Consider the following 57,671-nt stretch of genomic DNA (forward strand, 5'->3'; position numbering starts at 1 on the left):
GCTGGGTTTACCCGCGCGCGCAGCAACAGCATCATGCGCGGGGGCCCGATGTCCGTAATCTGCGTCCTGTATTCCAGCAACACGACCTATGATTCGCTGCGCGGCATCCTCGCGATGGCCGCCGCCGAGCTCGACCGGCTCGGGCATGAGGTCAAGATGCTCGACCTGCTGGCGCCGGATTTCTCGGCCCGGCTCAATGCGCTGTTGCCGCGAAAGACCGAGACGATGGCGCTCGGCTTCTCCGGCATCGGGCTCGATATCCACACCAAGGACGGCAAGCTGTTCTGGGACGTCGCCCAGATCCCCGTCTTCACCTGGTTCTGCGACCACCCCTGCTATTTCGCCAAGCGGCACGGGCTCGAGAGCCGCTATGCCGCGCATGGCTACGTGTTTCCGGACCACGCCGCGTTCAACCGCGATCACCTGGGCGCCAACGGCGCCGTGTTCGCGACCCATATGGGCATCCCCGATCCCGGCTTCTTCGGCGGCCTGCCGCCCGAGCAGCGCAACGGCCGGCTGATCTTCGCCAAATCCGGCTGGAATCCGCTGGCGCTCGAGCGCGGCTGGCGCAAGACGATGCCGCCAAAACTGTTCGCGCTGCTGTTCGATGCGATCGCCGAGGCGCGCGGCAAGACCTGCGGCGCGTTTCCAAAGATCATCGTCGACGTCGCCGAACAGCATCTCGTTTATCTCAAGCCGGGCGGCGACCTGTTCAACGTGATCCTGACCCGGCTCGACAACTACACCAGAGGGGTGCGCACCCGCGAGGTGGGCGCGGTGCTCGCCGACTATCCGGTCGATTTCATCGGCGGCGGCTGGAGCGATCTCGACGTCAGCGGACGCCCGGCCCGCGTGCTCGGTGCGATGACCTTCGATGCGATGCGCGAAGGCCTCGGCAGCTATCTCGCCGCGGTCTCGCTCAATCCCAACATCGACCTGTCGGTACACGATCGGGTGTTCTTCGCGCTCGGCGCCGGCACCGTGCCGGTGTTCGACGCCAACCGCTTCTCGGCCGCGGAGATGCCGCATCTCGCCCGCTACAGCTTCGGCCAGGACGCGACAAGCGTCGCCGCCGCCGTCGAGGCGCTGCTGGCCGATCCCGCCGCCGCGCAGGCGGCCACCGCCACCACGATGCGCGAGCTCTATCCGCGCTTCTCGATGCAGCGGTCGGTGCAGGACATCCACGAGATCACGATGTCGATCGCGGGCGCCGCCGGCGCCAATCTGTTGCCCGCCGAGCCGGTGCCGGCAGGCGTCTGGACGCCGAAACAGGCAGCCTGATCGCGTGCCGTTGGCATGACTACGCCAGGTGCCGTACCGCGCGCGGCGCGGACCGCCGCAGGCTTCGCCACCCGCTCATAAATCCAGTTGCCCCGTCGCCGGATAGACCACCGTGCCATCGCCCTGCACGACGGCGCCTTCGGTGAGGCGGGCGGGCTCGAGGCGGCCCTCCCCCATGATGTGGACGACGGTCTCGCCGGACGCCATGAGATAGTCGGCGACGATGCGGCGGTGGCAGCGCCACCATACGGCTTCCGAGCACATGATGGCGCAGCGCAGCCCGTGGCCCTCGTCGCGCAAATACTGCAGGCTCGCGTGAAACTGCGGCGACAGCGCATAGTCGGCGTAGTTGTGAAAACTCTCGTTACTCCAGAATCCGTTGACTGAAGGCGGCACGCCTCGCGCCTTGCCGCGCAGCCCGCCGAGATCGGCCAGATGCTCATAGGAGATGCCGGCGGCCGCCAGCGGATCGGGGAGCGTGTCCTTGTTGAACTGCGGATTGGTGCGCGACCGCGGCACCGTTCTGATGTCGACGACGCGGTCGATCCTCGCCGCAGTGAGGAGGGCGATGAAATCCTCGAGACTGCGGTTGGAATGGCCGATCGTGAAGAACGGCAGCGCCGTGCCTTTGCTAGGCATGATGGAGCGCGCTGCCCTTGTGCGCGGCGACGTGATCGGTCTTGTCGCTCTTGATCTCGTATTGCGGATCGGCCTCCGAAGCCCGGTGCATGTGCCCCTTGTAGTCGAAATCGCGGGTGTGAACCGCGATGATGGTGCCCGAGACCCGGCCGGCCTCGGAATTCCATCTGACGTGATCGCCGACCTTGAATCGTCTGGCCATCTCGCAACCTCCGGCTTGGTCGGGCGCGTCCGATGATTTGGCCTGGCAAATATCGGACTCAACCTGACCATGCTCGCCGAAGACGACAAGATCACCGACCTGCAAATCGTCAGCCAGTTGCCGCGCGGGCTCTGATCCCCTTTGGCCAAAGCGGCTCGGGGTCTGTTGCGCCGCGGGCGAAGGACGGCGCGCCATTCAGAACTTATGTTATTGAAATCGCAGCATAATATTTTGCCGAGAATGATGAGGCTGGAACCGGCCGGAGCTCCCGCCTGCGAACACCGGGTCAAGGACGGCTTCGTCATGGCGAGAGGCGTTTCAGGAGGAAGTTCAAGGGTTTGGACTTCACACGCGTGCGCGTTCTTAGTCGCACAACAGCTTCGAGTTCAAATCGTCGTGCGAACCTTGCGGACCTCAACCTAAGGGCCACCTGATGCGACGAATGTGAAGGACCCTATTTCGGGACCGGCCTCCCGCCCAGGCTCGATCGAGCCAGCCGGTCATGAAGGGACAAAACGCCGATTGAAAAACAATGAGCTTCCTTCCGGGCTGAAACTTACAGCAAGCGCAGAACGATGCGTAAAGAATGTCACGATTTCGTTTGGTTGACGGTCGAAATTGAGCCTCCCTATGGTTGTGCGGCTAAGGAGTCGCATCTAGCGTCGGCGCCAGCCGGATTTTGATGCAAGCCCCCTAAGGACGATTTCCCGCGACGCAGCCTGACGCCTGCGCCGCCCATGCGGCTCCTTTTCGGAGTCGCCAGACCTGGAGACGACTGCAATGTCTACCTCTGCATCCCCGAAACTCGCGGAATCGACCGCCGTCAACGAAGCCATCAAGGCGCGGATGGCGCCGAAGCAGGCGACGCAGGCCGCGCCGGTCGACATCACCGCCAATCCCGTGGCCAAGATCGTCTTCAATCCCGAAGCCGCGCCGGAAGAGCGCAGCCGCCAGATCGGTACCCTGCTCTCGCCGGACCTTGCCGAGGAGTGCAAGGCGTCGATCAAGCAGCTCGAGGCCTACAAGGAATATCTGGCGCAGCAGCGCACGCTGATGCAGCGCAAGCTGATCGAGCTGTCGTCGACGACCGTCTTCGCCAAGATGAAGCAGACCTTCGCGGACATGAACAAGGGCGTTCTCGACTTCCGCGAGATGATCCGGCCGCTGGTCGACAATCTCGATGCGCTCTACACGCTGCGCACCGCCGGCGACAATGTCGTGCTGGATACCTTCGCGGAGATCGAGGAGGATCGCAAGCGCGAGGCCGATTGGGACCGCCGCACGTCGGGTGTCGAATCCGAAGCGCGGCAGATCACCTCCGACAAGGAGATGCTCGAGCGCGACATCGCCAAGCTGAAGACGCAGACCGGCCTGTTCGGCGGCATCAAGAAATCCGCCCAGGCCGAAATCGCCGCCAAGGAGCTGCTGATCGCCAAGCGGATCGATGACCTCAAGACCTGCCGCGACAAGGCGCAGGCGATCATCGTGGAGAAGGCCGAGCGCGACGCCAAGCAGGGCAAGTTCAAGGCCGAGAAGGACCAGGTCCGCAAGATGCTCGACATCTCCGGTCCCGAGCACGTCAAGCGCGTCGAAGGCATCATCAAGGCGGCGCTCGACTACATCGACAAGTCGCAGGTCACGGTCTCGGAACTGCGCGACGAACTCGGAGGGATCGAGGGCCAAGCCGACAAGCTGGTCAAGATCAACTCGCAGATGATCACGGTGGTTGCGATTCTCGACAAGGGCATCGACCTCGCCTGCGCGGCGAACAAGGACAAGGTGCAGGCGCTGTCGACCGCGAAAGAGGGCGAGGATACGCTCGCCCGTCTCGAGCGCGAGCGCAAGAAAAACGATTTCGAGCGTCACGTCACCGCCCTGCTCGACAGCGGGCGCGGCACCAAGAAGACCGTGGCCGATCTCGAGAAGGATGCGGTCGACGCCAACACCTTCCACGACGCCCTCGGCAAGCAGAACGTCAACCTGCGTGAACTGTCCAGCGACGGTATCGCGAGTGTCGCCACCAGCCTGAACACCACCATTCAGGCGCTCAACAACTCGGCGCTCAACGAGGCCTCGGAGAGCGTGCGCGATTCGATGCGGGCGATGAATGCGGTGACCGACGACGTCGCCAACAAGGAGGTGATCCGCCAGGCGCTGCAGGTCGACGAGCAATCCAAGCGCATCATGGAGAAGGTCGAGTCGATGTCGAACATCGCCGAATCTCTGCAGGCCGCCAACAAGCTGCGCGAAGACGGGCTGTCCAACATCCAGAGCCGGCTCGGCGAGCTCAACGATGTCACCGCCACCGTACGGGCGCGGCTGCAGGAGAGCATCGGCATGGACGCCAAGGATCCCGGCGCGGCGGCCGCTGCCGCGGCGCCGAAACCGGTCGACGACAAGGAAATCACCTTCGGGCAGATCTGAGGCCCCGACCCGGACCGGCGCTGCCGGTCCGGCCTTCCGCACCTGCAAGCCTGATTGACCGCAAGCCTGACTGATGGACATCGCAAATGGCCGACAACTTCCTGATCACCGGCAGCGACAAGCTCGCCAGCCGGAAGAACTTCAAGCTGGTTGGCCGCGCGGAGAAGTTCGAGGAGCTGTGCACTATCCTGACGCGGATGGAAGCCAACAGCGTGATCGTCTCCGGTCCGAGCGGCGTCGGCATCACCACGCTGGCGCTGGCCCTGCAGGCGCGCAAGGCCGACCCCGACGCGCCGTTCGACATCGTCAACAAGCGGCTGTTCTGGCTCGACACCGATGGCCTGTTCGGCCTCGGCGACAACGACGCGATCGTCAAGCAGTTCAAGGCGATATTCGCCATCCTGAACCGCACCCCCGATAGCGTTCTGATTGTCGAGGACACGCTCGATCTGATCGATGCGCTGCGCAACAGCGGGCTGATGCACATCGTCAATGCGTTGACGGCGATGGTGAAGGCGAAGAAGACGCAGGTCTTCCTCGAGGTGCGCGAGGCCGACCTGACGCAGGTCCTCAAGTGCCATTCCGACTTCCGCGATCACTTCACGCTGATGGATCTGACCGAGCCGGTCGGCGCCGAGCTCGAGGAGATCGCGCTGCATGGCGCGAGGGATCTCGAGGAGAACTACGAGGTCCGGATCGATCCGGCGGCGGTCAAGGCCGCCATCGACATGTCGAGCAAGTATCGTTCGCTCGACACCGGGCTGACTGCGGCGCAGCCGGCGCGCACCCGCACCCTGCTCGATCGCGGCATGGCGCGCTATTTGCTGCGGGCGCATTCGACGCCGCCGCTGCTCGCGGAGCTGGAGGCGGAGCTCGCGCGTCTTACGGCCGGCGGGCCGGCTTCCGGAAACGAGGAAAAAGCCGCCGCCGTGCGCGCCGCGATCGCGCGCCACAAGGCCGAGTTCGCCGAATACCAGGCCAGGATCAAGGGCTACTATGCGGCGCAACGCGAGGGCGAGAAGTCGATCGCGCATATGGAGGCCCAGCTACGCGGGCTCGAGGAAGAAGAAAAGAAGCGGCACCTCGACGAGCCCGCCGGCAAGGCCTCGGCGAGCGATGCCGACTTCGATCTGATCGCCAGGGCATCCGGCTATGCGACGCCCGAGATCCTCCAGCTGCGCGGCGACATCGCGCGGACCCAGGCCGCCGTCGACGAAAATCGGGTGAAATACAAGGCGGTCACCAGGGAGATCAACGATCGGCTGCTGTTCACCGCAGCGATGGTGATCGATGAATTCTCGCTGATCTCCGGCATTGATGCCTCCAAGCTCAAGCAGAACGACGCCGTCAAGCTGCTCAATCTCCACGGCTCGCTGAAGCGGCGCGTGTTCGGTCAGGACGCGGTGCTCGATCACGTCGATCGTGCCGTCAAGGTCTGGCGGCGGGGACGGCGCACCGACAGGCCGCTGCCGTTCCTGTTCTGCGGCGCCAGCGGCGTCGGCAAGACCGAGGTCGCCAAGGGGTTGGCGGAGGCCTTGTTCGACACCGACAAGGCGTTGAACCGCTACGACATGGGCGAATTCATGGAGAAGAACGACGTCACCAAGCTGATCGGCGCGCCTCCGGGCTATGACGGCTTCGCGGCCGGCGGCGAGATGACCAACTCGGTGCGGGCCAATCCGTATCAGGTCATGCTGTGGGACGAGATCGAGAAGGCCCATCCCGACATCTTCAACATCTGCCTCAACATCCTCGACGACGGCCGCTGCCGCGACAATCTGGGCCGCAAGGTCGAGTTCGGCGACGTGGTGATGCCGATGACCACCAACATCGGCGCGGACCATGCGCTACGGGTCGGTACCGGTCCCGGCGACCTGACCCAGGAAGAGGCCTACGAACTCACCATCCGCGACCTGAAGAAGGCCTTCCGGACGGAATTCCTGAACCGCTTCGAGGGACGCGAGAACATCATCCTGTTCCACAAGCTCAACATGGACACGATCGAGAAGATCGTGTTCCGCGAGATCTCACGCATCAACGCCTTCTACGCCGCGCAATCCATCGAGGTGCGCTTCCCCGAGGCCCAGCTGCGGGAGTTCTGCGACAAGACCTATTCGCCCGAGATCGGCGCGCGCGGCCTGCCGGGCCGCATCAAGCGCATCGAGGCCATGATCGTCGAGAAGACGATGGCGGACGGCGCCTTCGGCGGCACGCTCGACATCGGCTTCGATGCCACGAGCCGCAACTTCACGTCGAGCTGGATGCCCCATGACCGAAAAGCCGCATGACGACGCCGACGCGTTGCTGGACGGCATCGACAAGACGCTGTCCGACTTCAAGACCAAGGCCTATGAGGCCAAGAAGTCCTATGACCAGTCCGACCTCGGACGCGCCCACCGCGAGCTGAGCATGCTCGGCCGGTTCTGGTCGCAATTCGTGCGTTCGTGCGGGTGGATCTACCTGACATTGATCGCGCCGGTCACCTGGCGGCTCTACCGCTTCGTGCGATGGGCGTTCGCCCGCTATCGCGCGCTCTGGGCGCGCTGCGTCTACGCCAAGGACGCCTATGGCGATCCGGAATTCAGCAAGGCCCGCGGCGGAATGATGATCCTGGCGACGATCGCGGCCTGCTACATCGTCTACGGCACGGTGACGGTCGCGGCGACCTTGCCCTGGTACCTTGCCACCGTGCGACACGACGAGCAGTTGTATCTCTCCAACTCGCAGAATCTCTCGAGCTCGCAAACCGACGGCCTCGAGACCCACGAGGTCTACGGTTGCGAGACCCTGCCCTGCACCGATCAGAACACGGTGACCTTCCGGGTGCGTTCGACCTGGTTCAATGAGATCTGGAGCATCCTCCATCATGGTGCGCTGTTCTATCCCGGCTACGTCGCCGCCGCGGTCAGCCCGGTGCTGAACCGCTGCATCATCACCTCCTACGGCATCCGCAAGAAATTCCTGGTGCGAACCTGGGAGCTCTATCCCGACCTTGTGCAGGTCGAATGCATGCCGACCGACGCCGGTGGAGGCAAGGACGGCAAGGTGATCGACAACAAGGACTATCGGTAGGTCCACATCAATGGACGGGCAGGTTTTGGCCCGCGGCTACCTTGAAGAACTCTGCTTCGAAGGTGAGCCCTGCCAAAATATCGCAAAACAACCCCATGCAAAGTAGGGGGCAGCCGCGCGCTGCTCGAACAGCGGCTTGACACGTCGGGCAACTCAGTGGCATTATTCTATTATTCAGAAATCGTGTAACCACGCGTCTTGGCGGGACCTCCGGTTTGCGATTGCGGCCGAAAAATACCCACAATTGAAACTGCACCGGTTCGCCGCGGCGAACGATCGCCCACGCGTGGCCGCATGCCAGGGAATGTCGGCATGAGCACCGCTCCGGACCCCTATTCCGCCATTGCGGTGACAGTGCACCAATAACCACGTTCACAGCGCGTTCGCCGGCACGGCCACTGTAATTATTTTGTGCACTGTCACCGTAATACCGTTGCTGCCTCGCCGGGCGTTACCATTGATACCTCGCCACACCCTTGCCGGCGTAGCTGCGCGTGACGCTCGAGAACTCGCCTTCGAACGTCGCGGCAGCGGACCAGCCGTTGCGCCACGTCATCTCCGCCGAAGCGGTGGTGAGCGCGGCATCGTGCGCCTGCGCAGCGCCGTTGACCACGAAGCTTGCACCGGGCAGCGCCTGGAAGGTCGCCGCGACATTGCGATCGGCGTTGAAGTCGTGCGCCCATGCGGCGCGGCCACGCAGGGTGAGGATCGCCTCGTTCAACGCGAACGACCTGTCGCCACGCACGCCGAGTTCGCTGCGTGTGGCGGTGACGCTTTTCGAGGCGTAGCTCAGCGCGAAGAGGTTGCTGCCGGTGATCGCCTGCTCCGCATAGGCCGGCAGATCGAACCTGGTGAACTGGCCGGCGACGTAAGGCGTGAGACCGACATTGCCGGCCCACGGCGCCACGAAGCGGTAACCACCTTCGAGCCGGCCGGAGTAGGCATTGGCGTTGAAACGCGCCTGCAGATGATCGGCCCCCGCAACCGTGACGGTGCGGTCGGTGGTGACGTCCTGCCAGCCATAGGCCAGCGCGCCGGTGACATAGGCCGGGCCCGAATTGTGCCGGACGAATGCGCCGGCCTGGAACAGATCGGAGCGGCCAGTGCCGCCGTTCGCGACGCTGAAGCTGGTGCCGCCGCCGGCCAGCGCAAAGCCCGCAACGGTGGAGGGTGAGAACCAGTAATCGGCGCCGGCCGTTCCGCCGGCGATGCGGCTGGTGGCGGCGTTGGAGCCGAGCGCTCCATTGCCGTCGGTGGTCCGCGAGCCGCCGAAGCCCGCGGCCCACACGCTCCAGCGCGGCGCATCGACTTGCGCGGGCGGCGCCTTGCGATAGACGGCGGCATAGGCATCGCGCTCGGCACCCGAGCGCCGGCGGGCACCGGCGTAAGCGAGCGTATCGCTGTCATCAGCCGCATAGCCCGTCGCACCACCGCCTGGCGAAGTGACGGGATCGCCCCGCCCGGCCACGAACGGATCGGTCAGCACGCCCATGAACAGGTTCATCGCGTCGAACGTGGTCTGCTGCGTGCCGGTCGCGGTCTCGCCCGAGGCCTGCGTCAGCGCACTGAGCAGCGGGGCACCCGACAGCGCGAACAGAGCGTTAAAGCCGGCCGGCAAGGTGCCGCCGCCGGTCAGCGCGTTGTCGATTCCTGCCGCGACGTTCCGCTGATTGATATTGGCGTTGCCCGGCAGCGACGGCGACAGCAGACCGGGGTCGAGCGTCAGCAGCACGTCGTTGCCGACATAACTGAGCCGTGCGTTGCGCGCGAAACTGCTGGCGGTGAGGAAATCGACGCTGGAGAACCTTCCGCTCACGGCGCCCGCCGTCACGATCGTGTAGGTCGTCGTCGCCGCAAGGCGCACCAGCGGATCCACCACCACCTTGCCGGCGAGTGCCGCCGCGCCGGTAACGACGGTCTTGTCGGCGCTGCTGCCCGACACCTGCACCAGATAGGTCGAAGCCGCGGTCAAAGTCAGGCTCCCGCTCACGGTGAGCGTGCCGATCGAATTGCCCGGCGAAAGGGTCCCGCCATTGATCAGCGTCGAGCCGACCGTGCCGGTGCCGCCGAGCGTGCCGCCGCTGTTCACAGTCAGGCTCGCCGCCGAGGCGAGATTGCCGTTCACCGACAGCGTGCCGCCATCGACCGTCACCGGTCCCGCGTAAGTCGACGTGCCCGTGAGTGTCCAGTTCGACGATCCGGTCTTGTCGAGCAGTGTCCAGCCCGCGCCGATCTGGCTGGCGTCGAAGCTGTTGCTGCCGGAGCCGGCGAACTGGAACGTATCCGTGCCGCTGCCGACCGCCTGGCCGGTCAGCGCCGCCGCCGGTCCGCTCATGATGAAGAGATTGTTGGCGCCGCCGAGGGTCACGGCGGTGCCACCCGTGCCGGTGATGCTGCCCGCATTCGTCACCGTGAAGCGGCCGGTTCTCGTCTCGAGACCGGTCGCGCCGCTGATCGCGCCGTTGTTCGTGACCGTGTTGGCGCCGCCGCTACCGCCGGCTAGCAATAGGCCGGCTTCGGTCGTGCCCTGCACGGTGGCACCGGCGCCGACCGAGATATGCGCGTTGCCGGTTCCGAGCGTACCGGCAGAAACGCCATCTATATTGGAAACGATGTTGCCGTTCACCACGACCGTGAGGTCGCTGGCATTTGTCCGGTTGAGGATCGACGCATCGATGCCGACCGTCGCCGCGAAGATCGTGCCACCGGTCTGCGACACGCTCACGCTTCCGATTCCGGCACCTCCTCCGTTTGCGAAAATGCCATAATTGAACGCAGCGCCGGCGGTGCCGATATTGGCGTTCGACGTGACGTTGATGCCACTGCCAAAAGCGACGATGGCGAACGCGTTACCGGCGGCGCCGGGGGAGCCGCTGGCATTCGCGATTGTCGTGTTACCGGTCAGCGTGGCGGAGACGTTGCCGCTGGAATTCAGCAGCAAGCCGGTCCCGTTGCCGTCTGTCGTCGTGAGGCTGCCGCCATTCAGGAAGACATCGATCGCGCTGGTACCCGCTTGTGTCCGCAGGGCGGTCACGCCGGAAAAGCTTGCCGTGACGGGCGCGCCGCTGGTGCCGACCGCGATGGCGCCGCTACCACCAGCGATTGTTGTGTCAATGGAGAGGCCGAAGCCCGAGGTTGAGCTGGCACTGCCATTGCCCGAGTAAGCGATGTCTCCACCGCTGGAATTGAGAGTGAGCCCGTTTCCGGCCCCCGTCACCGCGCCGTTGTTGCTGAAGGTGATGGGAGCTCCGGACTGGGTCGTGGTGATCCAGAGCCCGTTGCCGCTGATCGTCTGGCCGGCATTGACCGTGCCCACTGCGCCGCGCAAATTGAACAGCTGCGTGTAGGCGTTCGACGTCGTCGATGCCCCGTCGACGTTTGTCGTGAGGATTGTCGCCGTGGTATCGCAGGTGACGGAATTTGGTAACGCTGTGACAGTGCAAGCGGCAAGTGCACTACCTGGATCGCCGGCAATCACGGCGGCGAAGGTCCCCGAGAAGGCCGTCCCGGCGAGCAGCGCGCGCCTGAGCGTCGCTCGCGATTGTTGAAACTGTTGCTGCATTGCCCCATCTGCAATTTGGTGCCCACGTTCCCGGGCCGTGATCTTGGATTCGTCAAGCGCGCACCACTGATGGGCGTCGATCGCACCTGATGGATGGAAAGTATCCGTCAGGCATCCTCATTCAGCGGCGTCAGCGCGGCTGCGGCACGATGCGAATGTAGGGCTTCGGCGCCTTCCAGCCTTCGGGGTAAGTCTTCCTGGCGTCCTCGTCGGACACCGACCCCGCGATGATCACGTCATCGCCCTGCTTCCAGTTCACGGGCGTCGCGACCTTGTGCTTCGCGGTCATTTGCAGGCTGTCGATGACGCGCAGCACCTCGTCGAAGTTGCGGCCGGTGGTCATCGGATAGACCAGGATCAGCTTGACCTTCTTGTCGGGCCCGATCACGAACACGTTGCGCACCGTCTGATTGTCGGCCGGGGTGCGCTTCAAGGGATCACCGGAGACGGCCGCCGGCAGCATGCCGTAGAGCTTCGAAACGCTGTAGTCGGTGTCACCGATCATCGGATAGTTCGGCGCGTGACCTTGCGTCTCCTTGATGTCCGCGGCCCAGCCGGCATGGCGGTCCACCGCATCGACCGAGAGGCCGATGATCTTGACGCCACGCTTGTCGAACTCCGGCTTGATCTTGGCCATGTAGCCGAGCTCGGTGGTGCAAACCGGCGTGAAGTCCTTCGGATGCGAGAACAGCACCGCCCAGGAATCGCCAATCCAGGCGTGGAAGCCGATCTTGCCCTCGGTCGTTTGGGCCTCGAAATCCGGGGCGATATCATTGAGCGCGAGTGCCATGGTGCATCTCCTTGTGTGGTTCTTCGGTGCCGGGGTATTGCGGGCCGAAGACCTCGAGGCGAGCTCGCGCCGATGGCGTCGCGAGCTTCACCCAATTGATTTTGCTATCCAAATTCAGCTCGAACGACATCCCACAATCGGGATCGTTGATATCTGCGCCCGGCTCTACCGAAAGTCATGGTGTCGTTCTGAAAAAGTTCTTAAGCATCACGCCATGGCCATGAGCTACATCATCGGACCGTTCCGGTTGGATGCGGACGCCGCGATCCTGTTTCGCGGCGGCGCTCCCGTTTCGCTCGGCCAGCGCGCCATCGCCGTGCTGCGCGTGCTGGTCGAGCGCGCCGGACGCCCGGTCTCGAAAGACACGCTGATTGAATCGGCCTGGGGCGGCCTCGTCGTCGAGGAGAGCAATCTTCCGGTCCAGATTGCGGCATTGCGCCGGGCGTTTGGCGAAGAGCCGGGCGGCGAAGGCTGGATCGTAACCTTGCCGAAATACGGCTATCGGTTTGTCGGCCCGCTGAGCCTCACCACGCCGGCTTCCGCCGCTGGGGCGCCAGCCGCGGATTCTCCCGCTCCGACCGAAACGCTTCCGCTTCCGGTCCAGCCGGCCGTCGCGGTCATGCCGTTTCAGAACATGAGCGGCGACCCGCAACAGGAATATTTCGCTGATGGCGTCGTCGAGGAGATCATCACGACGCTGTCGCGCTTTCGCTCCCTGTTGGTCATCGCGCGCAATTCCAGCTTTACCTACAAGGGCCGCTCCGTCGACGTGAAGCAGATCGGCCGCGAGCTGGGGGTTAGCTTCGTCCTCGAGGGCAGCGTGCGCAGATCGGCCGACCGCGTGCGCATCACCGCACAGCTCATCGATGCGTCAACCGGCGCGCATCGATGGGCAGACCGGTTCGATGGCGCGCTCGAGGATGTGTTCGATTTGCAGGACAGGATCGCCCGGCAGGTCGTGGGGCTCCTGGTACCCAAGCTGGAGCACTCCGCGATCGAGCGCGCCAAGCGCAAGCCAACCGAAAGCCTCGGCGCCTACGAATATTATCTGCGCGGCACCGCCGCCATCTACCGGTTCACCATCCGCGAGGCCAATGTCGAGGCCTTGCAGCTGTTCAAGCGGGCAATCGAGCTCGATCCGGAATTCGCGTCCGCCTATGGCATGGCCGCTTATTGCTACGTCAAGGACAGAACGAACCGATGGCCGACGGACGATCTCGCGCGGGACATCGCCGAGACCGATCGGTTGGCCCGCCATGCGATCCGCCTGGGCAGCGATGACGCGCTGGCGCTGGCGACCGGGGCGGGCGCGCTGGCCTATGTCGTCCGCGATCTCGACACCGGCGCGGCCTGCATCGATCATGCCCTTCAGGTCAATCCGAACCTGATGTGGGCGTCCTATTTCGCCGGTTTCATCAAGAGCTGGATGGGCGAGCCGGAGGCCGCCGTCACGCACCTCGCTTACGCGATGCGCCTCAGCCCGGTCGATCCGCTGATGCCGCTGATGCAGGCGGCGATGGCGCACGCTCATTTCTTTGCCGGCCGCTACGAGGAGGCGTCGTCGTGGGCCAACACGGCGCTGCGGGGCACGCCGAAGCTGCTGCCGGCTTTGCGCATCGGCGCATCGGCGGATGCCTTTGCCGGACAATTGGAGCCGGCGCAAAGGACCGTGGCCCGGCTGCTGCAGATCAATCCCAATGAGCGCGTGTCCAACCTGGAGGCCATCTACGGACCTACCGGCGTCCGGACGATGCCTGGCGATACGGCGAAGGACTGCGGCGAGCCGGATTGCCGGAATGAGTGCCGCAGGATTATCCGACTGAATTTTCTGGGGCACGATCCAGAAAATCGTGCAGCGGTTTTCCCTGCGATTCCGACAGGCAAGGCTTGTCCGACAGGCAAGGCTCGGGATTTGCCGCGTCACGCACACGCACCGCAGCACTGAGATGGCGGTGCTGGACGTTCATACCTTTGACCGGGTTGGTACGCAGGGGCGGGATCGAACCATCCGGCTTCGCCCTTCGGGCTACGCCGGGACGAGCCTTCGTGCGGACGGCTTGTTGGCTACGGCAGCACTGAGCTGGATGGTGACCTGTCGGCTCGGCGCTACCGCGACTTTGACGTTGTTCCGAAAACCAACAGAAGGTACCATCGAACTCGTTAGGGGGGATTTGCCCGCCGCTTCAATAATTCAAACTGACGCAACGGCTGGCGCATCAATAAACATTTAGGTGCTGCGGCGAGCGGCACTCCAGTCTTTGAGGCCAGCGGCAATTGTGCCGCTCGATCGGTCACAACTTATCTGCCCGTGCTCGCGAGCGGCGAGTTCGGCGGGGAAGGGATTTGTCATGCCTTTATTCAAGAAACCACATGATACGACAGACGATATAGAATTCTGGTACTGGGCCCCGGACAGCAACCCGACTGACATTACGAGCCCCGCGGCACTGTATTCTTTTAGCGCTCCCAACAACCCATTGATCAGCAGCTTGCTGCACAGCCCGGCCGCCAGCGACGTCGTTCACGCCCGCAGCATCACTTTCACGTTGCCCGGCTCACCAGGCGTGACCGTCAATGTTGTCGAGGACAACGGCAACTTGGACTTCAATCTGGCGACCACTTCGTCGGCTGACCTGTCTGGTCTGTTTTTCGATTTTACGTCCAGCAAACTGTCAAGCCTGTCGGTCAGCGATAGCCTCGACATCACGCAGTTCGTGACCGGCACGGGTGCGGTCGGCAACCTGACGAATGGCGTCAACCTCAATGGGCTCGGGGTGTCGCGGTTTGACGTTGGAATGGAATTCGGGACCGCAGGTATCGGCGGCGACCATAAAGATATCCATTCCGAAAGCTTCGTCCTGAGCGACAGCGCGCACAACCTGTCGATCGACGATCTGCATCCAAGCGGTGAAACCGGTACCTTGGGCGTAAGGACCCTCAGCGTTGGGCAGAAGCTCGAGGCGGTCGCGCCTTATGCTCCCACCGCCCAGCCCGACACGGTGACGACGCCGGAAGACGTATCGATCACCATTGGCGCAAGCAATCTTGCGACCGACCTCAACAAGGGCGCCGTTTTGACGATCGACAAGATCGGCATCGGCGTCGAAGGACCGCAATATGGCACCGTCTCAATCTCTCCGGACGGCAGGAGCCTGACCTATACTCCGACGATACTCGATCACCTGGTCGACGGCGTTCTGACCGGCAACCAGGATGCGTTCCAGGTCAGTGTGAAAGACAATTTCGGCGGTGAAGTCACAAGCTTCGTCACAGTGAACGCAACGCCGGTGGCGGACAAGCCCACGGTGAACGTGTCAGTGCTGACACCGCACAGTGGTGACCCGATCAACGAGGTCCGCCTGCTGATTACGTCCCACTCCGGCGACCACGGGACGGTGAACCAGGGTTCGGATTTCCTTTCGAACATCATGCTGAACCTGAGCGGGGACGTCACGGACGGCACCACGATCATCGGCGACAGCGGCGGGCTGGTCGCAGCCAAGACCGGGATCGATAGCAGCCACGTGATCAACCTCTCGACCCACAATCTGGATACTTTTTCCGACGAGGTCGATCTGCTGATGCCGGCGGGCACCTCGCTGAGCGACAACCTGGCGGTCACGGCGACCGCGGCCGAGACCGAAGCGACGGCGACGACGGCCACGGGAACCTATGATCAGACCATCGGGATCAAGTTCCAGCACAATGACGAGACACCGCAGTTCCAGACTCTGGCGAACGACAGTATCTGGAACACGGGCAGCAGTTTTTCGGCCTCAAAAGACCTGTTTTTGGGAGCAGATCTTAGTCTGAATGCATCGGCTGGAGCTTTGGGGGTCGATTTCTCCTCGACAGGGACATTCAAGGCCGGCCTGACCGACACATTCAACATCAACGGCGGCACCATCACCGCGCATCTGCCGTTCGACGTCACTGTCGACACCACCTACAACACGACCACCGATACACTTCTCATCCACACCAGTGACGCGCTGAAATCGGGCGCGAGCTTCACCACGACAGGTCCAGGCGGAAGCTTCACCCTGGGCGCGCTGTTCGACTTGAACGACACGTTGTCGCTTGGTGGAAGCCTGATAGATACCCTTGGCCTTGGCTTTTCGTATCCGTTTGATGTCCAGAGCAGTTCGGCCAGCCTGATCCCTGGGAATACGTACGGAGGCGGCAGCATCACCGACTCCGACACAACCCACTACAAGATTCCGGTAGGCCCCGACCCCTTGGCGCCGATCGGATATATCTATGCGGCCTGGCCCCTGTTATCGGCCACGAGCACCACACAGGCCGGCGATACGATCACCGGCAATGCGGCCAGCAACAACTTCATCCAGTTCGATCTTGATCTGCTTCGCTGGGCTGCGGCCGAAAACCCTGTTGTCTTCGGACCGATCGAGGGCGTTCTAGGCCCCCCGCTCAACGATCCCAACGGCTTTGCGATCCTGCAGGCCTTCGCCAACGTCGGCGCCAACTTGCAGCAAAGCTTCGCACTTCAAGCCCAGCACCTCGACGGCACATTCCATTTCGCCGACGGCTCGACGCAGTCGTTCGTCGTGGGGCAGGACATCACGATCCCCAATGCGTCGAAGCTGGCCGGTCCCGACGGCAATGTCACCTTCAGCCTGTCCCTGACACCTGACGCGACATTGGAGGACAAAACCTCGGTGGGGGTCAATGTTGGCGCCGATCTCTACCTTCTCAACAACCTGCCTTCCGTTGTGAACGATCTCATCAACACCCCAATCCACCTCACCGGTTCGACCGGGGTCTTCAGCATCCCGATCGCGGACAACGGCCCGTTCCAACTGGCGTTTGATAGTCACAACTACAATTTTGTCGTGTAGGTCCGCCACGAGACCTCGGCAAGGCGCGACATTCTTCGTCCAACTAAAGCACGATCCGGAAAACTGCGACGCGGTTTTCCGGATTGTGCTGTCGCGGTTGCAGACCTGACGCTAGTGTTCGCAGTGACGAAGGTGAGCGATAGCGGCGCGGCAATTTTAGCTAACTTGGGCGAACGGGCGGTTGCGGTTAGCGACTATGGATCCGCCGTCCCTTGTCAGGCGTCCCATTGTTGCGGTCACGCCAAAGCGCAAGGATCGCTTTCGCGAGCTTGTTCGGCCGATCAGGGCTCTCATAACTGACGACCGGTTTGCTCGGATGATCACTCATCAACTCCCCCAGGATCTCCTGGTCCAGTTGGAGCCCGTGCTTTTCGTACGGAATGGATTCGGACTTGGCTTGCTGCGCAATATAAAAGATATCGACTCGCGCCATGTCCTTGGCCATCGTCGCGGCTTCCTGCAGGGTATCGCAGCGAAACGATGTGTATTCCCAGGCAGGATCGCTGAAATGAAGTATCTTGCGGGTGCTCTCATCGAGCCTGCCGCGTTCTTCTTCAGAGCGCGAAATGATGATCACGTGGGCGATTTTCGGATTCATCTGTCCAGCCACCGCACGAGTGCGCCTCCAAGATTTAGTTCGCCCACGAGTGTGAGGGTTCAACGCTCTGGAATTAGAGCGACGGTTTCGGGAGGCACCACCTGCTCCGGCGCAACGTCCTCATGTCGTGCCACCGGCCTGAAGAATGGCGATCATGAGCCTTTGCTGGTTTGATGGTGACCTGCCGCGGCGTATTTCCCCCAGATGGTCATCCGAGACTCTAACGGCCGCTGGATGAAAATTCGGTGGCAGGTCAATTCCAACGAACTGTCCGCGAACACCAGCAGAGTCCGCCAAATTGAGAGTGGGTCGCGATCCATTTTTCTCAACGAGAGGAAACAAGCCGCCAGCATCACTTAACTTGAAGGGTTTCTCCCGGGGCTTGCTGTTGCGGCAATTCCTCAATCCACCAACAACGTTATCCGCAGCTACCAACAGAGCGTGGGACGGGAGACGGACGTCGACGGAACAGGCGGATAAAAACGCTTGGGATATAAGGAGGTTATGGCTGGGGACAGAAACGGAAGCCCACGGAAGGCATCATGGTGCCCAGGGGCGGGTCGAAATAATCTCATGTATTCAGTACGTTAAATGGAAATGGGACACCAGAGGGTCCCATTGAATCTCATGGCGTTCTCCATGCAATGTCCCACCGGGCAGTATCCGCAGGCTGGCCGATCTCGGCCGTTAAGAGAGGCGTCATAGCAATTTGCAGATCACGCTCAGGTAGGTCAGCAATCCGGACACTTCTTTGCAGTAGAGCAGCCGGTTCCGGTGTGCTAGAGCCGCCGACCGCCCCTGAGCACATCGGGCGCTAGAGCCAGCCAGCGGATCGATACGCGGCCGGTACATCTGGAAAAAACGGCTCCGCGTTGAACCTAGGTGATGTCACCTTCGATTACTTCGGGTCGTGGCCACGGCCCTACAAATCGAAAGGATGGAAGAAAATGACTACCACCCTCAATATTCGGGTGGACGTTGGTAATCTCGCATTAGCAGCGGCCATTTTAGCGCACGCGCTAGTGCACTAACCGGAGACACCGTCGCCATAAGGACCCACCGAAGAGACTCTTCGGTGGGTCTTCACATGTCGGGCACTCGCTTACGTATCCACCAACTCAACGGACCATATTCACGCTCATCCGAAAAGGTCGGTTTGAACTAACTCGTCAAGCCGGATTACCCCGAGTAGCTGCCAAGTCTGCGGCCTCTTGGCTTGGTTTCCGAGTGCGAATACCATGCCCTTGCTGGGATACTGTTCGTCGTAGATAGCTCGCATCCGATCCAGCCCGCCGGCCTCGCCGTATTCAGCACGCCATCGCCAGAACATCGCATGCGTTTCCCAATCGCCATTTTGGTAGTCGTGGCGACCGTCGTCGTCTTCGAACTGAAACCTGAAATCGAATGGGGACGGCTCAAGCTCCGCTAGCTCCTTGTCGAAGATGGAGGTCTGCTGAGCGGCGAGTTTGTATGCTTCTCGCTCCTCGGCAAGGTCGGCCGCCGACTTGCGTTTCGCGATGAACTTCGTGTTTCGAGGCCGAATGAGGGTTAGCGATTTGCCAAGTGCCATTGCCTCTTTCGCTGAACCGGTGATGAGCGGCGTAAGCAGCCGCGTCCGCTCGTCTTGTGGCAACTGGCCGTCGATGGTGATGCTATCTTCGTAGACGTGACAGCTCTCGCCTCGCTTATCCCGTGTCGGGGGTCGATAGGAGAATTTGACCCAATTCCAGCGGGAGAAACTGCTGTCGCCGCGAAGGTGCCGAAAGCGTACCGGGAAGAGCCGCTTCCAATGGCCCTCAGCGGTCACACCAGCACAGCAGACGGTTTCCCCGTAGGTTCTACTGGGCTGCGGCAGCGCCTTGACCAGAACGACTGCTCGGGAGCTTTGTGGCGTTACGGACATAGCGATCAGGTTCATCACCGAAAAGGTGGAACATAGTGACCTGAGTCGGTAGTGCCGTTGCAACAATCAACCTGTGGCATTCACTGGGATCACGTTCAAAGCACATCAAGCAGGTGGCCTGACTGTCTACGAGCTGGGCCAGCTCTTGGAGGCACTGCTGCGGTTCGCTCTGGGCGAGATGCTTACCGTATATTTTCCGGAACTTGTCGAAGTGCCCCGCCCTTGCGGCATCCCGTCCCGGCTTCGGGTCGCCGAGCGCCGAGAGGTGAACGTACCGGATGCCCTCTTGCTCAATGCGGTCGCGGAGCTTGTTCTTCGAGAACCCCTTCTTCCGGGAGATCGGCACGGCGCGGACATCGGCCAAGAGCTGCACCTTGACGCTTTTCAACGTGGCCACGAAGCGGTCGATGTCGGTGCCTTCGTAGCCGATGGTGTACAGCGTCGTCATCCAAATCATCCCCGTTTCGGGTTCATCTTGGTTTAGCAAAAGTAAACGACCCATTACGCCGGTGACTGAGCAGATGCAAAAAACACAGGTCGGGCAAGGCAGATGTACTAGGAATTGGCGGCCTAAGCGGCCCAATTCCGCAGCGCCGCCTCGGCTCCGGCCGGGTCTTCTTTGATGCGATAGATCGTCTGTCGGCTCAGCCCCGTCGCTGCAGCGATCTGGCCGACGCCTGCCGACCGATCAAGCATGTTGCGGACCATTTCGAGTCGATCCTTGTCGAACGTCGGTTTCCGTCCCCGGTATTTCGTCTCACCCGCTGTCGCCCTAGCGAGGGCGATGCCACCCCGCTGCGCTTCCTTGACGGCCTCGGCGTTGGCCTGTGCGGTGGCGGCCATGAAAGCAATGAGCGCGTCTCTGACGGCCTGCTGCATGGGGTCCTTGGTTGCACCGTCGAAGGTGAGCCCGTTGATCACCGTGCGGATGACGACGCCCCGCCGCATGAACTCCCTGATGGTGTCGCACACATCCCCGTAATTGCGCCCGAGGCGGTCGATCCAGCGAACGACAAGGACGTCGCCGCTGCGGAGGATGTCGAAGAGGCGCTTGCCCTCAGGACGTTCCGCGAGGTGAGTGCTTATCCCCGAGACGCCATGGTCAGCGACGACCCGGTCGATCTTGAAGCCTGCGGCCTCCGCCCCTGTCCGTTGATGCTCGACGGTCTGGTCGGCGGTGGAAACTCGCGCGTACAAGATCGTGGCCATGGACGCCCACTGTCCGTTAGGGTGATGTCCGTTGTTTATCGTGTCCGCTAGGCGAAGTCAACCCTAACGGATACTCTTTTGAGGTCACCCTACTTGTCCGCAGGGGCATACCCTTCCGGACGGCTCTGGGACGCGGCCGCGCGGGCGATAGCCTCGCGCTCGACGCGAACCGCACCGCATCAACCACGTCGGCGATGATGGCGACCACCCGGTCGATACCAAGGTCCCCGCGACGCAAGCACCGCGCTGCAACTGGAAACGTCGAAAAGTCGAATGAAGAACTAGAGTCCTCAGCAAGGAGACCAGTTCACCGACCCGCAACTATGCTCCCGCTAATAGAGCCGCTATGCCTGACGGGAAGACGCCGATGCCACGTAGCCGCAAACCAACAGCAACCGAAACGGTCGGCCATGTGAAAGCGATAGGCGAAGCAATATTTCGCGGGATGTCGCCGAGAATGACAACCGGGTTGATGGCTGTCGCCGTGTTCTTTCCAGTGCTCGTGATGTTTGCTCCGAGAAGGCCAACGAAATTGTACACCGGATGCGAACTCAAGGGAGCGATAGAAAGATGCGCCGAATTTGCGGCTGAGGTTACAAAGTGGGGCAATGTTCCGCTACCTCCTCAACATGGTGAGCCCAGCCGCGAAGATCAGATCAACGCGCTGAATGAACAGGATGAATGGCTGCGTTTAAAGGAATCCAATGAAGCGGCTGTAAAAACAAGCGCCGAATGGGACGCAAAGATACGGCGCGATTATGCACGTCGTGGCGTGAAGGACTGATCAGCGCGCATCTAGTCACGAAGCACATCGTGCCTTCTGCACATAACGGTCCGCCGATTTTTCTCCCGTAGCGGCCCTCCTATAGAGATGCGACAATATCTCTTTCCATTCGGCTTGGATTAAAGCCTCCACAGAGCATCAGCCACTTATCGAGCGCCCTCATCTCGAATAGGGCTTGCGTCATATCGTCCGCTCCCAAGCTTTGAGCCGACAGCCCGCGCTTCCGAAGCCTTTCGTCGAAAGCTGGCTTCAAGGATAGAACGGAGATCATGTAGTCGCGATAATGATGATCATGAGCACCTTTTCCCAGATCGCGAAGCGCCTTTCGTACCCTAGTGTCGTACGGAATATCATCTGAACAGCGGCGTCATGGGCAGCGGCAAGCGCGTCGATGATGCGGCCCCAAACGCCAGCCCGCCGCCAACGAACAAAGCGGTTGTAGCAGGTGGTGTACGGACCAAAGATGTCGGGCAGATCACGCCAAGGCTTGATGGCAACCCATTCATGATCGGCCAGTTCGTAGAGCATGATTCGAGCCCGCCAGTTTGGAAGCTTGAATCACAGCGATCAGGTCGGACGCAACGCTTCGAGGCAGGCGCTGGTTGGACGCTTACGGGCTAAAAGCGGACATCAGCCCGCCGACAATCCCTGCTGAAACCGCCGAAAATGACCCGAAGCGGACTTCCGGCCAACCGACCTCAGTGGCCTAGTTTGAAATTGGTAGTGGCCTGAATTCGTTGGACATCGTTCTTAGTAGGACTACTGAGGGACCAGCAAATGTTCTGCCCATATAGAGCCTGATGGGGCTGGAGAGGCGGTTCATGTCCGAGGGCTCTGGAGCCCCGCGCCTTGCCTTCCGGGTCGCGGCAGCTGCGCCCAATCGTTAATTTCTTTTCGAGAGTGGTCACAATTGACCAGCCCTGGACCGTTGACTTGTTCCAACCTTGAGCCATCACCGTCCTGTAACGGCGTCTGCCGGTGACTGAGAGCGTTCGCGCTCCCCGCCCAGAGACAAGGGAGCGTGGCATGATCGAACAGCCCCATTTCGATTCATATTCAATCCCAGCACGCGTCAGTCTTGGCATTGCTATTTTCGGCGGCTCACTGCTTATCGCGGTGATGCTTACGGGTGCCTTGATCGTGCACTGAGACCGCCGAAGTTGGTGACCTCTTTCATCTATTGATGCGATGCGGCAGGCTGGGCATTGACAATTTGGCACTTCATCGTCGCGGTATCTTAAGCCACGTAGAACGAGGAAGCACCTGATGGTGACGCTTGACCGGTAGTTTTGTCCTGCTGCGCGAATGAAGGTGCAGTGAATGCGATAACAGCAACCATCGCCAAAAGAACTTTCGTCATCTGTCCACCTCCCGGTTAGAGACAGGGCGCAATAGAGTCAGTCGATAAGAGGTTCCTGCGACAATGGATTTATTTCATATGCGAGTTGGAGTTGATTTCGTGCGCCTTCGCTTAACTTTTCCGATGTGAGCAGTATTGACCAGCCCGCATTGGCGCATTGGGCTAAACCGACTTCATCGCCGTCCGAATAGGCAGTTACCGGCGACGGAGAGATCGGTAATGCTCCCGCCCAATACAGGGGAAAGCATGATGTCATCTGTCCAGCCAAATCCGCTATACAGCCGCGCGGAGATCGGAATTCTTCCGTGCTCCAGGTGTGGCAAGCCTATGCGGTTGGCTTGCATCGAACCTGCTCAACCCGGTCATGAAGTCCGCACCTTCCAGTGCCCAGAATGCAAGACGACTGGAAGTTTTGCAGTTGTGATCTAGCCGCCACTCTAGTCGGTGTTTGCGATCTGTTGGGTCCGGTTCGGACTTCGCCTGCTGGCCGCTCCATCAGCTTATCGGCAGCCCGGGGCTCCCATTCTGACTGCGCTTCCATTGTGCGGCACTTTTACTTCGAAAGCCGGCGGCTGAATGGTAAGCTAGGCGTCCCACCGCGCGGGGACGAAACGGGACATGCCAGAAAATACCAACCACGCCATATTTGATCCCAAGGAGTTTCTCGCCAAGGTAGGCGAAGGGAAGAGCATTCTCGCGTTTCGCAAGGATGAGATCGTCTTTGCGCAGGGCGACGTGGCAGATACGGTTTTCTATATCCAGAAAGGCCGGGTCAAGGTCGTTGTCATATCCGAGCAAGGCAAGGAAGCCGTGGTCGGCATTTTGGAGCCCGGCCAGTTCTTTGGCGAAGGCTGCATGAACGGCCATTCGCTGCGTATCGCGACGACGACAGCGATGGAGGAATGCCTAGTGACCGCGATAACGAAGACCGCCATGGTCGCGGCATTGCACGATGAACCCAAATTTTCCGAGCTGTTCATGGCCTATCTGCTGACGCGCAACAGCCGGATTGAAGAGGACCTGATCGACCAGCTCTTCAACTCCAGTGAAAAACGGTTGGCGCGCCTGCTGCTCCTGCTGGCGAATTTCGGCAAGGAGGGCAGCCCTCAACCGATCAGTCCAAATATCAGCCAGGAGACATTGGCCGAAATGATTGGAACGACGCGATCCCGCGTCAGCTTCTTCATGAACAGATTCCGCAAGCTCGGCTTCATCAGCTACAACGGAAAAATCGAGGTCAACAGCTCATTGCTGAACGCGGTCTTGTACGACAAGCCCGAGATCAAGCGCGAATTGTAAGAGCGGGAGGACGTACGTGAAGATTCTCCCGGCCGGAAACGACCTGTTCGCCTGAAAAAAAGGACCGCGTCACGCGAATGAGGATCCTTTAGAGCGCCTTGCGCGTTGAGGCTCTATCGAGGGGTGGACCTGAAGGTGGGTTATGAGCGACGTTCCTCGCGATATTCAAAGAAAGTTCGAACGGCGGTGGGCCGCCAGATTTGCGCGGCCAGTGGAAGCGGGCCGGCCCGAAAGGCATCAATCTAAAAAGCCGGATCAGCCCCTCGCCGTTCCCCCCAAAACCGACAGAAAAACCCGCCGAATTGAACCGGCGGCCTTGAGGCGTGCGAGCGCGGAACCGTAAGCCGCACCGTTGTACCGCTTGCCAGCTGGCAGCTGTTGGTCGAGCGGTCGAGAAAGCGCCGCAGATGAAACCTCTTCGCATTCGCCGCTCGGCCTTACTTTTTCGGTTCGGGATGTAGCTCGCGCTTCTCGGCTTCGTACTGCTCAATCAAGAGCGAGAGGCCGCTTAGGGTCAGTTGATCCGTGATCCGCATCCTGAGCGAACGGTAGTGCGCGATCTTCTCGTCCAACTCCGAGCACTTGTTACACATAACCGGACTTCCGAACTGACACCAATAATGAAAAACCAACTCAATTTGAGTTAGTTCCGCCATTGGCTCGCGCAACCGATTACCTGGTTGCCCCGTAACTTGGGTGTCGGCCCATTCTTCCCATTTTAGTACTGCGGGCTGGCTGGGGCCGTTCGGTCCGTCCCGGTCACGAACGGCCCTATTTTTTGTTCATCTATACTGGCGAAGACGAGGATTAGGATCAGCAAGGTAAGTGCGAATCGAGACGCAACCGGCTATCGTTATGGCGTCCTATTTCATGCGCGCCGTTAACTTCTGTCGATGTGGTCAATATTGACCAGTATGTCGGCTACCGGACATGCCAGATTACCCCAATCACCGCACCGCCTTGTTGGCCCCACGGTGATGAGAACGCCATCACGCGCTCCCGCCTTCTCCAACAGAGGAGCAGCGACATGCAGCGACGCCGTTACCAGCCACAAGGCGAACCTCTATACAACCGCCTTGCCGATGAGGCAGAGCGACTTCGCAAGCTAGCGAGGGGCACTCCGCCAGGTATTGAGCGTGAGAGGTTGATCCGGAGAGCACGGCAGATTGAGACCGCCTCGCACATGACCGAGTGGCTTGCCTCGCCCGGCCTGAAGGCTCCGACCTAAATGCGCACCTCATTCAGCGATAACTACACCTTGGGTAAGTTCAACCCACCCTCCTACGCGAGCTGGCTCGCCGAACTTCGCACCCTGTTTCCTGTCCCGGAAGAATTCCTTTTGGCGGATGCGATCTTCAGTTTCGCGAGCGCATTCAAGGAAGGAAAGACGCCGCAGCAGGCTTACGAGGTGTTCGATGTTTTCGTCAGCGCAAAGGCTTCAACCTGAACGACAATAGATAGGCCGCCTCAGTTGTCTTCCGTGATCTTGCCCTTGGCTTCGCAGGTCTTGCATTTGACCGGATAGATTCGGTGGCCCGGCTGTACCGGCTACGCAACCGGCGGGAAGCCCGTTCCATTGCAGGCCGGGCAGATATGCTCTCTCTGATCTTCAGCTGCATTTTTAACCTCTTCGGCCGCCTCGGTTGGCGGCCTCTTTCATTTGTCGATGTGATCCTAAGTCGCCTGTTGGCCCATCGCGACATATTGCGCCGCCGCACAAACTCAGCCGTTATGGGGGCGAAGCGGACGTTGCGTTCGTTGCATCACGCCGCTGGGTTTATGGGTACACGGCCTAGTGAACGCTTGGGCGGCCTATTGCAAACCGAAACGGTATCCACGTCATCTGCATGAAAAGGGCGGCAAAGCTAAGGCATTCCGCTTTGCTCCTTTTCGGTAACGGTCAGATTCCCTTTGTAGCGACTAAACTCGAAGGATCGCCAATTCTTGCGGTTCGGAGCGGAGCCAAGATAGCAATTTGCCGAAATCACAACGAAGTAGGCGGTACCAGACGGCGCCGTGTGCTGCCTCGTTCGAATGGCTTCGGGATCACAGTAGACCTCCTTCTCGCCACCCATGTTGAAAGTGAAATCCAATTTAGAAATCGACAGGATTCCGGTACATTTCCGATCTTGTGTCCAGCTTGGCAGCGTGTAGTTCGTGGTGTTTCCATCCGTCGTTGGGCTACACCATTCACCGACGAAGTCGATCGGCATGATTTTATCGCCAGGGTACGCCGAACTCATCGAACGCTCGACACTCTTCCGGACGGCCACAATATTCTTGATTTCCACGCACTCGCCGGAGTCCTTGCAGATATCGACGCTTCCATCGACGACGCATCGCCCGCCCACACTGCACTTCTTTAGAACCTTACCAATTTCGGCCTTGCTTACAACGCAAATGCCCTCGCCTTCACCTCGTCCTGCGCCGAACAACAAGTCACCCTTCAACTGGTGAAGAATGCCAGAACACTGACTCTGCAACGGCTCGGCAAGGGAGGTCGCCGACGCGGGCGGGGCTGGCGATCCGATTGCTTTCGCATCACGAATGCTTCTAGATGTGGCCTCAGCTATAAGCTGGCCATCGGGAAGGACCGGCATAGTAAAGACGCGAGTTTTTGTGGGAGACGCAGCACTCCCCAAAGCATCAGCGAGAGGAACGGAAGGTTTTGCTTTGCCGACGACCCCGGCGGATTCGGCGTTGCTGCTTGGAGCAGTCTGGGCGCGAACTGCATCTGCCCCTACCGTCACCGCATCCGCAGATTTTGGCCAATCCGGGACAGCCTTATGCTCCTCAAAGGCTGGTTCGAAATCCTTCCATTCATCGTAGTATTCGCTCGGCAACCTGTATGGCTGGCAATCAACAAGGGCCTTCAGAGCATTCAAATAGTAGGCCTTGTCATCGCCCGTTTGAGCCGCGCCACCCTGCACAGGCAATTCGACGAGAGAACCATCGAGATTCAGCTTCACTCTGAACTTTGCTGCTCGCAACTCGGATGACGGATCCGGTTTTTTCCAGCACCGCTCTAACTGCGCTCTAAACAATGTTCCCCAAATCGTCGAATGATCGGGCTTAGTACTTGCATCTTGAGCAAGTAGCGTTCCAGATCCCCGAGGATCAGCACACCGTGTATGACAAGGCGCGGTAGAGATGCGATCAAAAACCGAAACATTATGGGCTCCTCGCGTGAGGTCGCTAAAATCGGCTCGTACAAATTCGGCTGGCTGCAGATTTGGTATTCCGGCTCACCTTGTCCTCGGCAAGGCAACCGTCGTCCCGTTCTGACGTACGAATTCCATTGGTGGCGGCATATATCCGAAGTAACTGCCGATCTTGTAGTTGAGATCGCAAATGTCGTTGAAGAACTCAGTCCTATGGCAGATCCCCGGGAATGAGTGGGCAACTACCGTGACACCCGTAGGTCCTGTCGCCAATGGCATGCGGTTCGACGCGACGTACGCGGCAAATAGGAAATGCTGGCTCAGGACCGCAGCAACGATCAACAGGCTCGCGATGTACTGCCAAACTGAATATTCGCGCCCGTCGTCACTCTCGTGTGTACTCCCGGCTGCGTCCTGCACATTTGCGGAGGAGCGGAGTTTCAGATCAGGTTCAACGGGCCGGTATCCCGGGCTCTGCACTTCATCGTTCGACATAAACTAAGTCCATCTCTGAAATCGATTTGAATCTACGTCGTCGAGAAGTAAGCAGGACCGTTGCTCCGCAATACCGCCGAAATGGTTGCGCTCTTGCCGTCGTTTTCTGAAACACCCAAGAAGTGCGGTTACTCGTGCATCTATCTAACTTTTTTGTTCAGTATATCGAGGTGTGATATATTGAACAAGGCCCGATGCTTTCCGCCATGGACCTGCGGGAAGTCTTTGCCACCAATCTGCGCCGTCTGAGGAATGCGAAGGGTCTATCGCAGGACACCCTCGCATACGAGGCTGAAATCAGCCGAAGCTATTTGAGTCAGCTCGAAAAAGGCTCGTTTTACGCAAGCCTGAAGATTATCGAGAAGCTTGCCTCAACGCTTGAGGTAGAGCCGGCCGAATTCTTGAAGCTACCGCCGAAGCGGAGTAGCAACGCCCGCTAGACGGGATTCTGAGCGGGTGGGCTACCATCCATGGCGGCCCTCCGCTCGATTGCAGCAGAATAGACACGGCCGATTGAGTTATCTCCGGCGTGTTGGCGTCGGCCTCGGTGTTCGCGGCAAAGCGCACAACGGACATCGTTGGTTAAATTGCAAGGGCTTGGGCCGTTGGCGCGCTCAACTTGACCCAAACGGCTTAGACGCCGTATCGATCACTCCTTTCCAGATTCTTCCTGCGTCCATACTGACGAGGCCGAAAAAACGGATAACGAGGGCGAACGCGGGCCAAGAAAGGATCCTCCGACATATCACGACGAATTTCGCTCACGTCTGCTTTGGACAACCCGAGCGCTGCACCAACAATCTCGTCGAGAGATTTGATTTCCTTTTCGATAGCGGCATCAAGCTTTTCAAGAGAAAATGACCGCCGAATTCCTTCCAACTTCTTGGCCATTTCCGCGTCTGCCGGCACCAGACAATTTAGAATAGCATTCCAATTTAACTCAGATCCCTCACTCGCCTTCAGACCACAAGCGGCAAGTTTTGCGGTCTCCTTTTCGCTAAACAACACGAAATGCTCCGTCTCCTCATTGAGCGGAAGCATCCAACCATCACTCGTCTCTTGCAATTTGCCTAGGTCGATTACGACATCGGGCTCGTCGTCAAAATATGGACCTTTGACGATCTTGGCTCCCTTTTTCATGCGGATTAGATTTTTCAGCGAGACTAGTCCAAGCTTTGCTGCCTCTGCATTCAGTTGATTGGCGGCATCAAACCGGCGCTCACAGGCTTTCAAGATTTCGTCCCGTGCGACAATCAACTGCTTCGTGGACGCAGCAATTGCCTTATTCCAAGGAAGATCAGCAACCGCGCTGGCGTATGATCAGCATCGGCAGAACGTCTGCATCGAAAACTTTTGACCAAATCAACTCGAGATCAACGATTTCGCGAATTGCCCAGCGGCCATCGGGTTGGAACAACTTTCGTAGATCACTGGCCTCCCCAGAAACGCAGAACGCAAGCGGAACGACAAATCCCAACTTTCCCGCGGGCAAGGCACCGCCACCTTGGCGGCACCAATGATCAAGGGCTCTATAGATAAAGAGAGTATATGCGTTGCTGCCGACGGAGATCCCGTTGAACGTTCTTCCGCCAACGTCGCGAGTTCCAGTAAAATAGTCTCGCGCATGAGACTCTAGCTCACTCGCCCGCTCTGCTCTGACATAGGGTGGATTGCCCACCACTGCATCGTATCCACTCTGGTCGATTTCGCCGAAACGTGTCTGCGTCGGATCGTAAAGCGATCCGGGGACCAAACTGTTCGCGCGCTCCGTGATCTTCAAGTCCGGAAAGCCATCGTGGCGAATGTCATCTCCAAAGGACAGCAAATGCCAAAGCAATTGTATCTGGCTCAACACAGCCGAGAATGGATTTAGGTCATTGCCAGCCATCCTCTCTACAGCCAGTCGAGCCTCTGCATACTCGCCAGTTCCAGTATCTGCGATCTCGCCATAGGATTGGCGGTACCGTTCGATCAAGAATGTGCCACTACCGCATGCAGGGTCGAACACCTCGGCTTCGGAAGCCAAATCTAGCCGGTTCAACAAGTACCGGGCAATTGAAGGTGGCGTATAAACTTCGCCCTGCTCTTTCCTCTGCTTCTTGTCTAGAAAACGGTCATATACGCCAGTCATACATCGTCGCTTCTTTGCCTTTTTCAGTGGTTCGGAGCGCATTGATTGCCGCCTCGAAATCGGCTCGCTGCTTAGGCGTGAAACTCATTGCGTTAGATGCCCTGGACGCCTGAGTTCATGGCGGCGTACGAGGATGCACGAGGATCCGCTCCGAAGCCTGCAAAATCCGCCATCGGAACAGGCACATGGCGATGGCTCTGCACCAAGTATTTCTCCGAAAGTGCTGACTACAAGCAGCTTGACCCTAGAACCCGACATGTCCGTCGGTTGATTCTCGAATCCACATATGACGAGCCGATTGCGCCGGGCTCGCCGAAGTTCTTCCGAGATATACCGTTGACGAAAGTGACCGCCGATGCCGTCGAAGTTCTGAGGGATCGGAAGCTGGAATTCCCGGAAGCCGCTAACTCGCGCCTGAAGGCGATCAGGCAAGTTTTCAAGTTTGGCGTTCGGAAGAAGTTCGCACCCTTCGATCCGGCTCGCGACGTGCCTTACATTAAGACTGGCTCAGCGGGTTTTCACACGTGGACCGTCGATGAGGTCCAACAGTTTGAAGGTAAGCGCGATTTTCCCCGCACGTTGACGCCGGCGGTTTGATGGATTGCCCTAGTATCGGGCGATACCGGGCCGTTCAGGCAGTGGCGGCTTTGTGGAAGTTGAAGGGCAGCAGGTCGGCAATATCGGCGTCGCCGGCGCGCCGAGGCAATTCGGTGAGGACGTGGCGCAACCACGCTAACGGCTCGACACGTGAGGCGCGGCAGGTCAGCATCAGGCTGTAGACGACGGCACTGGCCTTGGCTCCGTCCACGGTATCGCTGAACAACCAACTCTTCCTGCCAGTTGCAAAAACCCTGATGTCGCGCTCCAGAAGATTGTTGTCGATCGGCATGCTGCCGTCCCCGGTGTAGCGCGTCAGATATTCCCATTGGTTTCGGGTGTAGGATACGGCGTCGCCGAGTTTGCTGTCAGGCAAGACCTTCGGGGCCATGTCATCGAGCCATACCTTGAGAGCATTGAGGATGGGGACACTATGTTGCTGGCGGAAGCGGCGAATGCAGTCGGCCTGTGTTTCACCCTTCTCCGGTATTCCGTCCCGCGCCTGCCTTTCAACCCGGTAGAGCTGGTCGAAGAACCGCAGCGCCTGCTCGGGCGGACCGCCGCCCTTCTTCCTCGCCCTGAGGGCATCGACAAAGCGCCGCCGGGAGTGGGCCATGCAGCCGATGTGGGTGGCCCGTTCCAGCGTGCGCCATGCGGTATAGCCGTCACTCATCACGATGCCGCGGTAATCGCCGAGGAAGGCCTGCGGGTGGATTTGGCCGCGGCCCGGCTGATAATCCAGAAGAACGATGGGCTCGTGACTGCCCTTGCCGCTGCGATAAGCCCACATATACGATGTGCTGGTGGCCTTTTTGTCCTTCTCCTTGAGGACCTGAACCGTCGTCTCGTCGCCATGGATGAGAGGCTGCGATCTGAGCCGCAGCTTCAGGGCGTCATAGATGCGGGAGAGATGTTTCTCGCTCGAGCCGATCACCCAGCGACCCAAAGCGCCGCGGCTGACCGGAACGCCGGCGCGTTCGAAGGCCTGCGCCAGGCGGTAGAGCGGCGTGCCATCGACATATTTATGAACAAGCGCGAACGCCAGCGTTGAGGCCGTGGCAACGCTGCCCGGCAGCGGCTGCGTCGGCATCGGCGCGGTCACGACAGGGGCGTTGATCCCGGTGCGATCGCAATGGCGGCACCCATATTTGAAGCGTACGTTCTGTAAAACCTTCGCCTTCACCTCGATATGAAGTTGCTCGGTGACAGCCTCGCCCATGCGATGCATCTGGCCACGGCAGCAAGGACACGCCTTCTGATCGTCGGGCAGGTCATACTCGACGCGCTCACGCGGCAGGTTCGCCGGCAGCGGCCTGCGGCCGCGCTTCTTTCCCGTTGTGTTTTCGACGGGTGGCAAGCCCGTGTCCGGAAGTTCGGCGATATTGTTCGTTTCACTGCCGGCGTCATCCTCATCGGCGGCCTGCTCGGCTTCATTGAAGAGACGATCGACGTGCTTTTCGCTGCGTGGCGCAAAACGATGCAGGCGTGCCAGCGCCAGTTCTTCCTCGAGTTTGACGACGCGGTCGGCGAGCTGAAGGTTCTCCGCCTGCAGCGCGGCAATGCGCGCCAACAGCACTTCAACACTCGGATCGCCGGTTCGATTCATCGGATTCTTGAATCTGAACCGTGCCGACGCGTCAACCGCTCAACTCGAGAGCTCAGCCGGCAACCTGATATTGCCGCACCGGATGGCGGACCATCGCGTCGATATCGATGCCGTCAAGGATCCAGTGCAATTGCTCGGTCGTAAGCCGGACGACCGCCTCCTGGCGGCGCGGCCATCGGAACTTGTCTTCGGTCAGCCGCTTCAGGACCAGCACAAAGCCGGACCGGTCGAAGAACAGCAACTTCATCCGGTCGCAACGGCGATTGCAGAACGCAAAAACCGCCGGAGTGAATGGATCGAGCGCCATCGTCTCCTGGACCAGGACCGCAAGGCTGTTGATGCCAGCCCGGAAGTCGATCGGCTCACGGTGCAGATAGACCTGCAGGTCACCGCCCAGTCTGAACATGGCCCAGTGCTCCGATGATCGCCGTCAATGCATCCACATCGCCGCATTCCAGCGCGAGCTTCACGCCGTTCGGCAGCGACACGCTCACTTTGGCCGGAGAACAAAAAGCTGGAGTCCCTTTGGGTTCCGAACCACGCACCTCATCGCAAGTCGCCGGCAAATCCACCGTCGCCACGCTGTCTTGCCGCGACTGGGCTCGATCGGCGGACCCCTCAAGCTGAACCGGGATGAACGCCGGGCGTGAGGACGGCGGCAGCGACCTGGTCGCGGTGTGCTTCTTGATCCACTTCCGAAGGAGGTTCGCGTTGACCCCATGTTCGAGTGCAAGCCTCGATACCGAAACCCCAGGCTCAAGGCAGGCCGTGACAAGACGCTCTTTCGATGCCGCCTCGTAGCGCCGGCGACCGTTCCGGCCAACAAGCCTGACCCGCAGTTTCTGATCATCCGCTGCCATCACAAGGTGTCCACCTATTTTGGTGGACACCTCATGCATCAGAGCATTCAAAAGCAAAAGGTGCCGAGAAATTCGCGCTTACGTTTGAAGAGCATCATCCTGTCGGAACGAAGGCCCGGCTAGCCCTTGCGCTGTTGCTCTTCACCGGCCAACGGCGCTCGGACATTGTTCGATTCGGAAAACAGCACGTGAAGCGCGGCAAGCTTTCCTTCACACAGCATAAGGGACGGAACCGCAAGCCAAAGCAGTTGGTGCTCCCGGTCCTGCCTGCCCTTCAGGCGATCTTAGATCAATCGCCGTGCGGTGACCTGACTTACCTCATCACAGAGTTCGGCAAGGCATTCAGCGATGCGGGGTTCGGAAACAAGTTTCGAGATTGGTGCGATCAGGCAGGGCTTTTCCACTGCACAGCACACGGCCTCCGGAAGGCGGGCGCGACAATTGCGGCAAACAACGGCGCAACGTCGCACCAACTGATGGCGATCTTTGGCTGGGACACGCTGAAGGAGGCGGAGCGCTATACGCGCCAAGCCGATCAACAGCGGCTCGCGGATGGCGCGATGCATCTAATTGAGCCCCGCGATACCAAAGCATGAACAAAACTGTGTCCCAGCGAGAGGGCTGGTGGGACTCTTTCGGAATTTAAATCTGTAATTTCAGATACTTAATTTTTGGATGGTGCGCCATTCAGAATAAAACTGCGAACTCGTATGTTATTGATATAACTTTATAATTCTCAACCGTCTAGGCCATGGGTGGAAGGCTTCCCAGGATCTCGGACTGCATCACGCGGCTGGTTTGCATGAATTCCTTCTCAATGAGGAGCCAAGCTGGCTGGCACGAATGATCAGAGGTGAGCTCGGTAGGAAGTCGGGGCGGTTGGGCCCTAGCTAAGCCCTTCCAAATTCTGTGAGTTTTAGCGCACTCGTATAAATTGCCCCTTCCCGGCCAAACCAACCAATGCGATATCGGGAAGGGTTTTGCCGGAAGCCCGATAGGGCCGCCAGCGCCCTGTGCCGCCTAGGCCCAGATATCGCAGCCCGACATCCCGGTGTCAGCGCCCTCGGCATGCAGCGTCTGCTCGACGCGTTTCGCAACTATAAAGGCGATGTCGAAAATCTTCTGCCGGCCGCCGTCGACAGCCAGGACAGCTACGATCGCTTTGTGACAATCATGCGCCGGATCAACCAGTATCTGTTTCCGGCGTTCATGCCTGATACGATCATTCCGCTTCACGCACTGATCGTTGTGCAATGGCTAAAGGGGTTTTCTCTGTCTCGAATGATCGAGCGGAACATCGACTACCATCGTAGGACCGGTCGGTCATTTAAGCTGCCTGTCCTGATACGAAGTACGATGGAGATGGTCGAACAAATCGCCCGGTTTCGGGCGCCGAAGTATTTATCGGCTTATGTCGACGTTCTCAATATGCACCTAGTTGCGATAGGACGAGAGGACCTGATCGATGGTGATGTCGATATAGGAACGCAGCTCGAGTTCGGCGTTTCTTCGCGGACCTTACTCTCGCTGGTCGAGCTGGGATTATCGCGCGTGAGCGCTGTCACACTGTACGAAAAGATCGCGCGAGATGACCTCAGTAAGGAAGATTGCATCGCTTGGGTGAGAGAACGCGACACGCAGTTTGAGGGCATGGACATTCCGGCCATCATCCTTCGCGAGATTCGCGCCAAACTGCTGCCTGGCGGTAGCGCAGGTGCCGCCACGTCGACGTCCTAATGGGGTTGGGAGACTCTGATGGTCAAAAAGCCGATTACAATTGGCCCTCATCACTTCAGCAAGAAGGGAGATGCCGCTGCGTTTTTGAAGGCGATGCTTCATAAATATGATGTTGGAGACAAAGTCAGCACGGGAGATGCCGAGGTACTGCTTGCCGCACTGGCGCTCCACCCTGATGCCACTGCGAAAATGGGGCCAGGCATCACTCATTTCAGCGTTAGGAGTGCGGATTTCGGCTCAAAATGCTTCTGGGTCAATCGTGTCGATGGAAGCAGCGAAAAGTTTTCATACAAAGCCTGTAGCCAACTCGGTTGGGCTGAACCCGTGATCAAGCAGGTACTCACCAACGCCCTGCCGGTCCAGCTCTCTGACTATGGCCTCTATGACATTCATCAATCGGGCGTGTTGGGCTAATTCATCATCCAAGGATCATCACCTCTCTTCCGGGACTATTCGTACTGGCCAGAATGGCCACGTCGCACTTGACGCCCGCCACCACCACCACCAGCAGACAGACTCGCGAAGCCGTCGAGATACCTCACGAGCACCTTCAGGATGGTCATTTGAAAGCCACGGCCAGCCTACCAGTACGCGGGGCCAAACTGCCCTCTTCCCGCCCAAGCTTGCCGAATTTTCCCGTGGGAGCGCAAGGCCTGCCCGAGCGAAAGTTGCGCACTTACCGAAGGTGGCCAAGACCAGTTCGGCAATTAACCCTTCAGGTCGAACTGAATGCGCAGCCTATCGGCAATGGCTTCGATCATGTCGCAACGATCCGCGTCCTGCTGCGGCCCGTCCCTCATGATCTCGACTTTCCAGGAGTCCTCGTGCGGCACAACCGAGATGGCCAGGTCCGTCGGCCATTCGCTGATGTCTTCCATCTCCATCCTGATGGCAGACTCAAGTTCTACGCGGGTTTTCGCTGGCTTCTTCAAGCTGATTCTTTCACCGCTCGAAAGGGACCTCCGCCTTTGGCTATCCGTGCGAGCCCATGCTTTTGAACAGTGAGTCTTTGGCGATCCGCTACAGGCACCGTACTCAAGCGGCGGGCGATGGTCCAACGAGTCAAAGACGTCGCCGCGATAATGTTCCGACCTTACCCTCGGTTTGATGTGCGCTTGCCTTCGCTCGGGGCCTGCGCCCGTCGGAACGGCGGCCTTCGCCCCCTGAAATCACGGATGGTCGGAACGATATCGGGCGCAAAACGTGATCTATTCGGACGGGTGCAACCGAATGGAGAAGTGGAATGCCCGCCTGGCCCATCAAACTCCCGTCTGACGGCGTCATAGCGGACGTCCGTCCGGGCGTAACAGTGACCGGTCTGTGCACCCTCGTGGGAATGGGGGTCGTTATCGTATTCATGTGAGCGGATCTGCTGGAAGGCCTGACGGGCTAATTCGGCGTCGGCTCCTGATCGTCCGTCGAGCCAGGCGCAACCTCGTTCGAGTCGCCAGTCTCCGGCTGGGCAACAACGGCCTCGTCAGCCGGAACCGCGTCTTCGGATGCGGTAGGGGCGGCGGCCGGCGATGGGCCCTCCGCCCCTTCTGCGGCGTCCAGTTCGCTTCGATAGTCCGACGCCATGTTCTCGAATCTTTCACGGTCGGCGTCGGTATTCATGGCCTTCGCGAAGCGCTGGGCGCGATCGATCTGCTCCAGCAGAAACTGCTTACTTCTAGGCATAACGTCATCTTGATTCGATGCTCTGTCCCACCGACCAATGCGCGGTGCGGGAATTTGTTGCAGGGGCGGAAATTTGAAGGCCTCCAACACGTCAGGACCCGCTCGCTGTTAGGTTTTTCGAGCCCGGCGATCGGCGGGCGCACGTCGCCCGTCGGCGATGGCCGTGGTGAGCTCGACGCCGAAGGGAAACATCCGCCACAGCCGTCCCATCAGTTTCCTATCCGCCCCCGGACCCGCACGCGGAGCGAACCTCCGTTCCTGGGCGCGGCCCCGCCTTGGGGGCTATGGGTGGCTTGGAGGCGAGGCCGCAGGCCGACAATTTTCGCGCGGCCCGCTGGAAACCTGCGTTCCGATCGCAATTGAAGCCAGCCGCCGACACCGAATAGACTGAGGCGTCGTCTCCGAAGTCCGACGCATGGAATCCCCCAACCATCGTCCGATGTGCCACGTGTGCAAGCACAGGATGGCATTGGCGTGGATCTCGGCGGGTGAGCGCGGGTTCGAGGAAAGTGCCTTCGAATGCTCCACCTGTGGCCGGACGGAAAAGATCTCGATTGAGGTCGATCCCATGATGAGCGATGCAGTTGGCTGGCTCACCGGCGAGCTCAAGCCGCCGCGCTGACGACATGCGTGCGGCCTGGAGTTGGCTAGTGGCGGCGCTGCTGCTCGCCCTCGCAGATAACCTTGCTGACGTCCCGCTCGTCGACGCCGTCGATCTGACTGCACTTGCAGGGCGCGCCGGCGCCGCAGACGCAGCCCAGATCCTTGTCTCATGGCTTGTCGGGGTGGTTTTGATGGCACAAGGTGCCTGACGGAGCCAGTACCACTTCTTCGGATCAATTAGCGGGATCGCTTCGGCGGTTTCGGGAGTCTGTAGGGGTTGAACGTCGAGAGTGGCGCGCTCCGCTCTGGAGCGGGCGGCTGTTCTTCGCTGAGAATGAGCGTTCCCTCGAGGAGCACTCCCGGGATCTGGTCTGCCGTTCCGATATAACGAGCGATCTTACCGACGCACGTTCCCTCAAGCTTTAGCGTCAGATCGTCGGCGTCGAAGACTGTTGCATGCCCTTCGGTATGCCTTTCGGTCGACACGATCGCGGTGAACCGATCTCCGTCGACCTCGCAAGTGCCGCTGTAGGTCATGATGCTGTCGCGCCCCCAGATTTTCCCTTCTGCGACGTGGGCGACGCCGGCGCCTTGGCCCAGCGGAGTCTTGAACCACGCCGCGTAAGTGCCGTCCTTCAACATGGGAGCAATCCCCTCCCTCGGTATTCACGAGCCTCCCGGATGATCGCCACAACCGGCATTAAGATTGGGTTAAGAGCGAGTGTACCGACAGCTACGTGAGCCAGCCATTTCACTGGTCATCGAGTTCTGTGAAAGCGAGCAACTTCATTGCGCTGCGTCGTCTGCTGGCCCTTTGCCGGGAAGCGGGATCGGCTCTGAGGACGAAACTCGAGCGTCTGCGAGCCTCTCCGCTAACTCAATGATTTGCCGTCGCCGCTTGCGATCGCGGATCTTTTCGAAAGCACGCAGCAGCCTGAGCGCCTCCAGCTCCGAGACGTTTGCTCTCCCGTTATCCATCCGTCCTCACAACCGAAGCTGTCGCGCGCCCAAGCATTCGGTCCCATCCTCGCGGGAAAGGCAAGACAGTCGCCGACAGACTGGCGTCCCGTAATACTACGGAGTGCAAGCCGCGGAAGTGATATTCCGGCAGTGTCGTGGAGAAGGCCGGCATGTGAATAGGCGCCCAACATTGCCCCCCGTAGTAGTGAAGTCGATCAGATACTTAGAATGCCGATCGGCGCTCGGACCCCACGCCGAATGACAGTCTGGATTACCGCGGACTAACTGCTGCGTAGAAGGCGGACGGAAGCGCGCAATCTTCTAGAAAGTAAGCTTTCGTGCCCTCGCGGCGTGGATATTTCACGTGACATCACACGCTCCTTCTTGGCGACGCGTCGTCATCAGACGGGGCCAGTACGGCGACCCTTCTGTCACGAGTGTCAGGCGCTCGTGGAGCGCAGGACAAATTTCCTCACCGCGTTGGCGAAACCTTCGTTTTCGTTACTGTCGGTTACTGCGCTTGCCTGCGCTTTCACCTCGTCGCTGGAGTTTCCCATGGCAATGGAAAACCCACTCTTGCGGAACATGAGGACGTCATTGGGCATGTCCCCAATGGTGGCGATCTGCGCGGGCGGAATGCTCAGGAGCTTTGACAGAGTCGTCACGACTGTGCCCTTGTTGGCTTGCAGGTGGGTCACGTCGAGATAGTACGGCTGCGAGCGCGCCGCGCTCGCCTTCTCACCCAGAGATTTCTGCACCACCGTTTCACAGGCGGCAACCAGGTCAAGATTGTCGGAGATGCCAACGATCTTTACCGCGTGCGCCAAGTGTGCGTCCGTGAAGGACGCCACGACCTTGGCATCGAATTTCACCGTCCACGTTTCGCGCGCTACATGCGGCGCCTCCTTGTCACGGATCAACCACTCATCTTCGGTATAGACCCAGGCGTCCAGCCCTTGGTCGAGAATCAGGGCCAGCGTCTGCTTGGCCGTCGCCGGGTCGAGCGTGTGGCTCTCGATCACGGAAAGGTCGGGATTGACAAACACGCCGCCGTTGAAGCCAGCGATAGCGCCCTGCAAAGCGAGGGGCTCGATCAGCATGCTCATGCCGCGTGGTGGCCGGCCGCTGGTGATGGCGAGCGCAATGCCGGCGTCGCGCAGCTCCCGGGCAACTTCTTTCGCCGCGTTGGTCAACACCTTCTGCTGGGTCACCAGCGTGCCGTCTACGTCCGCGAGCAGAAGTCGGATGTCCGAATGTCCACTCACGTCTTGGCTTCCGATAGTTGAGCCACCGACCTCCAGACCCGTCCTCCGTCGCGTGCGAGCAACTCGTCGGCCGCGTTCGGGCCATCGCTGCCGGAGTCATAGTCCGGAAAGTCAGCCTTCTCCGCGGCCCAGGCATCGAGCACGGGCTGCACGATACGCCACGCCTGCTCCACCATGTCGGCACGCATGAACAGCGTCGGGTCGCCGATCATGACGTCGTAAATTAATGTCTCGTATCCAACATTCGGCTCCTTCGGGAACCAGTCATCATAGTGAAAATCCATTTTCACGGCGGCGAGATCCACCACTGGCCCAGGGCGCCTGACCTCAAACTGCAACGAGATCCCCTCATCCGGCGCAATGCGCAGTACGAGCCAGTTGGGTCGTAGGGACTCTACGGACGTATCCCGGAACGCAGTGAAGGGCGCCTGCTTGAAGCGGATCGCGATCTCCGTCGTCCGCTGTGACATGTGCTTGCCCGTGCGGACATAAAAGGGCACGCCGGCCCAACGCCAATTATCGATTTTGAGTACCATGGCGACGTAAGTTTCGACGTTTGAATCCGCTGCCACGTTCGGTTCATTCCGATAAGCCTTCATGTGCTCACCCAGCACAGTGCCATCGCCATACTGACCGCGCACCGCCTGTGCCGGCTTGACCGCGGGCATCGCGGCGAACACTTCGGCCTTCTTGGTGCGGATCGAGGCGGCATCGAAGCCCGTCGGCGGCTCCATGGCCACCATGGAAAGCAGTGTGAATAGGTGATTTGGGACCATGTCGCGGAGTGCCCCGGTCGCCTCGTAGAATTTGCCGCGCCGCTCGACGCCTATCGTCTCCGCCACGGTGATCTGGACGTGGTCGATGCGATCGCGGTTCCAAATCGGCTCAAACAGCCCATTGGCGAACCGAAATGCCATGATGTTCTGAACCGTATTCTTGCCTAGAAAGTGGTCGATCCTGAAAATCTGGTCCTCGTGCAGCGTGCGCAGGATGCGCGCGTTCAACTCGCGCGCCGACTCCAGGCTATGACCGAACGGCTTTTCGATCACGACGCGGCGCCAGAAATGGCGCTTCCCGCCCCTATCCTCGTCCTGATCGGTCAGCTTCGCGTTGCCGAGTTGCTCCACCACGGTACCGAAGAACTGGTCGGCGACGGCGAGGTAGAAGATGGCGTTGCCCTGCGTGCCGTGAACTTTACCGGCTTCGTCCAACGTTGTGCGAATAGTCTCATAGAGGTCTGGCTTTGTCAGATCGCCCTGCACGTAGAATATCTTCTCTGCGAGTCGCCGCCACGCGTCACCGTCGATCTGGTCGACGTCAAATTCCGCGGCGGCGTTGCGGACGAAGCTTTTCAGCATGTCGTAAAGATGGTCGCGCCAGCTCTCCGCAGTCCCTTCTGCCAAGTCCACGCCGATCAACGCGAACTTCTCGGGCAGCACCTTTGTGCGCGAGAGGTTGTAGAGTGCCGGTATAACCAAGCGTTTGGTCAGGTCACCGCCAGCACCGAAGATCACCATGGCGCAGGGATCAGCCGGCCTCGGCTGGCGCCGGGGCGGTGACTCGATCACCCGGGCGGCTGGAGCGATCCGGTGTGGTTGGTTGTCATGCATCGCGCTACCCTGCCGCGTCCCGTGTCATCGAGCGCTCCTGCGATCCTCGCGACTTTGGTCCGAGGTCAAGGGGCTCGTTACCTCGATGTGGCCACCGAAGCGCACCGAGGAAACCTTTTCTCCGAAGGTGTGCGCCCGCGGCGCTCATGCCGTCTTCTCCCTGGCCAGCGCGAGTTGTTGCTTTGCGGCGGCGAGCACTTTCTCTCGCGTGAAGCCAAATCTCGTCATGAGATCCTTGATCGGGGCCGACGCACCGAAGGTGTGCATGCCGACCCGGGCGCCGCTCATGCCGACATATCGGTCCCAGCCTATCACCGAGCCTGCTTCAACCGACACGCGCGCGGTGACGTCGGGTGGCAGCACGCTGTCACGATAGGCCTGATCCTGCTGTTCGAACAATTCCCAAGACGGCATGCTGACGACACGCGCTGCTATCCCCTCCCGCCTAAGCGCATCAAACACCTCGGCGCATAGCGCAACCTCGCTGCCAGTGCCGATCAGGATCACGTCGGGTTTGCCACACTCCGCCCCAGCCATGACATAGGCGCCGCTCGCGACGCCAGCGGCGGAAGCGTACCGCGTGCGATCGAACGTTGGCAGCGGCTGGCGGCTCAGCACCAGACAGGCGGGCTGATGTTTCAACCCGACGATGACGCGCCAGGCCTCGACCACTTCATTGGCGTCGGCAGGCCGCAACGTAATGAGACCGGGAATACTTCGCAGCGCGACCAACTGCTCGACCGGTTGGTGTGTCGGGCCATCCTGCCCCAAGCCGATCGAATCATGGGTGAATATGTATATGACTGGGAGCTCCATCAGCGCGCTTAAGCGGATGGCGGGCTTCATGTAATCGGAAAAAGTGAGGAAGCTCGAGCCGAAAGCGCGGATCTTGGACAACGCAAGGCCGTTGAGGATCGCGCCCATCGCGTGCTCGCGAATGCCGAAATGCAGATTGCGGCCGCCGTACTTCTCAGCTTCGAAATCCCCAGCTGCCTCAAACGTGAGGCGCGTCTTGGTCGACGGTGCGAGGTCGGCCGCGCCACCGATAAGCCACTGATAACGTGACGCTATGGAGTTCAATACTTTGGCGGATGAATCGCGGCTCGCAAGGTCTTTGGAATCGGCGGCGAAGCTGGGCAGATCGGTGTCCCAGCCATCGGGAAGCTCGCGCTTCTGCACGTGCTCGAACTGGCCGGCGAGAACGGGGTATTTGGTGCGGTATTCCTCGATGAGCGCGAACCAGCTCGCCCGAAGCTGGCGGCCTCGCTGTCCAATGCCCGCATGAAAGTGTCCGCGCACGCCGTCCGGCACAAGGAACTTGGTATCCTCGGGCCAGCCGTAGCTGCGCTTGGCCAAACGGATCTCTTCAACTCCGAGCGGTTCGCCATGCGCTTCGCTGGTATCCTGCTTGTGCGGAGCGCCGTATCCGATATGGCTGTCGACGACGATGAGGGTTGGCACGTCGTGGGCGCGTCGGAAGGTTTCGATTGCCTGTGCTATCCGCTCGGTGTCATTGGCATCGCCAACTCGCTCCACGTTCCAGCCGTAGGCGAGAAAGCGCGCCGCGACGTCGTCACTAAAGGCGAGATCGGTGTGACCTTCGATCGTGATGCGGTTGCTGTCGTAGATCCAGCACAGGTTCCCGAGCATCAGATGACCCGCGAGGGAGGCGGCTTCGCTTGTGACGCCCTCCATCATGTCGCCGTCACCGCATATCGCATAAACGTCGTAGTCGAACACTGGAAAGCCGGGCCGGTTGAAGTGCTGCGCCAACCAGCGCTCGGCGATCGCCATGCCGACGCTCATCCCACAGCCCTGACCCAAAGGACCGGTGGTCGCCTCAACGCCGGTGGTCAGATGATATTCGGGGTGCCCCGGGCATTTGCTGTCGATCTCACGGAAGTGCTTGATGTCGTCAAGGGTAACTGCGAGTTCGCCGCGATGCACGTACTCGGCATTGACCTCCTTGACGCCAGCGAGATGCAGTATCGAATAAAGCAGCATCGAGGCGTGTCCGTTGGACAGTACGAATCGATCGCGATTCGGCCAGATCGGATGGTTGGGATCGAAGCGCAGAAATTGCTGCCAAAGGGTATAAACCACCGACGCCAGGCCCATCGGGGCGCCAGGATGACCGGATTCGGCCTGCTGCACGGCATCCATGGACAGCGTGCGAATCGTATTGATGCAAAGCTCGTCGATCGAGTGCGCGCTCGGCGCTGCCGTCGGTTTCTTGCTCAAGCTAATGTCCATACGGGTGTTCCGCGTTGTCGTGATTTGGCGCGTGACCTAGCCGCCGGACCGTCGTCTCGTCTGTGCTGTCGAGAGCGATAATTTGCCAGGTGCGATCTCGATCCGTTCTACTTTCCGTGACCTCCCATCTAGAAAGTCGCGCCAATGCCAGGAAAGCGACGGCCGGGTTGAAGGAGCAGATCTGCACCGCAAAAGCCAACCATGGCGGCCGAATGTAAGTTCCCTAAATTAGAACGAACTCGCTAGAAATTGGTTCAATGCGTGCTTCGCCGTGGAGCGCCGTCGCTCGGCCAAGGAAGAGTGCGGGCTCGCGGGCATCAGCCGACCGCTTTCTGTCATCGAGCGCGCCTGCCAAGGGCGACGTCAGCCGTCATGCTTCGGGAGCGCGGAAGCTTCGTGGAAGGCGATATGGTCGGTCTTGGCGCTCTAGATCTCAAATATTGCAGAATAGAATCGAACATAGAATTCTAGCGATCGAGTTTGCTTTCCTCTGCCGCGCAATCGAACGGAACGAGAAGCCCGGCTAAATTGCAACGAGGAAGCGTTCATCGGCATTGCACTTTGCGCATTCAAAGGTGCGCAGATCGAAACCGGGTTTGTCCGGCTCGATGCAGGCCAATCTCATCGGTCTTCCGCATCTGGAACAGTTCAGAATTCCGATCTCCGCAACGCTAAAAAGTGGAGTTGGTTGAGTGGATAGCATGATACTCTCCTCGGATCAGGCGAGAGCGCGAAACTCTCAGTCACCGATTGTTGCCAGTGGCAGCCAGTGATCGAACCAACATACTCCTCGGGTTCCACCCACGCTGGTCAATATTGCTCGTGTTCAAAAACTGGCACTCTTTCGGGCGCGACAATTAGGACGTCCTGCAGCGGCTCACATCGCTGGTTCGGTCTGAATTCGGCGATATGCCTTGCGGCGCAGGCATCCGAGCAAGTTTTGGTGGTGATGGAGCGGAAAACGCAGGACAGCGGGAATCTCGCAATGATATTGCAAGCTTCTGCGCCAAGGCCCTCGAAATCCTGCAATCTCAAGCTCGCCGATGAGATAGTCATACGATCGCGAGACTTGAGGTCTCAAGACCGTAACATTGGTCGTCGAAAGGCGTTCGCGGTCTCAGCTCGTGCAGTCAGATCGAAGAACGTGTGATCCTCCGAGCTTTATTCCTGGGTCTTGGGCAAGATGGGCAGATCGAGCAGGAAGTGCGCGCCTTTCGGACGGTTGGATACGAACGTCAGATGACCCTGCAGCTGTCGCACCATGCCCGCGATTACCTTGAGGCCCAGGCTGCCGCTGGGCTGATCGAGGTGAAATCCGTCGGGAAGGCCGATGCCTTCGTCGGAAACTTCGACGTGAAGGTGTCCCTCGATTTCGCGAGCCGAGACTTTGATCTCGCCGCTACCCTCTGGATACGCATATTTGATCGCGTTGGTAACGAGCTCGTTGATCAGAAGTCCCAAGGGAATCGCGTGGTCCGCCGAAACCAGCATCGGGTCCGCATGGCAATGCAGAGTATGTCCGTCGGTATTGCCGTTCAGCTTCTTGCAAAGCTCGCTCATGAAATCTGCGAGCTCGATGAAACCGATCCGCGAGCCACGCCACAGGTGATCATGAACCTGTGCGATGGCAGCGATGCGCAGTCCAGCGTCTTGCAGGCGTTCTTTACGTCTTCGGACTGGGCGCTCCGGGCCTGGACGCGGAGCAGCCCTACGACGGAAGTGAGGCTATTCTTCACGCGGTGGCTCATCTCTCGCGTCAGTAGCGCCTGGTGTTCCAACGCCTCCTGGAGCTTCGCGTCTGCCTGCTGACGTTCGATCGCGATGCCGAGCAGGCCAGCGAAGCCGGTAAGAAAGTCAGCGTCCCCCTGATCGAACTGGCCGGGATTGGCGCTGTCGACTTCCAGCACGCCAAAAAACGTCTTGCCCTCTCCGCCCTTTTCTATCAGCACGTTGATCGCGCGCCTGACACCGTGATCCGCAAGAAGCTGCGGCGTGCGGAAGCGCGTTTCCGCCTCCAGGTGGTTCGATATGACGCACTCGCCGGTCCGGTAGGCGTAGCCTGCCGGTGATCCGATGTCGGCGGCGAGCGAGACGGTGTCGATAACATCGGGCGCCCACCCGACCCCCGCGCGCACGATCAGACGCTTTTGGTCCGGTTCATATTCGAGGACCTGGGCGAAGCTCGCCTGCAATCCTTGAGCGGAGAGCTCCGTGGCGCGCTGCAGAATTTGCCGGAAATCGCGTGTTTGCATTGCAATGCGGCCGAACTCGCCAAGCAGAGATTGCTGCCGGAGCCGGTATGGGAGTTCGTCGCGAACGAGAGGAGCCATCGGGAATTGGATCGGTTTCCGGGCTGCTTCCACCTGCATAGCGAATCTCCGAACACGGGGTTGCGCCCGGCGAGGAATTCCGAATGTGTGTTCGGTTCAAATCTGACCGCTTTCGCCAGTAGAGTCTGAGCAAAACAGCTCACTTCCCCCTGAATGAGTTCCAGGCGCTCGCCCTGTTTCACCGGATTTGTTATGTGGTCTGGACCACCGACAGGACACACGCCGGTGTGCGATTACTCACCTCCTTCGTCGAGGAGGCTCGCCATGCCTGATTCGGAAAACGACAACAAACGTGAGCTCGAGTGCTTGCGTCTGGCCTCGGACCTCAAGCAACTCGCCGCCGATACCGCCAACCCGCGTTTGAAGGCACATTGCCTGCGGATGGCGAAGTTATGGTCTGGTGAAGCAGATGAGAAATCCCCCCGACACGCCGGCATCGAGGACGCCCGGACCCGGAGCGTTAGACTTCATTGATGGACGCGGCTTCCGGCGAGTTCCCAACTGTCGTGCTTGTCGTGGAGGACGAACCGCTGCTTCGGATGCTTCTGGAAGTGGTTGGGGAAGCGGGTTTCGTGGCGCTTGAACTGCGGACGCGGACGAAGCGCTCGCGCTTCTGGAAGCACGATCGCACATCTCTCTGCTGTTCACGGACATCAACCTGCCCGGGCGCATGCACCGGCTGAATCTGGCCTATGCGATGCGCGACCGCTGGCCCCCAATCAAGATCCTGTTTGTTTCGGGCCAAGTTCGGCTTCCGCCCTCTGAGTTTCCGTCGAACAGTTGCTTTGTCGGAAACCATATCAGGCGTCGGCACTACGCAAGCTGGTCGATTCAACGTAATCTGACCGTCACGGTTCCCGTGATAGCCGACGTCAGTGAGCTCCTTTGCTCAGACTTGCTGCCCAAAGAGTGCGAAAGATATCGTGCAGTCTTCGCACGCCGATAAGCGCGCCCGATTTCCCGGTTGACCGAGGAAGCTCGGAAGCGAAATGACACAACGCAATGTCTAAGATGCAGACGGACTACGACCTGCGGAGCAATCGACTGCTCGGCGCCTTGGAGCCCGCCAGCCGCAAGCGAATAGAACCTCATTTGGAGCCGATCGCGTTCAAGCTTGGCGATATGGTGTGCGACGCGGGCGGTTTGCTCAAGCACGCCTATTTTCCGCAGGGTTCCGTACTGTCGCTGCTGACCGTCCTTGAGAATGGCGCCGCGATCGAAACCGCCAACATTGGACGCGAAGGCGCGTTCGGCCTCTTCGCCGCCATGTACAGCCGGGTCTCCTTCAATCGGTGCATCGTGCAACTGGAGGGCTATACGGCCCGATGTCCCATCGAATTGCTGCAACATGAATTCAAGGACAGCGAGCACGTGCGCGACCTGTTCGTGAGCTACTCGGAAACCTTGCTTTCGCAGGTCCAGCAGACGGTCGCATGCAATGCAATGCACACCACGGAAGAGAAGATGTGCCGCTGGCTCTTGATGATGCACGATCGGGCCGAGGGCGAAGCGCTTCCCTACACCCACGAATTTCTCTCTCAGATCCTAGGCGCCAACCGGAAATCCGTGACGCTGGCCGCGCAGTCGATGCAGACCGCCGGCCTCATCAGCTATCGTAGGGGGACAATTCAAGTCCTTGACCGCGGGGCCTTAGAGAAAGCATCGTGCGAATGCTACGCCATCGTCAAGGAACGTTTCGACGCGTTCCTCACGCCGCCATCGACCGCGGCACCCGGCCATAACAAAGGCCGAAGCGATCAAACCAAACGGGACTGACGGGCAGCTGCCGTGCCGCTAATCTTCGAGACGGACGTCGGCGCCCTGTGCAAAGCTTCGCTCCGCGGTCATCAGCATAGACGATACAGTCGCGTTCGGGTGATTTCAGCGGCCGGGAATTGGCCAGTACAGGACGTCAAAACCAAATTATTGGACGGTTAGACCAAGATCGTCGGATGGATCATGCCCGTATCAACCGTTTCCGCTTTGAATGCCCCAACCGGTTTCGCAGGAGAGGCCCACACCAAATTCGAACAAAGAACGACCGGTTCAACGGCGCTTCTCGCCCTTGGCATCGTCTACGGCGATCTTGGAACAAGTCCCCTCTATACGCTCCAGACAATCGTCCGCATCATGGGAGATCAATTTACGCCGGAGGCAGCGATCGGCTCGTTGTCCTTGATATTCTGGTCACTGATCATCACCATATCGGCCAAATACTGCCTATTCGTTATGCGAGCCGACAATCACGGCGAAGGAGGCATTCTTGCGTTGATGACTCTGACCGGAGCACGTTGGTACGGCCGCGGACGTTGGCTGGTCATTGCGGGGCTATTTGGGGCGGCCCTCATTTACGGCGACGGCATTATCACCCCTGCCATTTCGGTCTTAAGTGCGGTGGAAGGCCTCAATGTCGCGACTGACATCTTCAAACCTTACACGATGCCAATCGCGGTTTTGATCCTGATCTGCCTTTTCGCTATCCAAAGTCGAGGGACTGGAACGGTCGGTAAGGCGTTCGGGCCGATCATGATGGCTTGGTTCGTGACAATGGGTGTGCTTGGTGTCCGCGGTATCGCGCACCACCCGCAGGTATTGGAAGCACTCAACCCGGTTCACGCCGCGCGGCTTTTAGCTACGCATGGATTCATTGGGTTCACGGTTCTCGGTGGGATCTTTCTGGCACTCACGGGCGGCGAAGCTTTGTACGCGGATATGGGCCATATCGGTCGAAACCCCATCCGCACTGCCTGGTATTGCGTCGTACTTCCGGCCCTTGTCCTAAACTACGCTGGCCAAGTGGCAAATTTCATCGTCACGCCCGATCTGGAAGCAAATCCGTTTTTCAAGCTGGCGCCCGACTGGGCGATCTATCCCTTGGTGGCGCTCGCCACCTTGGCGACCATCATCGCAAGTCAGGCCATCATCACCGGGTCTTTTTCGATGACCAGGCAAGCGATGCAGCTCGGATGGTTTCCAGGCGTTCGGATTAGCCAGACATCGGCCGAAGAGTACGGACAGATCTACGTCCCCTTCGTCAACTGGACCATGATGTTCTTTACGGTTGCCCTGACCGTCGGATTTGGCAGTTCGGATCGCCTGGCGGGCGCTTACGGGACAGCGGTCTCCACAACCATGGTCTTAACCACGGTGCTCCTCTCTCAGGTGATGCTCCATCGGTGGCGCTGGTCGATCTATCAGGTCGTTGCCACCACGGGGGTTCTGCTGGTTGTCGATTTGGCCTTCTTCTCGGCAAATCTGCTCAAGGTTTTCGAAGGCGGTTGGATTCCGCTAACGTTCGGTGCGCTGGTTTTCGTTATTATGACCACGTGGCATTTTGGTGTTGAGGCGGTGCATCGGCGAAATGCAGCGCGATCTCAAAAGCCAGCGGAGTTCTTCGCCGGCTTGCATCGCGACGGGATCGTGAGGGTTGCGGGCACCGCGGTGTTTCTAACCCGACTTGTCAAATCGATACCTCCGCTCATCGTAAACTATGTGAAGCAGGGGCGATCTCTCCAGAAGAATGTCATTGTCCTGACGGTGAGTTTTGAGAGTGTCCCGAGAGTTCGATCGAAGGATCGAATCCGCATGGAGCGAATTGACGATAGCCTTTGGCATGTAACCCTTCACTTTGGCTTTGTGGAGATTCCGGATATTCCGTCAGCGCTCAGCGGTGCAGAAAAATTAGGATTGCCGGTCGTGGACAAGGCTACATACTACATTGAGCGCAATGACCTCATTAGTCGCCGGCATCGAAATCCGGTGTCGCGTTGGCGCGTGACCTTGTTTTCCTTTATGTTTCGAAACTCCGCGCACGCCATCGACCGGTTCAAGATACCGGCCAACACGTTGATCGAAATTGGTCGACGGATAGAGCTTTGAAATATCCGGCCTGATCCCGCCAGGTTTTGTTCTTCGCCCCGCAGTTCGCCGAAACGACGATTTCGGCGTGAAGCGATCGCTCGAATTTCTGGCAAACACATCGCGGAATCCAAAAAGGCCGATAGTGTCCTGACGCTAGGCTACCCTGTCGGCGTAGTCGCTGCTCCGGATGTTGAAGCAGTGTGGCGACAGTCTTGAATGCGCCAAATTGTATTAAGATCAGGTCAAATCATACTTTGTTTAGGCGCGCAGTCCGAAGATTCCTGCAACAATGACTATGACGACCACGACTCCGATGAAACCCTCCTCGTTGCCATTTAGGTGAGCTTTGTGCTCCGCTTGATTGCGCCACCTACAGAGCAGAGCAATGCTCCATCTCCATCGCTGGAATTCATGATTGCGATGCCGCAGCCCGCGGAGGCGATTGCGGCTGACCGCATGATGCCACCGGGCCCGACGCGCTCCGAGGCGCTAAAAAAGGCAGGCGTACTTCGTTGTGACGCAGACAGCCCGGGGTTGGTCTCACCAAAAAGGATAGACCCCGGAAGTAAGATCGCCTCGGATGGAACTCCCTGGGGTGCGGGACATTCTTTCATTGCCACGAAGAGCGGCCACCTCAAGGAGATATCAACATGAAACGTTTGCTGCTGATCGGCTTCGCCGCCTGTACGTTCGCGGCGATGCCGACGCTTTCCGCATCGGCAATGCCGCGTGCAACACCGGATACGCTGGTTGCTGGCACCGATAGCGCCGTCATCCTCGCCAGGGGTGGTCATGGTGATGGAGGTGGCCATATGGGCCGCGGCGGTCGCGGACATCACTATGGCTGGTCGCGCGGGCGACATCGCGGTCGGCACTAATCCTGGATATCGCATATTCAAAGAGGCCGCCTCAGGTGACGGTCTCTTTGTTTTATATCACGAAGCGATATGGCAATCTGTCGATGCTTATTGCGGTCAGCCCCCGCCGGGGACGAGTGGGCATAGCGCAACATATCGCGTCTTGCTGGACAAACTCCCCAATGCTGTGACGCTACTCGAGCGTCGGCACTCGGTGGACACAGAAGGCATGATGCTCCCCCCGACATTAGTGAGCGAGTGGGCGGGAGCGCTACCGAACTCTCAGTCACCGAAGGCTGCCACGCACCGAGAGGTGATAAGGCACTTTGGGGCTTTGGACCCCTTGCAGTGCTTGGCACTGGTCAATATTGCTCAGCGTTGCGAATCTATTCCTCCGGTCACGTTTCTGACGCACAAACATCTTCGGGACGTGCCTGGATCGGCCAAAGCGGGTATGATTGTCATCGAAGGCGATGACAGGCTCTCATTCGGAGGGAAACCCATGGTTGCCGCCATACCGCCATCACAGCGCCCCTCCTTGCCGTCGATGCTGGATGTTGATCTGCCGGAGCCACAAGCCGCGGTGACGGAGGCTGCCGACGAGACGGAGATGCCGCTGCCGTCCGATCCGCAGACGTTCTTTCTCGGTGGTTTGTTCGGGTTGGCTATCTTGGCCGCGCTCTACGTGGCGAGCGCGATCATCCTTCCCGTCGTGCTCGCTTTCGTGTTGAATCTCCTTCTTCAACCCGCTGTTCGTCTCTTGGGGCGTTTGCATTTGCCCCGCGCTGTCGGAGCGCTCTTCTCCGTCCTCCTGGTCATTGGAGCGCTTGTAGGTCTCGTGGCGGCCTTATCAGTACCGGCCGCGACTTGGGCTGAGCGGCTGCCTGAGGGCATTCCGCGCCTGGAGGCACACCTCGAGGTTATAAAAGGGCCGATCCAGGCATTGCAAAAAGTTATTCAACAGGCCGAGCAAGCTGCAGACGCTCCCCCTGGCAGGGGTTCGATCGTGTCGGTTCGCCGTGATCTTGGCATAACCGGTGTACTTTTCGCAGGGACGCGCTCCGTGCTCGACGGCCTGTTTACGACTGTCCTGGTGCTCTATTTTCTGTTGGTCGCGGGCGACATATTCCTTCGACGGATCGTTGAAATCCTGCCGACGTTCAGCAACAAACGACAAGCCGTCGATATCTCTCAGCAGATCCAAGAGGACATATCGGGCTATCTCCTGACAATCACGGCCATGAATGCCGCGGTGGGTGTCACGACGGCGGCCGCGATGTATCTTTGCGGTTTGGGAGATCCTTTGCTGTGGGGTACCACTGCCTTCCTGCTCAATTACATTCCGATTTTGGGGCCGCTCTTCGGGGTCTGCATCTTCGTGCTGGTCGGAATGCTGAGCTTCGAAAGCTTATGGTGGGCTCTGCTGCCGCCGGTCCTCTACTTCGGCATTCACCTCGTTGAGGGTGAAACAGTGACGCCGATGCTGCTGGCGCGACGCTTCACGCTGAACCCGGTGTTGATCATCCTGTCGCTGGTGTTCTGGTTCTGGATGTGGGGCGCGCTCGGCGCGATCTTGGCCGTTCCGATGCTGGCTATCCTGAAGATCATCTGTGACAGGCTGCGCCCGCTAAAGGCCCTAGGGCACTTCCTCGAAGGGGAGTAGCGGCATTGCCTCTCGCTGGTACGTCCCATAGCAACTGAGATGCTTGTAACGGCTCGTCTCGCGTCATACGGACCTCCGCTCACCGAAAAGAATGAAGGCCGGTTACCGCGTATAAGCATCTTGTAATTCATAAGGCTATATTTGACGTTTGAGCCATGAATTCCTCCGAGACTGAGCTCAAGAAATCGCCGCATAAACGTCGGAATATTTTGTTGCGGCTGCTCGGACCTGGGCTGGTCACGGGGGCCGCCGACGACGATCCGTCCGGCATCGCGACTTATTCCCAAGCCGGAGCGCAATTCGGGTATGGCTTGCTGTGGACGGTTTTTCTGACGACACCGTTCATGATCGCAATCCAGCTAGTCAGCGCTCAAATCGGCCGCGTGACGGGAAAAGGCATCATCGCCAACGTAAAGGACTTCGCCCCGCGCTGGCTGGTCATAGCTCTCGTATCCATGCTGGTGATGGCCAATACGTTCAACATCGCGGCCGATCTCGCCGCGATGGGCGAAGCGCTCTCGCTCGTGATTGGCGGCCTCAATCACGAGCACGCCTTGATTTTCGCGGCGACCTCGGTGCTGCTGCAGGTGTTTGTGCGATACCGGCGTTATGCACCCGCCCTGAAGTTTCTCACCTTGGTGTTATTCTTATACGTCGCCACCGCATTCACCGTCCACATTCCGTGGGGCAAAGCGCTCGCGCGCGCAGTGTGGCCGGCTGCTGAGGTTAACCGCGATTATCTGCTCATGGTCGTGGCGGTGCTCGGGACAACCATCAGTCTCTACCTCTTCTTCTGGCAGGCATCCCAGGAGGTCGAGGAGATGAAGCAAAATCGGCCACGGGCCCGTTAAAGGAACGGCGTCCTTTAAAGGAGCTATTGCGTGGCGGCGAATCCGAAATAGAGCGCATCGCGTTGGACACCAGCGTGGGCATGGCGTTTTCGAACATCATCGCTTTCTTTATTATTTTGACCACAGCAGCCGTGCTCAATGCCGGCGGCGTGACCGACATCCACAGCGCGGCCGAGGCGGCTGAAGCCCTGCGGCCACTTGCCGGTGATTTGACCTTCGTTTTGTTTGCGCTCGGGATTGTCGGCATGGGACTGGTTGCGGTCCCGGTGCTCGCCGGCTCGGCTGCGTATTGCGTTTCCGAGGCGTTCGGCTGGCCCGCTACCCTGGAGGCGAAAGCGCCGGATGCCGTAGGGTTTTACAGCATCGTTGCAGCCGCCACGGTGGTGGGGCTCACGCTCGGCTATACGCCAATCGATCCCATCCGAATGCTGATCTGGAGCGCCGTGCTTAATGGCATTGTCGCTGTTCCGATCATGGCGATCATGATGGTGGTCGTTACGCGCCTTTCGGTGATGGGTCGTTTCAGCGCTCGGCCGACGCTCACGTTTTTCGGGTGGGCTGGCACGGCGCTAATGGCCATTACCGTTGTGGCACTGTTCTGGGCCTCGATTGGCTGACCGCACCATCATCGCGAGTCAGCCAAATCTGTTGTGTAGCGGGGAGCAACCATGAAACGTGGACCGGCAATGGGCAAGGTCAGTCCATTATTCGTGCGATCTCGACATCGCTTGCCCGAGCCTGACCTGGCCCGGCTGGTCGGGTCCCCTGCAACCAACCGAACCGCCGTATTGGTGCGCCGCGACATGCAATGGAACTTTCAGGTTCCAATCGCGTTGACGGCGCATGAATCGGCAGCCGATCGAGGACGTTGTCGCTGAAAGCGGCAAGACGATCGACGCCCCACCACCAGAGATTCTCGAAACGGATCCAGGGCTGTCTCCGGAAGAAGCCGAGCAGATTCGCCGTGATTACTTGCTGAAGCGGTTCTGGATCAGCGCTAAGGGTTTTTGGGGAGTGGTTGGCGGCAGGCTGGCCTGGGTTCTCACCGGCGGATTGCTGGTGCTGATTTTCCTGCAGCTCTCGTTCCAGTTCGGCATCAACCTCTGGAACAGAGCGATCTTCGATGCCATCGAGAAGAGGGATGCAGCCGTCGTGCTGCGTCTTACGGCGGTGTTCTTGCCGCTGGCAATCGGCAGCGTTCTGCTCGGCATAATTCAGGTCTACACCCGCATGGGCATCCAGAGGCGATGGCGGGCGTGGCTGACCGGTTCGGTTATTTCCCGCTGGCTGAAGAACGGTCGCTACTACCAGCTCAACCTGGTCAGCGGCGATCATCAGAATCCGGAGTACCGCATTGCCGAGGACTTGCGCGTGGCGACCGACGCGCCGATTGATTTCGCCACTGGCGTCACGTCCGCATTTCTGTCGGCAACGACATTCATCATCGTACTCTGGACGATCGGCGGTGCGCTGACGCTGACAATTGCAGGCGCCACTGTGACGATTCCAGGCTTTCTCGTCGTCGCGGCAGTGCTGTATGCGGCGATCGCGAGCGGCTCGATGGTCGTCATCGGGCGAAATTTCGTGGCCATTTCGGAAAAAAAGAATCAGGCTGAAGCCGAGTACCGTTACGCCTTGATGCGTGTTCGCGAGAACGGTGAGAGCATTGCGCTTCTGGGCGGTGAAGAAGAGGAGCGCTCCGGCATCGACAGTTCGTTCGGCGGAGTTCTGCAGCAATGGGCGCTGCTGTGCGGCCAGCACATGCGCACCACCATCGTCTCGCAGGGATCGAGCCTGATTGCCCCCGTCATTCCAATATTGCTGTGCGCGCCTAAGTTTCTCGAAGGCAGCATGACACTAGGCCAGGTGATGCAGGCGGCATCGGCGTTCACCATCGTGCAAGGCGCATTCGGCTGGCTGGTGGACAATTATCCCCGCCTGGCAGAATGGAATGCAGGAGCCCGCCGCGTTGCATCGCTGATGATGTCCCTCGATGGGCTTGAGCGTGCCGAAACTGGCGACAGCCTCAATCGGATCAAGCGCGGCGAAACCGAGGGCAATACAATGCTTCGTTTGAATGACTTGTCAGTCACACTTGATGATGGCACCGCTGTCGTTGGCGAGACAGAGATTCTGATCGAACCGGGTGAGCGGGTTCTGGTGTCAGGCGAGTCCGGGACTGGCAAGAGCACGTTGGTGCGCGCCATTGCAGGGCTTTGGCCATGGGGCGGCGGCAGCGTTGATTTCCATGCGGATCGCCGTTTGTTCATGTTGCCGCAAAAGCCCTATGTGCCATCGGGCACGTTGCGTCGCGCTGCCGCTTATCCTGCGGCCGCCGAGGATTGGAGCATCGAGCAGATCGGGGAAGCGCTCGACAAGGTGGGACTGGGTCACCTGAAGGAGCGCATCGAAGAGGAGGCTCCCTGGGACCAGACGTTGTCGGGCGGCGAAAAACAGCGGCTCGCCTTTGCGCGGCTCTTTCTTCATCGCCCGGATATCATCGTGCTTGATGAGGCGACGTCTGCGCTCGATGATCGCAGTCAGGACAAGCTGATGGAGCTGCTTAACGAGGAACTAAAGAACGCCACCGTTGTCAGCGTTGCCCATCGCGCCGAACTGGAGGCGTTCCACAGCCGCAAGATCACACTTGAGCGCCGCAAGGGCGGCGCGAGGTTTGTCAGTGACATTGATCTGATCCCGCGCGATGGCCGCAGGCGGCTAATGGGACGCTGGTTGCGCAAGCGCAAGGCGCCTTCGCTCCCGCCCCGGCAGGTGGCTTGAGGCCCGCATCCCAAATTGTTCCGGAAGAGGACATCCGACCGAGCAGACGCCGAAACACCGCGCGTTCGTTCGGAGACCCAGAGCTGGCGGATTACTGTCTGTCGACAGCAATCGGTCTGAGATCGTGGCCCACCTCGCTGTCGTGATCCCCATTCAAATACTGCGGTCTTGTCGCGATCGCGATGATCACGGTCGCGGACGCGCAGTCGCGATCCCTGTCACGACCTCCGCCGCTCGCCAATCGTACGCCAACAGGCTCAGCACCAGCCCCGGCCTCTTCTGCTCCGGCGGGCATTGCGTTGCAAATCCAGTCTGCGGCGGGATTGCGGCGGCATACTCAATCACCGCGTGCTCCTATCACTGCCAAGCTCTGCGACCGCTGCCTGGTTGGATTTGGAACCGGTTGGGTCCCTTCTCGTTGAAATAATCCGAGCACGAGCTCGATCATTTCGAAATGGCCGGTTTCAGTGAAGCGATCGACTGATGAAGCCAAAATAGGTCCGATCGGGACTTCTAATCCGCAGCTGCTTTCGTCGTCTAGCCGGTGCATCGCTCATGATTGACGACCTTTGGTACAAGAACGGCGTGTTCTATTGCCTATCCGTCGGGACTTATATGGATGCCAACGGCGACGGGATCGGCGACTTCAAAGGGCTGCTGCGACGTCTCGACTATCTGCACGGACTCGGTGTGACCGCGATCTGGCTGATGCCATTCCAGCCGTCGCCTGGCAGAGACGACGGTTACGACATCTCCGACTATTATGGTGTCGATCCGCGATACGGCACGCTCGGCGACTTCGTGGAATTCACTCACGGCTGCCAGCAACGAGGCATTCGCGTCATTATCGATCTCGTCGTCAATCACACCTCGGACGCCCATCCGTGGTTTCTCGACGCTCGAAGCTCGCCGGATTCGCAACACCGCGATTGGTACGTCTGGGCCGACAAGAGGCCCGCCAGTGCCAGCAAGGGAATGGTTTTTCCCGGCGTGCAGAAGTCGACATGGACGCGTGACAAGGAAGCCAAGGCCTGGTTCTTTCATCGCTTCTACGATTTCCAGCCCGATCTCAACACGTCGAACCCATACGTCCAGGCCGAAATCCTCAAGATCATGGGCTTTTGGATTCAGCTCGGCGTGTCCGGCTTCCGGATGGATGCTGTCCCCTTCGTGATATCAACCAAAGGCGCGAAGGTCAGGACGCCGGTCGAGCAGTACGACATGCTTCGCTCCCTGCGTGAGTTTCTGCAATGGCGGCAAGGCAACGCTATCATTCTTGCTGAGGCCAACGTCCTACCCGAAACCGATATGGAATACTTCGGCAAGGATGGCGATCGCATGCACATGATGTTCAATTTCCACGTCAACCAGAATTTGTTCTATGCAATGGCGTCCGCCGACGCGCGTCCGCTGGCAAAGGCTCTCAAGGCCACAAAGCCGCGACCAGCTTCGGCCCAATGGGGGCTATTCCTGCGTAATCACGATGAACTCGATCTTGGCCGGCTCACCAAAGTGCAACAGGCCGTGGTCTTCAAAAACTTTGGACCCGATAAGAACATGCAGTTGTACGATCGGGGCATCCGGCGGCGCCTCGCGCCGATGCTCGGAGGTGATCGCCGACGTCTCGAACTCGCCTACAGCCTGCTATGCACGCTCCCAGGGACCCCGGTGATCCGCTATGGCGATGAAATCGGGATGGGTGACAATCTTGATCTGCCAGAGCGCAACTGCGCCCGAACGCCGATGCAGTGGTCGACCGAACCACACGCCGGCTTCACCGAAAGCGACAAGCCCTGCTCACCCGTCATCGACGAAGGCCCCTACGGTTACGAGCACATCAACGTTGCCAAGCAGCGCCGCGACCCCAACTCGATGCTGAACTGGACCGAGCGCATTATCCGGATGCGCAAGGAAGTGCCGGAAATCGGCTGGGGTGACTTCCGTGTGATCGCGACGCGAGATCCAGCCATTCTGGCTATTCGCTACGATTGGCGAAATAACTCGGTGCTGTTCGTGCACAATCTCGACGAAACGCCGCGCGAGGCTTCACTCTCGGTTGGACTTTCCGGTAACGATGGAAAGCACCTGATCAATCTGCTCTCGGAAGACCACAGCGAAGCCAATGATCGAGGTAAACACATTTTGATGCTCGAGGCCTACGGTTATCGTTGGTACCGGGTTGGCGGACTGGACTATCTGCTGAAGCGAACCGACATCGACGGTGCAAACGTCAATCATCCCGAATAACGCACGATGACCTCAGCCAAATCTCGCGTCTGAAATTGCAGCACAAGATAGTTTGCTTTCCCGGAACGATACGGAGAAATCATCCTTACCTATTCAGCGGCTCACACCATCCTGAGGCAATCCAATGAACATGCTACCCGTCGA

At 59.6% G+C, this 57,671-nt stretch carries 47 protein-coding genes and 3 pseudogenes; 25 read left to right on the forward strand and 25 right to left on the reverse strand.

From position 1 onward, the window contains the following. The first annotated feature begins 48 nt into the window (after nucleotides 1-48). Nucleotides 49-1,281 (forward strand): hypothetical protein, encoded by a 1,233-nt coding sequence (locus ACOIX3_RS37745; protein WP_420967056.1) that lies wholly within the window; start codon nucleotides 49-51, stop codon nucleotides 1,279-1,281. A 75-nt stretch (nucleotides 1,282-1,356) separates the two neighbouring features. Here the strand turns inward: ACOIX3_RS37745 and ACOIX3_RS37750 are convergent, their stop codons facing one another. Together ACOIX3_RS37750 and ACOIX3_RS37755 are read right to left on the reverse strand one after the other, a co-directional pair. Further along, nucleotides 1,357-1,920, reverse strand: a complete 564-nt coding sequence (locus ACOIX3_RS37750) for a DUF488 family protein (protein ID WP_420967057.1) — start codon at nucleotides 1,918-1,920, stop codon at nucleotides 1,357-1,359. Next, the gene (locus ACOIX3_RS37755; protein WP_420967058.1) at nucleotides 1,913-2,122 is read right to left on the reverse strand and encodes a DUF2945 domain-containing protein; all 210 of its coding nucleotides are present in this window, start codon (nucleotides 2,120-2,122) and stop codon (nucleotides 1,913-1,915) included. The genes ACOIX3_RS37750 and ACOIX3_RS37755 overlap by 8 nt, the downstream gene beginning before the upstream one ends. A gap of 780 nt (nucleotides 2,123-2,902) precedes the next feature. Here ACOIX3_RS37755 and ACOIX3_RS37760 point away from each other — a divergent pair. The 3 genes from ACOIX3_RS37760 (at nucleotide 2,903) to ACOIX3_RS37770 (ending at nucleotide 7,618) form a co-directional block, all read left to right on the forward strand. Continuing rightward, complete coding sequence (locus tag ACOIX3_RS37760; protein ID WP_420967059.1) at nucleotides 2,903-4,546, forward strand: hypothetical protein; 1,644 nt, start codon at nucleotides 2,903-2,905, stop codon at nucleotides 4,544-4,546. A gap of 86 nt (nucleotides 4,547-4,632) precedes the next feature. Next, nucleotides 4,633-6,834: an AAA family ATPase gene (locus ACOIX3_RS37765; protein WP_420967060.1), complete on the forward strand. Its 2,202-nt coding sequence runs from the start codon at nucleotides 4,633-4,635 to the stop codon at nucleotides 6,832-6,834. Continuing rightward, nucleotides 6,815-7,618, forward strand: a complete 804-nt coding sequence (locus ACOIX3_RS37770; protein WP_420967061.1) for a hypothetical protein — start codon at nucleotides 6,815-6,817, stop codon at nucleotides 7,616-7,618. The genes ACOIX3_RS37765 and ACOIX3_RS37770 overlap by 20 nt, the downstream gene beginning before the upstream one ends. Before the next feature lie 451 nt (nucleotides 7,619-8,069). Here ACOIX3_RS37770 and ACOIX3_RS37775 read toward each other — a convergent pair whose 3' ends face one another. Both ACOIX3_RS37775 and ACOIX3_RS37780 read right to left on the reverse strand, forming a co-directional pair. Continuing rightward, nucleotides 8,070-11,180, reverse strand: a complete 3,111-nt coding sequence (locus ACOIX3_RS37775) for an autotransporter outer membrane beta-barrel domain-containing protein (protein WP_420967062.1) — start codon at nucleotides 11,178-11,180, stop codon at nucleotides 8,070-8,072. Nucleotides 11,181-11,310: 130 nt separating this feature from the next. Further along, nucleotides 11,311-11,970, reverse strand: a complete 660-nt coding sequence (locus ACOIX3_RS37780) for a peroxiredoxin (protein WP_420967063.1) — start codon at nucleotides 11,968-11,970, stop codon at nucleotides 11,311-11,313. On the opposite strand from ACOIX3_RS37780, the gene ACOIX3_RS37785 reads away from it, so the two are divergent. Beyond that, the gene (locus ACOIX3_RS37785; protein WP_420967064.1) at nucleotides 11,969-13,915 is read left to right on the forward strand and encodes a winged helix-turn-helix domain-containing tetratricopeptide repeat protein; all 1,947 of its coding nucleotides are present in this window, start codon (nucleotides 11,969-11,971) and stop codon (nucleotides 13,913-13,915) included. The two genes, ACOIX3_RS37780 and ACOIX3_RS37785, sit on opposite strands and share 2 nt — an antisense overlap. Before the next feature lie 403 nt (nucleotides 13,916-14,318). Further along, nucleotides 14,319-16,829, forward strand: coding sequence for an Ig-like domain-containing protein (locus ACOIX3_RS37790; protein ID WP_420967065.1), 2,511 nt, complete (start codon nucleotides 14,319-14,321; stop codon nucleotides 16,827-16,829). Nucleotides 16,830-17,016: 187 nt separating this feature from the next. On the opposite strand, the gene ACOIX3_RS37795 is transcribed toward ACOIX3_RS37790, so the two are convergent. The 4 genes from ACOIX3_RS37795 to ACOIX3_RS37810 form a co-directional block, all read right to left on the reverse strand. Continuing rightward, nucleotides 17,017-17,427 carry a hypothetical protein gene (locus ACOIX3_RS37795; protein WP_420967066.1) on the reverse strand — a complete coding sequence of 137 codons (411 nt, stop codon included), beginning with the start codon at nucleotides 17,425-17,427 and terminating at the stop codon, nucleotides 17,017-17,019. Between the two features lie 1,138 nt (nucleotides 17,428-18,565). Continuing rightward, nucleotides 18,566-19,345: a hypothetical protein gene (locus tag ACOIX3_RS37800; RefSeq protein WP_420967068.1), complete on the reverse strand. Its 780-nt coding sequence runs from the start codon at nucleotides 19,343-19,345 to the stop codon at nucleotides 18,566-18,568. Then, complete coding sequence (locus tag ACOIX3_RS37805) at nucleotides 19,266-19,778, reverse strand: DUF488 family protein (protein WP_420967069.1); 513 nt, start codon at nucleotides 19,776-19,778, stop codon at nucleotides 19,266-19,268. The genes ACOIX3_RS37800 and ACOIX3_RS37805 overlap by 80 nt, the downstream gene beginning before the upstream one ends. A 122-nt stretch (nucleotides 19,779-19,900) precedes the next feature. Next, a complete protein-coding gene (locus ACOIX3_RS37810; RefSeq protein WP_420967070.1) occupies nucleotides 19,901-20,539 on the reverse strand; it encodes a recombinase family protein in 639 nt (212 codons plus the stop codon). A gap of 367 nt (nucleotides 20,540-20,906) precedes the next feature. On the opposite strand from ACOIX3_RS37810, the gene ACOIX3_RS37815 reads away from it, so the two are divergent. Next, entirely contained in the window at nucleotides 20,907-21,323 is a 417-nt protein-coding gene (locus ACOIX3_RS37815; protein ID WP_420967071.1) for a hypothetical protein, read from the forward strand. Nucleotides 21,324-21,671: 348 nt separating this feature from the next. On the opposite strand, the pseudogene ACOIX3_RS37820 reads toward ACOIX3_RS37815, so the two are convergent. Beyond that, nucleotides 21,672-21,851: pseudogene (locus tag ACOIX3_RS37820) on the reverse strand (transposase); the annotation flags it as partial. A 498-nt stretch (nucleotides 21,852-22,349) separates the two neighbouring features. Between ACOIX3_RS37820 and ACOIX3_RS37825 the strand changes: the two are divergent. Further along, nucleotides 22,350-22,472, forward strand: coding sequence for a hypothetical protein (locus ACOIX3_RS37825; RefSeq protein ID WP_420967072.1), 123 nt, complete (start codon nucleotides 22,350-22,352; stop codon nucleotides 22,470-22,472). A gap of 88 nt (nucleotides 22,473-22,560) precedes the next feature. On the opposite strand, the gene ACOIX3_RS37830 is transcribed toward ACOIX3_RS37825, so the two are convergent. Next, nucleotides 22,561-22,683 carry a hypothetical protein gene (locus tag ACOIX3_RS37830; protein ID WP_420967073.1) on the reverse strand — a complete coding sequence of 41 codons (123 nt, stop codon included), beginning with the start codon at nucleotides 22,681-22,683 and terminating at the stop codon, nucleotides 22,561-22,563. A gap of 618 nt (nucleotides 22,684-23,301) precedes the next feature. Here ACOIX3_RS37830 and ACOIX3_RS37835 point away from each other — a divergent pair. Beyond that, a complete protein-coding gene (locus ACOIX3_RS37835; RefSeq protein WP_420967074.1) occupies nucleotides 23,302-23,982 on the forward strand; it encodes a Crp/Fnr family transcriptional regulator in 681 nt (226 codons plus the stop codon). A 437-nt stretch (nucleotides 23,983-24,419) separates the two neighbouring features. Here ACOIX3_RS37835 and ACOIX3_RS37840 read toward each other — a convergent pair whose 3' ends face one another. Further along, nucleotides 24,420-24,554, reverse strand: coding sequence for a hypothetical protein (locus ACOIX3_RS37840; protein ID WP_420967075.1), 135 nt, complete (start codon nucleotides 24,552-24,554; stop codon nucleotides 24,420-24,422). Between the two features lie 656 nt (nucleotides 24,555-25,210). On the opposite strand from ACOIX3_RS37840, the gene ACOIX3_RS37845 reads away from it, so the two are divergent. Beyond that, a complete protein-coding gene (locus ACOIX3_RS37845; protein ID WP_420967076.1) occupies nucleotides 25,211-25,429 on the forward strand; it encodes a hypothetical protein in 219 nt (72 codons plus the stop codon). Between the two features lie 418 nt (nucleotides 25,430-25,847). On the opposite strand, the gene ACOIX3_RS37850 is transcribed toward ACOIX3_RS37845, so the two are convergent. Then, nucleotides 25,848-26,951: a hypothetical protein gene (locus ACOIX3_RS37850; protein ID WP_420967077.1), complete on the reverse strand. Its 1,104-nt coding sequence runs from the start codon at nucleotides 26,949-26,951 to the stop codon at nucleotides 25,848-25,850. Nucleotides 26,952-27,227: 276 nt separating this feature from the next. After that, entirely contained in the window at nucleotides 27,228-27,638 is a 411-nt protein-coding gene (locus ACOIX3_RS37855) for a hypothetical protein (RefSeq protein WP_420967079.1), read from the reverse strand. Nucleotides 27,639-27,832: 194 nt separating this feature from the next. Between ACOIX3_RS37855 and ACOIX3_RS37860 the strand changes: the two genes are divergently transcribed. Next, a complete protein-coding gene (locus ACOIX3_RS37860) occupies nucleotides 27,833-28,078 on the forward strand; it encodes a helix-turn-helix domain-containing protein (protein WP_420967080.1) in 246 nt (81 codons plus the stop codon). 193 nt (nucleotides 28,079-28,271) lie between these two features. Here ACOIX3_RS37860 and ACOIX3_RS37865 read toward each other — a convergent pair whose 3' ends face one another. Continuing rightward, the gene (locus ACOIX3_RS37865) at nucleotides 28,272-28,871 is read right to left on the reverse strand and encodes a hypothetical protein (RefSeq protein WP_420967082.1); all 600 of its coding nucleotides are present in this window, start codon (nucleotides 28,869-28,871) and stop codon (nucleotides 28,272-28,274) included. A 64-nt stretch (nucleotides 28,872-28,935) separates the two neighbouring features. Then, nucleotides 28,936-29,769: an HsdM family class I SAM-dependent methyltransferase gene (locus ACOIX3_RS37870; protein WP_420967083.1), complete on the reverse strand. Its 834-nt coding sequence runs from the start codon at nucleotides 29,767-29,769 to the stop codon at nucleotides 28,936-28,938. Between the two features lie 117 nt (nucleotides 29,770-29,886). On the opposite strand from ACOIX3_RS37870, the gene ACOIX3_RS37875 reads away from it, so the two are divergent. Beyond that, nucleotides 29,887-30,366: a hypothetical protein gene (locus tag ACOIX3_RS37875; protein WP_420967084.1), complete on the forward strand. Its 480-nt coding sequence runs from the start codon at nucleotides 29,887-29,889 to the stop codon at nucleotides 30,364-30,366. A 34-nt stretch (nucleotides 30,367-30,400) separates the two neighbouring features. Here ACOIX3_RS37875 and tnpC read toward each other — a convergent pair whose 3' ends face one another. Genes tnpC through tnpA form a run of 3 tightly spaced genes read right to left on the reverse strand, consistent with a single transcriptional unit; the run spans nucleotide 30,401 to nucleotide 32,832 of the window. Further along, nucleotides 30,401-31,972 carry an IS66 family transposase gene (gene tnpC, locus ACOIX3_RS37880; protein WP_420965445.1) on the reverse strand — a complete coding sequence of 524 codons (1,572 nt, stop codon included), beginning with the start codon at nucleotides 31,970-31,972 and terminating at the stop codon, nucleotides 30,401-30,403. A 52-nt stretch (nucleotides 31,973-32,024) separates the two neighbouring features. After that, a complete protein-coding gene (gene tnpB / locus ACOIX3_RS37885) occupies nucleotides 32,025-32,378 on the reverse strand; it encodes an IS66 family insertion sequence element accessory protein TnpB (protein ID WP_229179435.1) in 354 nt (117 codons plus the stop codon). Next, the gene (gene tnpA, locus ACOIX3_RS37890) at nucleotides 32,359-32,832 is read right to left on the reverse strand and encodes an IS66-like element accessory protein TnpA (protein WP_253576817.1); all 474 of its coding nucleotides are present in this window, start codon (nucleotides 32,830-32,832) and stop codon (nucleotides 32,359-32,361) included. The genes tnpB and tnpA overlap by 20 nt, the downstream gene beginning before the upstream one ends. A gap of 134 nt (nucleotides 32,833-32,966) precedes the next feature. On the opposite strand from tnpA, the gene ACOIX3_RS37895 reads away from it, so the two are divergent. The 3 genes from ACOIX3_RS37895 (at nucleotide 32,967) to ACOIX3_RS37905 (ending at nucleotide 34,983) form a co-directional block, all read left to right on the forward strand. Beyond that, the gene (locus ACOIX3_RS37895) at nucleotides 32,967-33,428 is read left to right on the forward strand and encodes a tyrosine-type recombinase/integrase (protein ID WP_420967085.1); all 462 of its coding nucleotides are present in this window, start codon (nucleotides 32,967-32,969) and stop codon (nucleotides 33,426-33,428) included. 472 nt (nucleotides 33,429-33,900) lie between these two features. Further along, a complete protein-coding gene (locus ACOIX3_RS37900; RefSeq protein ID WP_420967086.1) occupies nucleotides 33,901-34,569 on the forward strand; it encodes a hypothetical protein in 669 nt (222 codons plus the stop codon). An 18-nt stretch (nucleotides 34,570-34,587) separates the two neighbouring features. After that, nucleotides 34,588-34,983, forward strand: a complete 396-nt coding sequence (locus tag ACOIX3_RS37905) for a DCL family protein (RefSeq protein ID WP_420967087.1) — start codon at nucleotides 34,588-34,590, stop codon at nucleotides 34,981-34,983. Nucleotides 34,984-35,276: 293 nt separating this feature from the next. Here the strand turns inward: ACOIX3_RS37905 and ACOIX3_RS37910 are convergent, their stop codons facing one another. Continuing rightward, a complete protein-coding gene (locus tag ACOIX3_RS37910) occupies nucleotides 35,277-35,447 on the reverse strand; it encodes a hypothetical protein (RefSeq protein ID WP_420967088.1) in 171 nt (56 codons plus the stop codon). Nucleotides 35,448-35,958: 511 nt separating this feature from the next. Continuing rightward, nucleotides 35,959-36,246: a hypothetical protein gene (locus tag ACOIX3_RS37915; protein WP_420967089.1), complete on the reverse strand. Its 288-nt coding sequence runs from the start codon at nucleotides 36,244-36,246 to the stop codon at nucleotides 35,959-35,961. Between the two features lie 415 nt (nucleotides 36,247-36,661). Between ACOIX3_RS37915 and ACOIX3_RS37920 the strand changes: the two genes are divergently transcribed. Together ACOIX3_RS37920 and ACOIX3_RS37925 are read left to right on the forward strand one after the other, a co-directional pair. Further along, complete coding sequence (locus ACOIX3_RS37920; protein ID WP_420967091.1) at nucleotides 36,662-36,868, forward strand: response regulator; 207 nt, start codon at nucleotides 36,662-36,664, stop codon at nucleotides 36,866-36,868. Nucleotides 36,869-36,896: 28 nt separating this feature from the next. Further along, a complete protein-coding gene (locus tag ACOIX3_RS37925) occupies nucleotides 36,897-37,058 on the forward strand; it encodes a hypothetical protein (RefSeq protein WP_420967092.1) in 162 nt (53 codons plus the stop codon). A 28-nt stretch (nucleotides 37,059-37,086) separates the two neighbouring features. On the opposite strand, the gene ACOIX3_RS37930 is transcribed toward ACOIX3_RS37925, so the two are convergent. The 5 genes and pseudogenes from ACOIX3_RS37930 to ACOIX3_RS37950 all read right to left on the reverse strand — a co-directional run bounded on the left by ACOIX3_RS37930 (nucleotide 37,087) and on the right by ACOIX3_RS37950 (nucleotide 45,306). Then, nucleotides 37,087-37,491 (reverse strand): hypothetical protein, encoded by a 405-nt coding sequence (locus ACOIX3_RS37930; RefSeq protein ID WP_420967093.1) that lies wholly within the window; start codon nucleotides 37,489-37,491, stop codon nucleotides 37,087-37,089. A 758-nt stretch (nucleotides 37,492-38,249) separates the two neighbouring features. Beyond that, nucleotides 38,250-39,074, reverse strand: coding sequence for a Cof-type HAD-IIB family hydrolase (locus ACOIX3_RS37935; RefSeq protein WP_420967095.1), 825 nt, complete (start codon nucleotides 39,072-39,074; stop codon nucleotides 38,250-38,252). Next, nucleotides 39,071-40,591, reverse strand: a complete 1,521-nt coding sequence (gene zwf, locus ACOIX3_RS37940; protein ID WP_420971892.1) for a glucose-6-phosphate dehydrogenase — start codon at nucleotides 40,589-40,591, stop codon at nucleotides 39,071-39,073. Before zwf ends, ACOIX3_RS37935 begins: the two co-directional genes overlap by 4 nt. Nucleotides 40,592-40,828: 237 nt before the next feature. Continuing rightward, on the reverse strand, nucleotides 40,829-42,925 hold the full coding sequence (gene tkt / locus ACOIX3_RS37945) for a transketolase (protein ID WP_420967096.1): 2,097 nt from the start codon (nucleotides 42,923-42,925) through the stop codon (nucleotides 40,829-40,831). A 1,173-nt stretch (nucleotides 42,926-44,098) separates the two neighbouring features. Next, a pseudogene (locus ACOIX3_RS37950) lies at nucleotides 44,099-45,306 on the reverse strand (sensor histidine kinase). 225 nt (nucleotides 45,307-45,531) lie between these two features. Between ACOIX3_RS37950 and ACOIX3_RS37955 the strand changes: the two are divergent. The 8 genes and pseudogenes from ACOIX3_RS37955 to ACOIX3_RS37990 all read left to right on the forward strand — a co-directional run bounded on the left by ACOIX3_RS37955 (nucleotide 45,532) and on the right by ACOIX3_RS37990 (nucleotide 57,527). After that, nucleotides 45,532-45,741 (forward strand): hypothetical protein, encoded by a 210-nt coding sequence (locus ACOIX3_RS37955; RefSeq protein ID WP_420967097.1) that lies wholly within the window; start codon nucleotides 45,532-45,534, stop codon nucleotides 45,739-45,741. Between the two features lie 528 nt (nucleotides 45,742-46,269). Beyond that, on the forward strand, nucleotides 46,270-47,043 hold the full coding sequence (locus tag ACOIX3_RS37960) for a Crp/Fnr family transcriptional regulator (protein ID WP_420967099.1): 774 nt from the start codon (nucleotides 46,270-46,272) through the stop codon (nucleotides 47,041-47,043). Nucleotides 47,044-47,226: 183 nt separating this feature from the next. Next, nucleotides 47,227-49,146 carry a potassium transporter Kup gene (locus tag ACOIX3_RS37965; RefSeq protein WP_420967100.1) on the forward strand — a complete coding sequence of 640 codons (1,920 nt, stop codon included), beginning with the start codon at nucleotides 47,227-47,229 and terminating at the stop codon, nucleotides 49,144-49,146. Nucleotides 49,147-49,778: 632 nt separating this feature from the next. Then, nucleotides 49,779-50,006 (forward strand): hypothetical protein, encoded by a 228-nt coding sequence (locus ACOIX3_RS37970; protein WP_420967101.1) that lies wholly within the window; start codon nucleotides 49,779-49,781, stop codon nucleotides 50,004-50,006. Between the two features lie 481 nt (nucleotides 50,007-50,487). Next, nucleotides 50,488-51,648, forward strand: coding sequence for an AI-2E family transporter (locus tag ACOIX3_RS37975; protein WP_420971893.1), 1,161 nt, complete (start codon nucleotides 50,488-50,490; stop codon nucleotides 51,646-51,648). A gap of 155 nt (nucleotides 51,649-51,803) precedes the next feature. Continuing rightward, nucleotides 51,804-53,116, forward strand: a pseudogene (locus ACOIX3_RS37980) (NRAMP family divalent metal transporter). A 226-nt stretch (nucleotides 53,117-53,342) separates the two neighbouring features. After that, nucleotides 53,343-55,280: an ABC transporter ATP-binding protein/permease gene (locus tag ACOIX3_RS37985; protein ID WP_420967102.1), complete on the forward strand. Its 1,938-nt coding sequence runs from the start codon at nucleotides 53,343-53,345 to the stop codon at nucleotides 55,278-55,280. 555 nt (nucleotides 55,281-55,835) lie between these two features. Continuing rightward, nucleotides 55,836-57,527 carry an alpha-amylase family protein gene (locus ACOIX3_RS37990; RefSeq protein ID WP_420967103.1) on the forward strand — a complete coding sequence of 564 codons (1,692 nt, stop codon included), beginning with the start codon at nucleotides 55,836-55,838 and terminating at the stop codon, nucleotides 57,525-57,527. The last annotated feature ends 144 nt before the right edge of the window (nucleotides 57,528-57,671 follow it).

It is taken from the genome of Bradyrhizobium sp. B120 (genome assembly GCF_049075665.1).
Taxonomy (GTDB): Bacteria; Pseudomonadota; Alphaproteobacteria; order Rhizobiales; family Xanthobacteraceae; genus Bradyrhizobium.

Bases quoted from the DNA above. Each gene is read 5' to 3' on its own strand.
- ACOIX3_RS37745 (WP_420967056.1), top strand. From the start codon at position 49: ATGTCCGTAATCTGCGTCCTGTATTCCAGCAACACGACCTATGATTCG.
- ACOIX3_RS37750 (WP_420967057.1), bottom strand. From the start codon at position 1,920: ATGCCTAGCAAAGGCACGGCGCTGCCGTTCTTCACGATCGGCCATTCC.
- ACOIX3_RS37755 (WP_420967058.1), bottom strand. From the start codon at position 2,122: ATGGCCAGACGATTCAAGGTCGGCGATCACGTCAGATGGAATTCCGAG.
- ACOIX3_RS37760 (WP_420967059.1), top strand. From the start codon at position 2,903: ATGTCTACCTCTGCATCCCCGAAACTCGCGGAATCGACCGCCGTCAAC.
- ACOIX3_RS37765 (WP_420967060.1), top strand. From the start codon at position 4,633: ATGGCCGACAACTTCCTGATCACCGGCAGCGACAAGCTCGCCAGCCGG.
- ACOIX3_RS37770 (WP_420967061.1), top strand. From the start codon at position 6,815: ATGACCGAAAAGCCGCATGACGACGCCGACGCGTTGCTGGACGGCATC.
- ACOIX3_RS37775 (WP_420967062.1), bottom strand. From the start codon at position 11,180: ATGCAGCAACAGTTTCAACAATCGCGAGCGACGCTCAGGCGCGCGCTG.
- ACOIX3_RS37785 (WP_420967064.1), top strand. From the start codon at position 11,969: ATGGTGCATCTCCTTGTGTGGTTCTTCGGTGCCGGGGTATTGCGGGCC.
- ACOIX3_RS37780 (WP_420967063.1), bottom strand. From the start codon at position 11,970: ATGGCACTCGCGCTCAATGATATCGCCCCGGATTTCGAGGCCCAAACG.
- ACOIX3_RS37790 (WP_420967065.1), top strand. From the start codon at position 14,319: ATGCCTTTATTCAAGAAACCACATGATACGACAGACGATATAGAATTC.
- ACOIX3_RS37795 (WP_420967066.1), bottom strand. From the start codon at position 17,427: ATGAATCCGAAAATCGCCCACGTGATCATCATTTCGCGCTCTGAAGAA.
- ACOIX3_RS37800 (WP_420967068.1), bottom strand. From the start codon at position 19,345: ATGAACCTGATCGCTATGTCCGTAACGCCACAAAGCTCCCGAGCAGTC.
- ACOIX3_RS37805 (WP_420967069.1), bottom strand. From the start codon at position 19,778: ATGACGACGCTGTACACCATCGGCTACGAAGGCACCGACATCGACCGC.
- ACOIX3_RS37810 (WP_420967070.1), bottom strand. From the start codon at position 20,539: ATGGCCACGATCTTGTACGCGCGAGTTTCCACCGCCGACCAGACCGTC.
- ACOIX3_RS37815 (WP_420967071.1), top strand. From the start codon at position 20,907: ATGCCACGTAGCCGCAAACCAACAGCAACCGAAACGGTCGGCCATGTG.
- ACOIX3_RS37825 (WP_420967072.1), top strand. From the start codon at position 22,350: ATGATCGAACAGCCCCATTTCGATTCATATTCAATCCCAGCACGCGTC.
- ACOIX3_RS37830 (WP_420967073.1), bottom strand. From the start codon at position 22,683: ATGACGAAAGTTCTTTTGGCGATGGTTGCTGTTATCGCATTCACTGCA.
- ACOIX3_RS37835 (WP_420967074.1), top strand. From the start codon at position 23,302: ATGCCAGAAAATACCAACCACGCCATATTTGATCCCAAGGAGTTTCTC.
- ACOIX3_RS37845 (WP_420967076.1), top strand. From the start codon at position 25,211: ATGCGCACCTCATTCAGCGATAACTACACCTTGGGTAAGTTCAACCCA.
- ACOIX3_RS37855 (WP_420967079.1), bottom strand. From the start codon at position 27,638: ATGTCGAACGATGAAGTGCAGAGCCCGGGATACCGGCCCGTTGAACCT.
- ACOIX3_RS37860 (WP_420967080.1), top strand. From the start codon at position 27,833: ATGCTTTCCGCCATGGACCTGCGGGAAGTCTTTGCCACCAATCTGCGC.
- ACOIX3_RS37870 (WP_420967083.1), bottom strand. From the start codon at position 29,769: ATGACTGGCGTATATGACCGTTTTCTAGACAAGAAGCAGAGGAAAGAG.
- ACOIX3_RS37875 (WP_420967084.1), top strand. From the start codon at position 29,887: ATGGCGGCGTACGAGGATGCACGAGGATCCGCTCCGAAGCCTGCAAAA.
- tnpC (WP_420965445.1), bottom strand. From the start codon at position 31,972: ATGAATCGAACCGGCGATCCGAGTGTTGAAGTGCTGTTGGCGCGCATT.
- tnpB (WP_229179435.1), bottom strand. From the start codon at position 32,378: ATGTTCAGACTGGGCGGTGACCTGCAGGTCTATCTGCACCGTGAGCCG.
- tnpA (WP_253576817.1), bottom strand. From the start codon at position 32,832: ATGGCAGCGGATGATCAGAAACTGCGGGTCAGGCTTGTTGGCCGGAAC.
- ACOIX3_RS37900 (WP_420967086.1), top strand. From the start codon at position 33,901: ATGCAGCGTCTGCTCGACGCGTTTCGCAACTATAAAGGCGATGTCGAA.
- ACOIX3_RS37905 (WP_420967087.1), top strand. From the start codon at position 34,588: ATGGTCAAAAAGCCGATTACAATTGGCCCTCATCACTTCAGCAAGAAG.
- ACOIX3_RS37910 (WP_420967088.1), bottom strand. From the start codon at position 35,447: ATGGAAGACATCAGCGAATGGCCGACGGACCTGGCCATCTCGGTTGTG.
- ACOIX3_RS37915 (WP_420967089.1), bottom strand. From the start codon at position 36,246: ATGCCTAGAAGTAAGCAGTTTCTGCTGGAGCAGATCGATCGCGCCCAG.
- ACOIX3_RS37920 (WP_420967091.1), top strand. From the start codon at position 36,662: ATGGAATCCCCCAACCATCGTCCGATGTGCCACGTGTGCAAGCACAGG.
- ACOIX3_RS37930 (WP_420967093.1), bottom strand. From the start codon at position 37,491: ATGTTGAAGGACGGCACTTACGCGGCGTGGTTCAAGACTCCGCTGGGC.
- zwf (WP_420971892.1), bottom strand. From the start codon at position 40,591: ATGGTGATCTTCGGTGCTGGCGGTGACCTGACCAAACGCTTGGTTATA.
- ACOIX3_RS37955 (WP_420967097.1), top strand. From the start codon at position 45,532: ATGCCTGATTCGGAAAACGACAACAAACGTGAGCTCGAGTGCTTGCGT.
- ACOIX3_RS37960 (WP_420967099.1), top strand. From the start codon at position 46,270: ATGTCTAAGATGCAGACGGACTACGACCTGCGGAGCAATCGACTGCTC.
- ACOIX3_RS37965 (WP_420967100.1), top strand. From the start codon at position 47,227: ATGCCCGTATCAACCGTTTCCGCTTTGAATGCCCCAACCGGTTTCGCA.
- ACOIX3_RS37970 (WP_420967101.1), top strand. From the start codon at position 49,779: ATGAAACGTTTGCTGCTGATCGGCTTCGCCGCCTGTACGTTCGCGGCG.
- ACOIX3_RS37975 (WP_420971893.1), top strand. From the start codon at position 50,488: ATGGTTGCCGCCATACCGCCATCACAGCGCCCCTCCTTGCCGTCGATG.
- ACOIX3_RS37985 (WP_420967102.1), top strand. From the start codon at position 53,343: ATGAATCGGCAGCCGATCGAGGACGTTGTCGCTGAAAGCGGCAAGACG.
- ACOIX3_RS37990 (WP_420967103.1), top strand. From the start codon at position 55,836: ATGATTGACGACCTTTGGTACAAGAACGGCGTGTTCTATTGCCTATCC.